Genomic DNA, 57,428 nt, shown 5'->3' with positions numbered 1-57,428 from the left:
ACGGAAAACCTGCATATCGTGTTCTGGTTGGCCAAGGACATTTCCTGGTGCCTGATGTGGCGCACGCTCGGCATGGTGATGATCGTGCCGACGCTGGGCGCGGCCATCTGGATCACCTGGCGGGCGCGACGTTTGCGCGAAGATCTCGCGCACAATCTTGCTGTCGTGTTCTGGATCACGGCGAACGCGTGGTGGATGATCGCCGAGTTTTTCGAGTTCGACGAAACCGTGTTGTGGCATGGAACCACGGGGCGCTCGTTCGCGATGATTCCGTTCGGCATCGGCGCGGCGATCCTGGCATGGCATTACCTCGGGCGGATGGCCGGCGCGCAAGGCCGGGCTCGACGGAGACGGGAGTGAAATGGGTCGGGGAGACTCCGACGACGACGGTCATCTCTCTGCCCCTTCCGCTGCGAGTTCGGCCTCGGCCTGTCGCTTGCCGACCACCGAGTGCTTCCGACCCGAGAAGCAGTACCAGGTCAGCACGACCGCTGTCCATATCAGGAACACCAGGATGGTGATCGGGCGCAGATCCTTGATGATCCACAGGCAACCGAGGATCGCGAGCACCGGGATCGCGAGCGGCACCTTGAAACCGCGTTCGAGGTCGGGCTCGCGTCGGCGCAGCACGATCACGGCGACGGCCACCACGATGAAGGCCACCAACGTGCCGATGCTCGTCATCTCGGCGAGGAAGTTGATCGGCAGCACCCCGGCGAGCACCGCGACGATCACGGACACGATGACCGTGTTCGCCACCGGGGTCATGGTGCGGGGGTTGACCTTCTGGAAGACTTTCGGCGCCATGCCGTCGCGGGACATCGCGAAGAGGATGCGCGTCTGGCCATAGAGCACCACGAGCGTCACGCTGAAGATCGAGATCACGGCTCCGGCGGCCACGAGCGTGCCCGGCCAGGAGGCGCCGACGATGTTCTCGACGATCTGCGACAGGCCGGCCTTCTGTCCCCCGAAATCTTCCGTGGGCTGGGCACCGAGGCTGGCGAGTGCGACCAGAACGTAGACGGTGGTGACGACCACGAGCGCGAAGAGGATGGCGAGGGGGAGGTTGCGCTTCGGATTCTTCGCCTCCTCGCCCGCGGTGGCGATCGCGTCGAGGCCGATGTAGGAGAAGAAGATCATGCCGGCCCCGGCCATGACGCCGTTGAACCCGAAAGGAGCGAACTCGGCGAAGTTATCGACGTTCCAACCCGTGAACGCGATGGCCGCGAAGAAGAGCAGCACGACGATCTTGGTGAGCACCATGATCGTGTTCACGATCACCGACTCCGAAGTGCCGCGAATCAGCAGGGCCATGCAGAGCGCGACGAGCACCACCGCGGGCAGGTTGATCACGCCGCCCTCTTCAGGCGAAACCGAGATCGCGTGCGGCAGCTCGAAGCCGAAGAGGTTGCCCAGCAGCTGGTTCACGTACTGCGACCAGCCGACCGCCACTGCCGCGGTCGAAACGCCGTACTCGAGCAGCAGGCAGCCGGCGACGCCCATCGCCGGCAGCTCGCCGAGCGTCGTGTAGGCATAGGAGTAGGAGGATCCCGAAACCGGCACGCTGCCCGCGAGCTCCGCATAGCAGAGGGCCGAAAGGCCGGCCACGATGGCCGCGATGACGAACGATACGATCACCGCCGGGCCCGCCACGGGGACGGCCTCGGAAAGGATGAAGAAGATGCCGGTGCCGATCGTGCCGCCGATGCCGATGAGGGTCAGCGGGAACAATCCGATCGTGCGTTTGAGGCCGCTCTCGTCATCGTTCCCCTTCGGGATCGGCTTGATCCGGAACAGCTGTCGTTTCAGTGTAGCCATGGCGATACCGGTCTCCTCGGTCGTTCGGCGTAGGGGCGGGCCGGCCCCTTCCGCCCGAGCTTGACGGCCACATGTATCGGCAACGTATCGATTGCGGTCATTGCCGCCTCCCAGCCAGCGCAGCTCAGCCCCTGCAGCGGATCCTGACCGAAAGGCACGTGGGGCAGCCCTCGAGCTTCTCGAACTCCGAGAGTTTCACCTCGGTGACGGTGTAGCCGAGATCCCGGATCATCGCCGCGCTCCGGGGGGCCGAGGCCGACATCAGCACCTCGGAATCGCTGAGGCACACGACGGCGCTGCCCGGCTCGGGCACCGCCATGAAGCGGTCGAAGAGTTCGGGGTGGTCGACCTCGTCGGGATAGCCGATGACGGTGCCGTCGGGGAGCGCGGTGACGGCTGTCTTGAGGTGCAGCACCGTCGTGACGGGTACGGTGACCACCGTGCCGCCGAGCGGGGCGAGGATCTGTCGCAACTGAGCGATGCCCTCGGCGTTGGTGCGGCCGCCGCGGCCGACGTAGACGGTGTCGCCGATCTTCAGCACGTCGCCACCGTCGAGCGTGCCGGGCTCGCGAATCTCGGCGACGGCGATGCCGCCGAGCGCCTCGATCGCGCGGCGCGTCCCTGCGGTTTCGGGCTTGCGGCTATCGGCGCCGGGGCGGGTGATGACCGCGACGTTGCGGAACATCAGCACGGTGTCTTCGACGAACACGGAGTCGGGACAGTCGTCGGCCGCCTCGACCTCGAGGGTCTGCCAGCCGTGCCGTTCGAGCGTGCGCACGTATTCGCGCCATTGCTCCCGGGCGAGGGGCAGATCGACCGGCACCTTCTCGATGTGACCGACGATGCCGTCGTCGAGAAGTGGGCTGGGCTGACGCACGAGAGCGATCTTCGACATGGGTTCCTCGGGTAGTGGCCGGGTGCGCGAGAATCTTATCCCCGATGTGAGGGCGTCCGGCAACGCCTATGCCTGCTCCAGTGCTTCGGCCAGGCGCTCGATCGCGACCATTTCCCGATCACCGACCCCTTTTCGGCGCGTTCGCGCGCGGCACGATCGCATCACGGAAGCCATGCGTCGCCGCTTCCTTGAGACACTCCTCGCAGATGTTTCCCATACCCGCATTCTCGTACAGGGCGAGAACGCGCCGACTATAAAATTTCGATTACTCATTTACGAAAGGCTCAATAATGTGGCGAACGCCCGGTACGTTGGCTGTGCGCCGCTTCCTCTCCTTCGTTTTGTCGAAAACAAGATTCTCGCTCGTCAGCACTGCCGCACTTCTTCTGCCACGCAGGCTCCTAGCGGATTTCGTGGATCACCGCCGCTCTTCCCTGGGCGAGCAGGCGACCCTGATATGCGGCACGGAATTCGTACTGCCAGCTCGTGCCGCCGTCGAGCAGCTTGACCGCGTGCACGTCGATCACGCTTGGCAGATCGTCGATGCGCGAAACGTGCAGACGCACGCCGCGCAGCGACACGAGCAAGCCCGGTGCCGCAACCTTGCCGGCACGCTGCGCGAGCAGCCCACCGTGCACGGCCATCGCCTGCGCGCCGTATTCGCACAGATGCAGCGCGCGCAGCATGCCGTCGCTGCGCAGCGGATTGTCGGCCAACGCGTGCGAGACTGCGGTCATGTGGATGCGCTCGTCGTCCCAAGTAACGACGGCATCGAGCAGGCTCATCGCGCCATGATGTGGGATCAGATGCTGCCAATGTGTCTTAACGATCATGCTGCGAATTCCTCGCCATGATCGTCGAAAGGCAGAAATGAAAACCGACGCCGAGCGCCACGGTTAGCCCGATCGCGCGCAGCACGGGCACCGTCGACGTGGCGAGCAGGCCGAACACGATCACGGCGGAGACCACACAGACCAGTGTCGCGTGCAGCGTGCGCCGCGCTTCGGCCGGATCGTCCACGCGGCGCTCGAAGAACAGCGCGTAATGCAGACCCAGGCCCGCCGCAAGCGTCAGCGCGACGAGATGGAACAGCGACAGCGACACGCCGCTCGCGCGCAGCACCGCCAGTACCAACAGCGTGGCGAGCGACATCGGCGCGATCACGTGCCAGGCGCGGCCCACATCGCGCAAGGCCACCGCGACCGCCGCGGCCAGCAACACGAGCGCCACGAGCAAGGCGACACCGATGCGCGCGCGGTAGTCGGCGACCAGCGATTCGGAGGCGGCTTTCAGATCGAGCAGGCGCACGCCGCCGCCGAGTCGCGCGGCCGCGAGCGCGAGCGCCGGTGCGTCATGCACGCCGCTCAGCGTGGCAAGGCCGAGCGTATGCCCGTTACTTTCGCTCAGCATCGTGGCGAGGCGCGCGCCGAGCATGGAAGCGCCGAAGACCTTCGGCGTCAGCAGCGGCAATTCGCGCGCGCTTTCCACATCGTCGAGGAACGGCGAGAACGGGCCGGGCTCGAAATCCGTGTCCTTTTCCGCGGCAGCCAGCGCGGCCTGCAACGCGTCGCGATCGGGCAGCTTGGCCCGGCGCGCCTTCTGCGTGGCGAGGCTGGGCAGATAGCGGCTCGGCAGTTCGACGTCATCGACGATCTTCGCGGAAATCCACTTTTCCACTTGTGGAGAAATTTTTTCGGACAGCGCGAGCACGCCGTCGGCGTCCGCCGCTTCGAGCACGAGCAGATAACGCACGTCGGGCGAGCCGAGCGCGGCGCTCAGTTCGCCCTGGCGCTGCAACAGCGCGGCCGGCACCGGCGTCAGCGCGGAAAGGTCGTTCTGCCATAACGGCGTCGGCGCGAAGCCGATCTCGGCGCAGGCGAGCACGAGCAGAATCCACGGCAGTGCGCGCAGGCGCGGCGCGGCATCGAGCCTCAAACGCAGGCGTTCCAGCCATGCCGATTCGGCGACGTCGCGGAAACGCGCGGGCAACACGGCCGGCAGCAGGAAACGCGTGACGAAGCCGGCGACGATCAGGCCCGCGATCGTGAACACCGCCAGTTGCTGCAGGCCTGCGACGCCCGATGCGAAGAACGCGAAATAGGCGATGCAGGCCGAGGCGATCGCAAGGCGCAGCAATGGCCACACGCCGAGCAGGCTTTCTCGCGCGCGCGCGCCGGCGCGGCGGTGGCTGAGCAGGCGCAGCGGATATTCCTGGGCGACGCCGAGCAGGGTGAAGCCGAACGCAAGCGTGATGCCGTGGATCGGGCCGAACGCGAGCGCGGTCGCGGCGATGCCGGCCAGCGCGCCGCTCGCGATCGGCAACGCCGCCCAGAGCAACGCGCCCGGATGACGGTAGGCGAGGAGCAGCAGCAACGCGAACGCGGCGGTGCCGATCGCGCTGAGCCATTCGGCTTGCGCACGCGTGTTCGCGTTGACGAGCACACTGAAATAACCGGGCCCGCTGATTTCCAGATGCGCATCCTTGCTGCCGGGCAGCGCGTCGAACTTCGCTTGCAGCGCGGCGATCGCGGCGGCCTGCGCGGACGGATCGAACGCCGCCGCCGCGGTCTCGACGAGCAGCAGCGCGCCGCCGTCGGGCGCGGCCCAGACGCCGTCGCGCAATTCGGGCGTTTTCGCCGGCGTCCAGCGCTGCGCGAGCTTGAGCACTTCCAGCGTCGGATCGCGCGCGAGCCAGGGCTTGAGCATGCCGGCCGCGGGCGAGGCGAGATCTTCGATGCGCTGCTGCAATTCCCCGCGCAGAAAATCGGCGTCGAGCGCGTGCGCATCGAGCGTGGTCGAAAGCAGATAACGGTACGGCAACAACGCGGGATCGAGCGCGGACGGATCGGTTTCGCCGTCGAGCGCACGGGTGAAACGCGCATCGCCGCGCAGCGACTGGGTCAGGCCGCGGCTCAGTGCGGCCACGCGCTCGAACGATGCCGACGGCGCGGTGATTTCGAGCAGCAGCAGGCGCGACGCCGGCCCGTCGCCAATCTGGTCGAGCAGAAGCCGCTGATCCGCATTGCGCGCCGGCGGCATGAAGGCGCGCAGGTCGCTCGTGATGACGAGGCTGCGCTGCACGGCAAAGCCGAGCGTTGCGAGGAGCAGAATCCAGACGCAGAGCAGAAGAGTGCGATGCAAGACGACCCACCCGCTCAACGTGAGGACTCGCCGCAAAGCCCGGCTGTCGCTTCGCGCGTCGGCGGATCGGGAAGCGCGGCCTTGGAGAGATCGCCGAGCAGCATCGTGCTCGCGTCGCCGTCGGCTTCGCGCAGCGTGAAGCAGCGCGGCTCGCCGCCGCGGCCGTCGACGATCATCGCCGAAAGCTGCTTCGCAAGCGCGGGCGAACGCGGTTTCAAGGTCAGGCGCCAGTCCGCGTCGCGCTGCACGGCTTCGACGCTGAAATCGCGATTCAAGGCAGCGCCGTCGCCGCCGAGCAGCGCGGAGAAGCCGGACAGCAGCACGCCGAGTTCGGGCGCGCGATCGAGCGAGAAACTGCGCTCGCCCTTGCCCTCGCGTTGCACGCGCACGTCGTTGCCGGCGATCGTCGTCGTCTCGCGGTACGGCGCGTCGACGCGCTTGCTCAGGCTGCCGGGACCGCCGTAACCCAACTCGCCGTGCAGCACGAGCGGACGCTTGAGCATGCGCACGAAACGCACTTCGGTATATGCCGTCCGCGACGGCGGCTCGCGACGCAGCGAGGCGACAAGTTTCGCCGTCTCCGCCGCAGGCTCAGCCGGCAGCGGCGGCGGCGGCGGCGCGAACGTCAGCGCGCTCAGCAGGACGATCCCAGAAATCATAGAAATTGAACCAATTGTAGGGGTATTGCCGCGCATAATGTTCGAGCCTTGCGGCGTAGCGCTGCGTCCAGGCCTGCAATTGCGCGACGCGGTCGGAACGTGGAATTTTTATACTTTGCGCAAAAGTCTCGAAGTGCAAATCGTAGCGGTTGCCGCCGCGGTAGACGCCGAACGCGAGCACGACGGGCAGGTCGAGCATCGAGGCGATCTGGTACGCCGCCGTCGGCAACTGCGCGCTGCGGCCGAAGAATTCGACCGGTGCAGTCGCTTCCCGCGCGCGCGGCCGGTCGGCGAGCAGGCCGATCAGCGCGCCCTGTTGCGCGGCATCGTGCAGCGACAGCGCGAGCGCGCCCGGATCGACGCCGGCATCGATCACGTTCGCGGCGACGCCCGGATTGAGCGCATGCAACAGTTCGTTGAGCGCGTGCGTCTGCTTCAAATCCATCACCACGCGCAAGTTCACGGCCGGCTCGTGCACGCTCAGCGCGCGCAGCGCCTCGAAGCTGCCGAAGTGCGAGCCGAGCAGCAGCACGCCGCGGCCGCGCGCCATCTCGGCTTTCAGATCGTCGAGGCCTTCGATGCGCAGGTCGAAGCGATGGAGGTTCTCGTCGCTAAGCAGGAAGACGCGGTCGAGAATGGTCGCCGCGTAACTGTGGATGTGCTTGAGAATGTCCCAGGCGCGCGCCGGACGGCCGAGCGCGACCGAAAGGAACTCGCGCGAATCGCGCCGCTCGCGCGCGCGGCGGAAAAAGAAATACAGCGTGATCGGATACAGCGCGGCGCGCGCGAAACCGCGGCCGGCATGGAGGCTCGCGGCGCGGATCAGCCAGATCGCGAAACGGCCGCCGGCTTCGCGGCGCTCGCTCCACTGCGCGCTCATGCCTGCGGCTCCGTTTCGGCAACGCCGCTCGCGATCGCTGCGTCATTGTGGAAAATGCTAAAATGTAGCTTCTTATCCTTTTCCTTGATGTGCAACTCGGCTTCCTGCTCCGGCAGCAGCGGAGCGAGAAACTTCACCTGCGGCAGGGCCGTTACGCGCGCGCCGAATTCGCGCTCGATCGCGGCGGCGACGCGATCGAGCAGCACCACGCCCGGCACGACGGGCCGGCCCGGAAAATGGCCGGGCAATGCGGGATGATCGGCGTCGATGCGAAAGCGCGTTGGAGTCATGCGCGGATGATAACCGCAGGGAATCTCTTGAAACCTACTACGCTTGATAATTTGCGCGCCGGCGGTGCTCGGAATCCTCATGTACATTTGAGTACACTCCGGTTCCTGCGCTCCGGCGTCGCGCAAATTCTCTTCGCTCGCTACGGTTTCAAGAGATTCCCCGCAATGCCGCGCGGCGGTTTCGGGCCTCAGCGTTCGATCAATTGCGGCCAGACGCGGGCCAGCGCGGCGAGAAAACCGGCCAGCGTATGCCGCGGCGCCTGCGGCAATAGCGCAGGGCGCAGGAAGAATTCGCCGAAGAACAGCGCTGCGACCGCAAGCGGCAGAACGGTCGTGCCGAACAGGCGAGGCGACGGCAGGCAAGGCAGGGAAAGCAAGCCGCGATCGCCCAGCAGGCAGAGCACGCACAGCGCCGTCAGCGCGAACTGGAAAACCGCCCACAGCAGCGTCAGCCGCCGCGCGTAGCGTACGACGCCTGCGTCGCGCAGAGTCGCCTCGCCGTCGATCGCCGCGATCGCGCGGGCGATAAGCGGCCTGCGCGGACGCAGCAGACTGCGCGCGAACAGCCAGCCGACGAAAGCCGCAATCGCGGCCGGCAGCAGGTCGATCGTCGCTGCGACGCCGCCGAACCACCACGCCGCGGCTTCGACCAAAGCCATCGCGGCGACCGCGCCGCGCAGCGTGCGCGGGCTGGCGAAGAACAAGAACGCCAGAGCCAGCGGCACCACCGCCGCGGTGATCGCATCGTCGTGCCGCCAGCGGCCGAGCAACGCCAGCGCGAGGATGGCGAGCCAGACGGCCGCGCGCATCGATCAGTTCGCGCGATGCGCTTCGAGATACTGCGACAGCGCGCGCAGACTGGAAAAGATGCGCTTGTTGTCGGCGTCGTCCGAACGCAATTGCACGCCATAGCGCTTGGACACGGCCAGCGCGAGTTCGAGCGCATCGATCGAATCGAGGCCGGTCTGCGCGCCGAACAACGGCGCTTCGGGGGCGAAATCTTCGGCCTTGATGTGTTCCAGATTGAGGCTGGCGACGATCAGGCTGGCGAGCTCGTGCTCGGCGGGCGTCTGCTGTGACATGTCGGGTTTTCCATAAGCTAGCGCGGCGAGGATACTGCGGTCGCGGCGGCCGCGCAGTGTATCATCGCCCCAACGAAAACCTTATGCCGCACGCGGCGATCCCATTCCTTTGTCTTCCGCAAAACCCGAATTCACAGAACCCACGCTTTCCGCAGGGACCGCCGCTCTGCCGCCGCTGCGCGTCGCCTATGAGGACGCGGCGCTCGACGCCATCCTTGGCAGCGGCGACGTGCTCGCCGTGTTCGGCTTCGGGACGCAGGCGCCGGCGACGAACGCGGACCCGCGCTATCTGCGCGTGAATCTCGAACCGGCCGGCGGCACGGCGCCGTTCGAGGTCTGGCGCGCGCGCGCGCGGGTGCATGCGCGACGCGAGAGCGGCATCGCCTGGGCGAGCGACGGCGACTATGCGTTCGGCGCGATCGAAGTCGCCGAATCTGTGCACGGCAGCGTCGAGAGGGCGACCGAGTTCGCCTACCGCCGCCTCGTCGAGACGATCGCGGCCAGCGATACGCCGCATACGCTGCGCATCTGGAACTATCTCGATGCGATCAACCTCGGCGAGGGCGACGACGAGCGCTACCGCCGTTTCTGCCTCGGCCGCGCCGCCGGGCTCGAAGCGCACGGCTTCGCCGACGCCTATCCTGCCGCGACCGGCATCGGCGTGCGCGACGGCCGCCGCGTGCTGCAGATCTACTGGCTCGCCGCGCGCAGCGCCGGCACGGCGCTCGAGAATCCGCGCCAGGTCAGCGCCTGGCGCTATCCGCGCCAGTACGGCATCAAGGCGCCGACCTTTGCCCGCGCGATGCGCGCGCCGACGCAGAATCCACAAGTATACGTTTCCGGCACCGCCGCGATCGTCGGCCATGCTTCGCACCATCGCGACGACCTGCGAGCGCAGGTCGCCGAAACGCTGGCCAACATCGACAGCGTGCTCGCCGCCGCACGCATCGCGCCCGCCGCGCGCTTCGGCGCCGGCGCCGCGCTCAAGGTCTACGTGCGCCGTGCCGGCGACGTCGAACCCATGCGCGCGCTGCTGCGCGAAAAGCTGCCCATGCGGACGCGCACGCTGTTCCTGCAGGGCGACATTTGCCGCAGCGAGCTACTGGTCGAGATCGACGGCGTGCAGGACGTGTGATCGCCGCCGATGAGGCCACCCGGCGGACATTGGCCGCCTTCTTCCGGAAACGGGCGTCCAACGTCACGCATCCGACGCCGAATACGCGCCCCGCGCCGTCTGCGCCAAAAAGAGAAACCCCCAGGGACAAGGACTGAAGCGGGGCCAGCGCGGAAGGCGATCCTTCATCTTCGCCGCCGCGTCGCCGGAAACAGCGAACGCCCGCCGACGACGAATGCACCGATCCACCAGGTCAGCGCGGCGTTGTAGACGAGGTGGCCCTGCTTGGGCACGTCGGCGAGGCCGTCGCCGAGCACGGTCACGGTCAGCGTGCCGAGCGTGACGACGAGGGTCAGCACGGTCACGGTGAGCAGGCGCGGCCAGGCGCGCCAGCGCTGGCGCCAGAACAGCACGACGAACGCCGCGAACGGGGCGCCGAACAGCAGTGCGCGCAATGCGGGCCGTTCGGCGAACAGATCGCTCCATGAGACGAACTGCGGCGGCAACGACGCGAAGTCGCCGCCTTCGACGAGACCGAGTCCCGGCGCAACCCACGGATGCAGGTTCGCGAGGCCCGCCCAGCCGAGGCGCAGCGCCATGTCCGGTTCGCGCAGCAGCGCGGCGAGTTCGCGCGAGCGCGACATGTTCGTCAACTCCGGGCACAGCTCGACCGGAAAACCCGGCATCTGCCAGGCGCGCTTGCCCGAATATTGCAGGCATTGCGGCGACAGGCCGAGAAACCGCGCGGTCGCGGCCGGGTCGCGCGCGGTCGGCAACAGTGCGGTGAACACGACGTCGGCCTGGTTGAACACGTTGATCGAGCGGATCGCCTCGCTGTCCCGCTGCAACTGCACGGCCTGGACGACAAGGCCGGCCAGCGCGCCGAGCAGCAGCGCGTTGCCCTTCCACAGCCACGCGCGGTCGCGCCAGCGGCCGATCGCGAGCATCGCGACGGCGATGCCGAGCGGCAACACGATGTGCTGGATCTTGCTGAGCGCGAGCGCCGCCGCGGCCAGCGCGAGCAGGGCGAAGGCATGGCCGCGCGCGGGCCGGCCTTCGTGGATCAGGATCAGGCCGGCAACCGCATAGAGCGCGAGCAACGCCGTCCACTCGGCGTAGAACGTGTTCAGGTAGATCGTATTGGCCGGATCGGCGAGCAGCAGCGGCAAGAGCAGGGCATTCGCGAGCGCCGACCACGGCTCGCACCGGCGCAGCCAGGCCACGGTGAAACCGAACCACAGCGCGAGCATCGCCGCGATCTTGAACGCGCCGATCCAGCGCACTGAATGCGCCGTCGCGCCGCCCATGGCTTCGGCGACGCGGAACACGGCCGCCGCCGCGCCCTGGAACAGCAGTTCGGTCGACCAGTAGCAGATCGGATCGGCAACGGCGACGAACTTGTAGTGCGCGTACGGCGCGGCGGGGCTGTTGCGGGTGGGCGGCACCGACGCAGGACGGTCGGGATAGAGGCCGAAACAGGCGCTGTAGCGCACCTCGTCGTAGCTGTTGGCCAGCGCGATCAGCGGTTCGTGCATGGCCAGCGCGCCGAGGCGCCAGAGGCCGACCGCAAGACATGTCGCAAGCGCGAGCCACAGCCAGCACGGCCTGCCGGCGCGCTGCGCGGCAGCGGCTCCGGAATGAAACGCGGCGGGTTCGGCGACTGGCATGAGGGCCGGGAGTCTAAAGTCGCTTCGTGACGGAAACAATCGTTGGGGGCCGCGCGCAAAACGTGATGCGGTTCGCGCTCGCAAGGTCGATTGTGCACGCGTGACCCCGCCAATCGCAACGCGGACGCCGGCAATGTGCGGTGCTAGACTTTTTTCCACACGAACAGGCGCCATGCGCCTTGGAGGGGCCATGAAGCAGCAACTGGGGCATTACGATCTCGTCGCCGAGCTCGGCCGCGGCGGCATGGGCGTGGTCCACAAGGGCTACGAGCCGTCGCTGAACCGCTACGTCGCGATCAAGGTGCTGGCCGATTCGCTCGCGCACGATCCCGCGATCAAGGAGCGTTTCCTGCGCGAGGCGCGCAGCATGGCCGCGCTCAACGACCCGCACATCATCCAGATCTATTTCATCGGCGAGGACGAGGGGCAGACGTTCTTCGTCATGGAATTCGTCGACGGCGAATCGCTCAGTTCGGTGCTCAAGCGCGAGCACCGGCTCAAGCCCGAACAGGCGGCCAAGGTGATCTACCAGACCGCGCTCGGCCTCGCCACCGCGCACGACCGCGGCGTGATCCACCGCGACGTCAAACCCGGCAACATCCTGATCGACAGCCGCGGCAACGTGAAGATCGCCGACTTCGGCATCGCTCTGTCGAGCGCGGACCTGGCGAAGAAGCTGACCTCGACCGGCGAATTCGTCGGCACGCCGGGCTATCTCTCGCCCGAAGTCTGCCTCGGCAAGCTGGTCGACCAGCGTTCGGACATTTTTTCGCTGGGCATCGTGCTGTTCGAGATGCTCGCCGGGCGCATGCCGTTCACCGACGAATCGCCGCTCGGCCTCATGCTCGAGGTGGTCAAGGCCGAGATTCCGGACGTATGCTCGCTCAACGCCGACGTCGACCCGGAACTATCGCGCATCCTCTCGCGCATGATCGCCAAGGAACCGGCCGACCGTTATCAAAGCTGCCAGGAACTCGCCGCCGATCTCGCCCGCCACCCGTTGCTCGCCAACGGCACGACGCTGCAGCTGCGCACCCAGCCCTCGCCGGCCGCGGCCACCGTGGTCGGCATGAAGACGCCGGGCTCGGGGCAGAACGCGCTGCCGAACACGCCGCCGGCACCGCGTCCGCTGCCCGACGTGACGCCCGCGCCGACGCGGGTGGCCACGCCGCCCCGCGCGCAGACCACGCTACCGGCGATCACCGTTCCCGACAGCGCGCACCAGTCGCTGCTCGAACGCCAGGCCGCCGCGTCGGCGAAGAACAAATCGGGCTCGGCCGCGCTGCCGCTCGCAATCGCGGCCCTGTTGCTGCTCGGCCTCGGCGGCGGCGCCTACGCCTACCGCGACCAGCTCGGCTTCCTGAAGCAGTGGCTGCCGGCCAGCGTGGCCGGTCCGACAGCCTCCGTGCCGGCGCAGGTTGCCGCGACGGCGACAACGGATACGCAACCCGTCGCGGTACCTGCGAGCGCGCCCGCGACGGCTTCCCCCGCCGACACGCAACCGGCCACGTCGGCGGCGACAACCGCGGCGACGGTGGCGTCCGCAAATGTGGAAAATGCAGCAAAAGATGCAAACGCTGCAAATTCCACTTCTGCCGCGGGCGGTGCTTCGCTGGCCGATCTGACCGGAAACAACGCTTCGTCTTCCGCTGCGCCGGCAGCGACGGCGGCCGCTGCGACTTCGACGACGTCCGTCGCGACCGACAACATCGCCGCGCCCGCCCCGGTCGAATCACCAAAACCACTCGCACCGTCCATGACCGCGCAGACCGCCAAGGCGACCCCGCCGCCAGCGCCCACAGCGCCGCCGAAACCGCACGTGCCGACGATAGGCATCACGTTCAGCGGCGACCGGCGCGCCGCGGAACCGGCCGCGCGCATGCTCAAGGCGCAATTGACCGAGCAAGGCTATGTCGTCGAAATGGTCGCCTCGCGCGCCAGCGCCCGCGGGCGTGTCGACGCACTCGTCATCGTCGCCGCCGAGCCCACCGGACAGATGGACGTCTCGGCCTATGGCCAGGCCAACACGGCGACCACCGCTGTGCTGAACGTGAACGTGTTCGAGATGAAGACCGGCCGTGAACTGAGCGATTTCAGCGAATCGATCGTCTACACCGGCCTTGCGGCGAAGGGGCAGGCCGAGGAAGCGGTGCAGGAGATGGCGCCGAAGATCGAACCACGGCTGCGCGCGTACCGGCCCGGTTCCGCCCGCTACTGATCGGCCGATTCGCAGGTCGCCCGGAGATTCACGGCAGGCTGCGCGGCGCCGCGCCGCGCCCGAGCAGCTCGCGCGCATAGCGGTAGCCGGACGCAATGGCGCGTTCGTATTCGTGCCAGTCGAGCAGGCCGATGTCGCGCATCGGCGGCGCGAGCAGCAGGCTGGTCTGCGCGCGCCGCGCCGCGCTTGCGGCTTCCGCATTGACCATGCCCGCACGCAGCAGGATGTTGAGGATGCCCGGCCGCGGCTTGCGGCGCAGATGATCGAGCACCGTGCGCCACAGCGCAGGCAGGAACGCTTCCTCGACCTTGGCCTTCAGCACGTCGTCGGCGCCGATGTCGATGCCGATGACGTCGCCGACTTGCGCCGCGCGCATCGGATCGACCGGCAAGTTGTTGATCACCGCGCCGTCGACGAACACTTCGCCGCGATGGAACACCGGCGGCAGCACGCCCGGAATCGCGCTCGCCGCGCGCAGCCAGAACCAGAGCGATCCCGCTCGATGCACCTGCGCCACGCCCGCCGTCAAGTTCGCGGTGACGGCGTAGAACGGCAGCGGCAGATCGGTGATGTCGCGTTCGCCGAACGCGGCGCGCAACAGGCGCGCGACGCGATGGCCGCGGGTCAGCGAGATGAACGGAAACGTGTAGTCGCGCAGCGGTTTGCCGTCGACGAAGGCGCGCCGGTAATTGGAGAACATCTCCTCGTCCGACCAGTCCAGCGCGACGCCGGCGCCGATGATCGCGCCGATCGAGGTGCCGCCGACGCAGTCGATCTGCTGGCCGTCCTCGCGCAGCGCGCGCACCACGCCGATCTGGGCGAAGCCGCGCGCGCCTCCGCCCGAGAGGACGAGGCCCAGGCTGCGTCCGGTCAGAAGGCGTGCGAGGCGTTCGATGTCGGTCGCGGCGCGATCGCCGCGCACGTGATGGTGGCGCGCGCCGCACAGCTGGCTCAGCCACGCCGTCGCGCGGCCCAGGCCGATGTCGCCGGCATGCAGCAGGACCAGATGACGCGTGCGCAGCGGCTTGTGCGTGGCGTTGATCCAGGCGACCTCGGGCCATGGGCTGGCCGCATCCGCGGCGTTGACCGGCAGCAGGAACGCATCGGCCTGGCGCGCGCATTGCTCGCGCCACGCGCTCTCGCCCGCATCGCCGAGCAGCAGGACGTAGCGATGCGCATGCTCGACTTGGTGCAGCCACGCCGCATCGCGCCCGCGGGCGACGGTCGCGTCGATCAGCGCGCAAGAGCCGTAGCGCGACAGCATGGCCTCGAGGCTGCGCGCAAAGCCGTGCGCGTCGACGCCGGCGTCGTGCGGCAGGATCGCGAACGTGCGCGGCGCCGAGTAGCGCACCTGTTCGGGTCGATCGAGCAGATATCGCGCGGTGACCCCGACCGTGTGCATCATCGCCTGCGGATATTTCCCGACGAGACGATGGAACGCCTGCGCCGACAGTCGCAGCACGACGCTGTCGCGCAGCGCGCGCACGAGCGAACGACGCGGCGTCTGCGCAATCAGGCTGATCTCGCCGGCCACCTCGCCGACGCCGATCATGCCGAGCAGGACGACCGTGGCGCCGGGTTCGCGCCGGTACGCGGCGAGGCCGCCGCTGCGCACGACGTAGAGCGCGTCGGCGACGTCGCCCTCGTCGAACAGCACCGCGCCGCCCGGCAGCATGCGCGGTTCCAGCGCCAGGGCGAGCTCGGCGATGCCCGCGGCATCGAGCGGGGAGAACAAAGCGATGCCGCGCAGGAATGCCGGCAAGTCGTTCGGCGAAGGTGCGGGATCGTGGCCGCTCATGCGTTCATGCTAGCGCCGCGGCGACTTGATTTTCCCGCGGCGGGGTTTATTTCTGCGATCATCCCCGATCGCAAACATCAAAAAGCGGCCATCCTTGGCGGCACTTCTCAATACAAAACAGCCAATTGGCCCATGACCCAGACCAATCCCCTGCTCGCCGATTCCGCCCTGCCGGCATTCGCCACGATCAAACCCGAGCACGTCGAACCTGCGATCGACGCGGTACTCGCCGAATACCGGCGCGAAATCGACGCGCTGACCTCGGCCAAGGCGCCACGCGATTTCGTCAACACGATGCTGCCGCAGGAGGCGCTCGAGATGCGCCTCGAACGCGCCTGGTCGCCGGTCTCGCACCTGCATGCGGTGGCCGACTCCAAGGCGCTGCGCGAGGCGTACTCGGCCGCGCTCGAGAAGATCACCGAGTTTTCCACGGAACTCGGCCAGAACCGCGAGCTGTACACGGCGGTGAAGGCCCTCGCCGAGCGCGCCGATTTCGCCGATCTGCCGCGCCCCGCGCGCACGCTGGTCGAGCACGCGCTGCGCGACTTCCGCATGGCGGGCGTTTCGCTCGAGGAGCCGGCGCGCACGCGTTTCAAGGAGATTTCCAACCGGCTTTCGAAACTCTCCAACGAGTTCGAGAACGCCGTGCTCGACGCCACCGAGGCGTGGTCGGAGAAGATCGGCGAGGCGCAACTCGCCGGCCTGCCCGACGCCGAGCGCGCGCTGCTCAAGCAGTATGCCGAAGAAGCGGGGCAGGACGGCTGGCTGGTTACGCTCAAGCAGCCCAGCGTCACCGCCGTGCTGACCTATGCCGACGACCGCGCCTTGCGCGAACGCGTCTACGCGGCGTACCAGACGCGCGCTTCCGATCAGGGCCCGAACGCGGGCCGGTTCGACAACTCGCAACGCATCGACGAGATCATGGCGCTGCGCCACGAAAGCGCGCGGCTGATCGGCTTCGACAACGCCGCCGAGGATTCGCTCGCGACCAAGATGGCCGGCACGCCCGCGCGCGTGCTCGCGTTCCTGCGCGACCTCGCCGCACGCGCCAAGCCCGTGGCGCTGCGCGAACTCGAAGAACTGCGCGAATTCGCCCGTGCCGAGCTGGACCTCGCCGACCTGCAACCGTGGGACGTGGCCTATGCCGCGGAAAAACTGCGCGTGAAGAAATACGCGCTCAGCGAAGAGGAACTGAAACCGTATTTCCCCGCCGACGCGGCGATCGCCGGCCTGTTCGCCATCGTGCAGCGCGTGTTCGGGGTCAGCTTCCGCGCTCGTGGAGACGTCGAGGTCTGGCATCCCGACGTGCGTTTCTACGACGTCGTCGATGCGCAAGGCAAGACCATCGCCGGCGCCTACTTCGATCTCTACGCGCGCTCGGGCAAGCGCGGCGGCGCGTGGATGGACACCTGCCGCTCGCGCTATGCGGACGGCGGGCGCACGCATCCGCCGGTCGCTTATCTGACCTGCAACTTCGCGCCGCCGACCAAGGACATGCCGTCGCTGCTGACGCACGACGACGTGACCACGCTGTTCCACGAAACCGGCCACGGCCTGCACCACATGCTGACCGAAATCGACCTGCCGAGCGTCGCCGGCATCGACGGCGTCGAATGGGACGCGGTCGAGCTGCCGAGCCAGTTCATGGAGAATTTCGCCTGGCAGCGCGAGGCATTGGCGCTGTTCGCGAAGCACTGGAAGACCGGCGAGGCGCTGCCCGAGGAACTGTTCCGGCGCATGCTCGCCGCGCGCCACTACCATGCGGGCCTGTTCCTCGTGCGCCAGCTCGAATTCGGCCTGTTCGATTTCCGCCTGCATCTGGAATTCGATCCGGCGCGAGGCGCGCGCGCGATGGAGATCCTGCGCGAGGTACGCGACGAGGTAACCGTCATCATGCCGCCCGCGTGGCAGCGCATGCCGCACGCCTTCGGCCACATCTTCGCCGGCGGCTACGCGGCGGGCTACTACAGCTATCTGTGGGCCGAGCTGCTGTCGGCCGACGCGTTCTCGCGCTTCGAGGAAGCGGGCGTGTTCGACCGCGCCGCGGGCGAGGCCTTCCGCCGCAGCGTGCTCGCAGTCGGCGGTTCGCGCCCGGCGCTGGAATCGTTCGTCGAATTCCGCGGCCGCGAGCCCGAGCCCGACGCGCTGCTGCGCAGCTACGGCCTCGCCGCCTAGACCCCTTCCTCAAGACGCGATGATCTCCGTCGTCGTCAACTTCCACAACAACCGCCGCGAGGCGGCGAACACGCTGTATTCGCTAACGCGCGCCTATCAACGCGATGCGCAGGCGATCGAGTTCGAAGTGATCGCGCTCGACCACGGCTCGACCTTGCCGTTGAGCGAAACGGAAGTGCGCGCATTCGGACCGGAATTCGACTACCGCTTCGTCGAGACGGAATCGGTGTCGCCGGCGGCGGCGATCAACGCCGCCTGCCGCGAGGCGCGCGGCGAACACCTGCTCGTGATCATCGACGGCGCGCACATCCTCTCGCCGGGTATCTATGCGCTGGCGTCACGCGCATTCGCGCAATTCGCGTCACCGTTCCTCGCCACCGCGCCGTTCCACCTCGGGCCGAAGCAGCAGAACGAATCGGTCGCCGAAGGCTACGACCGGCAAATCGAGGACGGCCTGCTTGCGCGCAGCGGTTGGCGCGACAACGGCTACCGGCTCTACACGATCGCCGGCGCGTTCGCCGATCCGGGCATGGCGTGGTTCGGTTGTCCGTTCGAGACGAGTTGCTTCGGTATCGACAAGAACGAATTTCTCGCGCTCGGCGGCTTCGACGAGCGTTTCGTCTCGCGCGGCGGCGGCCTCGTTGCGCTCGATTTCTTCCAGCGCGCCGTCGCACGCAAACACGGCGACTACATCATGCTGCTCGGCGAAGCGAGCTTCCACCAGTTCCACGGCGGCGTCGCGAGCAACGCGACCAAGGCCGCGCATCCGTGGAAGGAATTCCACGACGAGTACCTGCGTATCCGCGGCAAACCCTTCGCGCGCGTGCCGCGCCGCCCGTTCTACTTCGGCACGCTGCCGAACGAAGCGCTCGCCGCCGCGCGCATCTCGGCCGAGCACGGGCTGGCGCTGTGGCAGAAGGCGGTCGCTGCGGGCGAGGCTTGAGCAAGCCTTCGCCCATGATGTGAAGCTGGTTGGCGAAACCGTATTCGGCTTGCGATAGCCAGTCCCGCGTGCCAAAGTCGCCGCCGCCCGCACTCATTCCTAACGCTTCGCCACCCGACGACTGGCCGATTTCAATGGACGAACACACCGCCGTCGTGCTCACGGAAGCCGACACCTGCCGCGAATACGTGACGCCCGCTCTGCGCGCCGCGCAGTGGGCCAACACGCCGCACGCAATCGGCGAACAGCACGTCATCACCGCGGGGCGAATCCTGCTCATCGGCGGCAAGGCTCGACGTGCCAAACAGCGCCGGGCCGATTACATCCTTTATTACCGCCGCGACCTGCCGATTGCCGTGGTCGAGGCAAAGGAAATCGGCCTGCCCGCGCACAACGGCGTGCAGCAGGCGCGCGAATATGCGCAGATGCTCGGCCTGCGCTTCGCCTACGCGACGAACGGGCGCGACATCATCGAAATCGACACCGCCGCCGGCACCGAAAAGCCCGTCGATCGCTACCCCGCGCCGGACGAACTCTGGACGCGGCTCACGGGCAAAATCGGATTGAACGAAGCCGCGCAAAAACCCTTGCTCGAACCCTACAACCTCGATTCGGGAAAGATTCCGCGCTACTACCAGGACGTCGCCATCCAGCGCGTGATCGAGGCGATTTTGTCGAACAAGCAGCGCGTCCTCGCGACGCTCGCCACCGGCACCGGCAAGACCTGCGTCGCGTTCCAGGTGTGCTGGAAACTCTGGCATAGCCGCTGGAATCGGCGCGGCGAATATCGCCGTCCGAAGATACTGTTTCTGGCCGACCGCAACATCCTCATCGACGATCCCAAGGACAAGATGTTCGCCCCATTCGGCGACGCGCGGCACAAGATTCGCAGCGGCGACGTGAGCCAGGCGCGCGACATGTACTTCGGCATCTACCAGTCGCTCACGGCGGGCGACGGCGAAGACCTGTTCCGCCAGTACACGCCGGATTTCTTCGATCTCGTCGTCATCGACGAATGCCATCGTGGTGCGGCGCGGGACGCAAGCAATTGGCGTCGCGTACTGGACTACTTTGCGCCAGCGATCCATTTCGGCATGACGGCCACGCCATTGCGCGACGACTCGCGCGACACCTACGACTACTTCGGCGATCCGGTCTATCAATACAGCCTGCGGCAAGGCATCGAGGACGGCTTTCTCGCACCGTACCGCGTGCATCGCGTCATCATGACGGCCGACGCCGCCGGCTGGCGTCCGAACAAGGACGAACTCGACCGCTACGGCCGCGTCATTCCCGACGAGGAATACCAGACCCGCGATTTCGAGCGCGTCGTCGCCCTGCGCGCCCGCACGAAGGCGATGGCGAAACACCTGACCGATTTCCTGCGCGGCGGCGACCGCTTCGCCAAGACCCTCGTGTTCTGCGTCGATCAGGAACACGCCGCCGAAATGCGCGAGGAACTGGTCAATCTCAACAGCGACCTGATGCGCGAGTATCCCGATTATGTGTGCCGCGTCACCGCCGACGAGGGCGCGATCGGCTTGGGCCATCTCGCCAATTTTCAGGACATCGACAAGCCGACGCCGACGATCCTCACCACCTCGCAACTGCTCACCACCGGCGTCGATGCCGAAACCGTGAAGAACGTCGTGCTGTGCCGCGTCGTCGGCTCACGCGCCGAGTTCAAGCAGATCATTGGGCGCGGCACGCGCCTGCGCGTGGATTACGGCAAGGAGTTCTTCAACATCATCGACTTCACCGGTACGGCCACACAGCACTTTGCCGATCCCGATTTCGACGGCGATCCGGTGCGCGTCGATGTCGTGAGGATCGACGACGAAGGCGATGTTCGCGCAACCGAAGTTCGAGAACCCGAACCGCCCGAGCATCCCACGGTCGAATCCGCCGACGAGGACGGCACCGCGACGATCACGACACAGGAATCCGACGAGCCGCGCAAGTTCTACGTCGATGGCGGCCACGTCGAAGTGATCGGCCATCTCGTCTACGATCTCGACGCCGACGGCAAGAAGCTGCAAGTCGTGCGCTACACCGAATACTCGGCGCGCACCGTGCGCTCGATGTACCCGAACCGCGACGCGCTGCAATCGGCCTGGGCCAAACCCGACACGCGCGCCGACATATTGGGCGCGCTGCGCGAACGCCATATCAGCTTCGACGAGCTGATCGCCTCGACCGGCGAGCAGGACGCCGATCCGTTCGACCTGCTTTGCCACCTCGCCTGGAATGCGCCGTTGCTCACGCGCCGCGAGCGTGCGGAACGCGCGCGTGCGCGCACGCAGGAGGCGTTCGCGAGATACGGCGACACCGCGCGAGAAATTCTCGGTCTGCTGCTCGATCGCTACGTCGAGCGCGGCATCATCCAGTTCAACCAGCCTTCGGAACTGCTCAAGCTCGCGCCGTTCGACCGTTACGGCAGCCCATCCGAAATCGCCAACCGCCACTTCGGCGGCGTGCCCGCGCTGCGCGAGGCCGTGGGCCAACTCCAAGCCGCAATTTACCAGTGACGACCATAGTCGCCGCAAATACGGAGTGCGTCGTTCCGGCAGGGATTGCCGGAATCCAGACTGCACGGATGCCCGCGTAACGAATGCGCAACATGGAAAAACAGCCATGTGTCTACATTCTGGCAAGCCGGAGAAATGGCACACTGTACATCGGCGTGACTTCCGATCTCATCAAGCGCATTCACGAGCACCGCAGTAATGCCGTCGAAGGATTCACCAAAACCTACGGTGTTCACGATCTGGTCTGGTACGAGCAACATCATGAAATGGTCTCGGCGATTCTTCGCGAGAAACAACTCAAGAAATGGCCGTGCGTTGCAAAGATACGTCTGATAGAACAGGCCAATCCAGGCTGGCGCAACTTGTGGAATGAACTGACGTCGCCCTCCCTGGCAACTGGATTCCGGCAATCCATGCCGGAATGACGAGCAAGAGAAAAGAACCCGCATGGCCCGCACCAAGAAACCCGAAACCCCGCAAACCACCGCACAGCAATTGTCCTCGCTGATCAAGTCCGTGCGCCAAATCCTGCGCAAGGACAAGGGCCTCAACGGCGACCTCGACCGCCTGCCGCTGCTGACGTGGGTGATGTTCCTCAAGTTCCTCGACGACCTCGAAACCCGCCATGCCGAGGAAGCCGAACTCGACGGCCGCCCGTACGAACCGCTGATCGATGCGCCCTACCGCTGGCGCGACTGGGCCGCCCGCGCCGACGGCATCAACGGCGACGAACTGCTCGCCTTCATCAACCAGGACGAAGCCATCCGCCCCGACGGCACGCGCGGCCCCGGCCTGTTCGCCTGGCTGCGCGCGCAGGCGCAGCGCAACGGACGCGACGGCCAGCGCGCCGTCATCGCCAACGTGTTTCGCGGCGTGCAGAACCGCATGGTCAGCGGCTATCTGCTGCGCGACGTGCTCAACAAGGTCAACGCGATCCACTTCACCGCCAGCGAAGAAATCCACACGCTCTCGCACCTGTACGAATCGATGGTGCGCGAAATGCGCGACGCCGCGGGCGACAGCGGCGAGTTCTACACGCCGCGCCCGGTCGTGCGCTTCATGGTGCAAGTGACCGACCCGCAACTTGACGAAACCGTGCTCGATCCGGCCTGCGGCACCGGCGGCTTCCTCGTCGAAGCTTTCGATCACCTCGCCAGACAGGTGAAGACGACCGAACAGCGCGAAACCTTGCAGCAACGCACGCTGTACGGACAAGAAGCCAAGCCCTTGCCCTACATGCTCGCCGAAATGAACCTGCTGCTGCACGGCCTCGAAGCGCCGCAAATCGCCTACGGCAACACGCTCGCGCAGAAGCTCGCCGAGATCGGCCACGAGCAGCGCGTCGACGTCGTCCTCACCAACCCGCCGTTCGGCGGCGAAGAAGAAGCCGGCATCAAGGCCAACTTCCCGCCGACCTTGCAAACCAGCGAAACCGCGCTGCTGTTTCTGCAATACATCATGCGCAAGCTGCGCGTAGCCGATTCCCCTCTCCCCGCGGGAGAGGGTGGCCCGAAGGGCCGGGTGAGGGTTCGGGATGCCGAGCGCGTCAGGGGCGGACGCGCCGCCGTCGTCGTGCCCAACGGCACCCTGTTCGGCGACGGCGTCGCCGCCGCGATCAAGAAGCAGCTCGTCGAGGACTTCAACCTGCACACCATCGTGCGCCTGCAACAAGGCGTGTTCGCCCCATACACCGACATTCCCGCCAACCTGCTGTTCTTCGACCGCAATGGCAAGACGCAAGACATCTGGTACTACGAACTGCCGTTGCCGGAAGGCCGCAAGAAATACTCCAAGACCGCGCCGATGCAGTTCGAGGAATTCGCCGAGTGCCTCGCGTGGTGGCGCGAGCGCAAGGAAGGCCCGCAGGCGTGGAAGGCGAGCGTGGCCGACATCGCCCAGCGCGGCTACAACCTCGACTTGAAGAACCCGAACGCGAAACAAGACCTCGAACACGCCGCGCCCGCCGAACTCGTCGCGCGCATGCGTGCGCACGAGGGCGAGGCGCTGCGGCTGATCGCCGAGATCGAAAAGCTGGTGGGCGAGGTGGCGGCGTGAGCAAGTGGCGCTCGATTGCACTTGGCGAAATCTGCTCACCCGCAGATCGCTTCGAGGCTCCGCAATCCGGCAAGTCCTATCGCCAAATCGGTGTTCGCTTGTGGGGCGAAGGTGCGTATGAACGCGAGCGCATCGATGGCGGCGAAACCAAATACGCGAACTTCAATCGCATCGAAAGCGACGACCTCATCGTCAACAAAATCTGGGCACGCAATGGCAGCATTGCAGTCGCAACGTCGGAGCTTGCGGGCGGCTATGTCAGCACAGAATTTCCAACGTTCTCGCTGAATCGAGAGTACATCCTTCCCGGCTGGATGCGTCTCATCACGAAGTCGCGCGAGTTCTGGCGTGCGTGCGACGAAAAAGCGCAAGGCACGAGCGGCAAGAATCGCATCAAGCCGAGTCAGTTTCTTTCGATTGAAATTCCGCTGCCGCCGCTGCCCGAACAACGAGCCCTCGTCGCCCGCCTCGACGCGCTCGCGGACAAGACCCGCCAACTGACCGCCCACCTCGACGCCACCGACACCGCCGCCGATCACCTGCTCGCCCTGCGCTTCCGCGACGCCATCGCCAACGCTCTTTATCGCCCAATGTCCGAAGTCGCCCCGCTCGTGCGCCGCGAAGTCGCCATCGACGCGCAGGCCAGCTACACCGAGCTTGGCGTGCGCAGCTTCTTCAAGGGCACATTCCAGCGTCGCACCGTGACCGGCTCGGAGTTTACTTGGCAAAAACTTTTTCGCGTCGAAGCCGACGATTTGATTTTCAGCAACATCATGGCATGGGAGCAGGGCATCGCTCTTGCCAAACTGGAAGATCACGGTTGCGTCGGCAACCATCGTATGCTGACGTGCGCAGCCAATCTCGACTTGGCCGTTCCTGCGTTCTTGTCCTACTACTTCACGACTGACGAAGGCTTCGCAAAGGTGTATGCCGCCTCGCCCGGTACCGCCGCCCGCAATCGTACGCTGATGGCAACATCACTGGAAGCGATTCAAGTTCCAGTCCCGCCACTCGCCACGCAGCAAGCCTTCACCGCGCTGCAATCCACCATTGCCGCGCTAAAGGCCCGTCATGCCGCCATCCGCGAATCCAGCGCAGCCTTGCTCCCTGCCACGCTCGAAAGGCTTTTCGCACCGACTATATAGGTGACTATCATTCGGCAGATAGTCAATCCGCCATCAATTCTTGACAAAGGAATTGTGTCTGGATTCCGTAACGTGTCAAGGACTCGCGAAATGTCCACCAATCCGTATCCGACGCATTCAAGATATCCGGAGTTTCGCCGCTCGCCAAGGCTACTGCAACGAACTTGCGATCGTCGCGATCGAATTTTTCCAAGTCAGGGTCGTCGGGGAACTCCTGGAACACACGTCCGGCAGGGTCGATCGGTGTGATCTCCACTTGCCGGCAATGACTTGGATTCGCTTGATTTGACCAGAGCCACTTGAAAAATGCGTCTCCCACGCCCGGTTGTCCGGCGTGCGAAAGATGTCGCTGGTACTCATCGAAAATCAAGAATCCATCATCGACGAGCACAACCCCTTGTTGCGCTGCGATCAAGGCGTCAATGCACCGTTCGATACAATCATCCGATGCGACTTCGTGTTTTCCGTTGGCGACTACGGCCACGTTGGTATCGATGACCACGCTCACGCCTTACCTCGGCGCTTGCGTTCCAGAATCGCGCGCTGCATGGCGGCAATTTCCCCCATTTCGTCGCCAAAGAAATCCTTGGGCCAGTTGAGGATATTTCCAAAAAGATCGAGTTCCAGTTCCAGCAATTCCGACTCGCCTTTCTCGGTGGAGCAGAAGTAAAGCGCGGTATCGTCCTTGCTTATCTGCTCCTCTGCGATGCGTACTTGAAGGCGGCGAAGCAGATGCTCGCTGTGGCTCTCAAGAATGATCTGGATGTTGCGCTGTTTGGCGACTTCAACGAACACGTCAGCCAACCCCGCCTGAACGCGAGGATGCAGGTGAATTTCTGGCTGCTCAAGGATGATCGTCGAACCTTCCGGCGCGTAGTAGCACAGCGTAATGACGGGCAAGATTTGCGAAACACCGAACCCGACATCGGTGATCAGGACTTCAGCAGCTTTGGGTTGACGACGCACCCAGACTTGGAACAACTTCCCGCCCTCGGTAATGGGTCGTACCTCGAAACTGGATATCAAACCAAGTTCTTTTAACCACCAAGCAACGCGCTGCTCCAACGTTTGCCTTCTTACCCCCTTGCCACGCGAAAAGGTTATGCCCGATTCCCGAGAGGCAAGGAGTGCCTCGACGACACGTTCGCCACGACGCCCCATATCTGCGGGTTGAGCGCCGGCCCATTGATATTGGCGTTTCGGGTAGTCGCGCAGGGGACCCAAATAGAAAACACGCGAAAATAATTGCTCGAATTGCAATTCGAGATCAGAAAGGAAGCTTGCGTTTTGGTAGTACGCACGTACTTGATCGGGGAAACCGTAAAACTTAGTAGGCGGCGGCAATTTCCAAGGCCGTCCTTGAACACGTACGAATTTGAAGTGAGAATCTAAATCGAATTCGTTGCGCTTGCCACCAATATGTGTCATGCCAAATTGCGCGTTGGCAAAGCGATATTTCATTTCTTGTACCGAAGCGCGGCCCAGGTCCTTGCCATTGCCCTTGATCCACTCGACGTTCGTGGAAAACCCCATGCTCTTCCCTTGAAAGAGCACAGCGTCTTTGTGCGCGGGATCCTCGACGGAAAGCTCCCCTGGCAAAGTCCAATCCAAATCTATGGCGATTTTCTTCCCCAAGTCGTGCTGATACACGAGTTCTTGGAACGTGCCCAACTCAACCAAACTGCGCTCGTCTCCGAGATTCAGCACTTGGCTTCGGTCGGGCGAATCGGCCGTCTGCTTGAGCATCAGCAGCAGTTGAATCAGGCTAGTCTTGCCTGAACTGTTGCTGCCGAAAAGGCCGGTGATAGGGGCGAGCCGGAAATTTCCCGTGTCTGCCCAAGACTTGAAGTTCTTTGCTGTGAGACGGGTGATCATTCTGGCCATTCACACAAAAGACGGTCCATACAACCGATTATGCCAGCGCGGGCGGCTTCCCGGTGGGTTGAATTCCAGAGCACGGAAATAGCTCTCTGGTGTCGCGGTGATTGAGAGGCTTTTGGGAGATACTATGCCCATGACCCGCGTCGCCATCAATCCGGACTTGCTGCGCTGGGCGCGCGAACGCGCGCGGAAGTCCACGATCGAGATGCAGGCTCGCTTCCCGAAGTTCACGCAATGGGAAGATGGCGAGTTGCAGCCGACACTGAAACAGTTGGAGGGGTTCGCCAAGGCCGTTCATGTGCCTTTCGGCTACTTGTTCCTGTCCGAGCCGCCTGCCGAACCTTTGCCGCTTCCGGACTTTCGCACTGTCGGTAGCCGTGCGATTGCGCGACCCAGCCCGGACTTGCTCGACATGATTTATGTCTGCCAAGAGCGGCAGAGCTGGTTTCGGAGCTACGCGCAAGTCAGTCAGCAATCCGCGCTCCCCTTCGTTGGGTCGATGACCGTTCAAGTCGATGCGGTAGAAGCGGCCAGACAAATTACAAATGCGCTGAACTTCGATCTGGACGCGCGTCGTGATTGCCCGACATGGACAGAGGCGTTGCGTGAGTTCATCGGGCAGGCGGAAAGTCTTGGCGTCTTGGTCATGGTTTCCGGTGTTGTCCTGAACAACAACTATCGCCACCTCGATCCAGACGAGTTTCGCGGCTTTGCACTGAGCGACGAACTGGCGCCCCTTGTGTTCATCAACGGCGCGGATACCAGGTCGGCGCAAATGTTTACGCTCGCGCATGAACTGGCGCATCTGTGGCTCGGCGAGTCGGCTTTGTCGGACACCGGCCCGAACAGCGCGCCACAGAATCGGATCGAACGCTGGTGCAACAGCGTTGCCGCGGAGTTGCTGGCACCCCTCGCCGTCGTTCGTGCCGAGATACGTGCGGGCGAAGATTTGGAAACTGCCGTCAATCGACTGGCGCGCAGGTTCAAGGTCAGTACCCTGGTCATCCTGCGGCGGTTGCTGGATGCGAGCGCGTTGACGCGACAGCAATTCGACATCGCCTACGCGCAGGAAGTCGAGAAACTGAAAGAGAAGATGTCGGGCGATGCCGGCGGCGGCAACTTCTATCTCACCACGGCCGCGCGTGTAAGCAAGCGTTTTGCGCGCGCGTTGTTGGAAAGCACGCTCGAAGGTCGCACGCTGTATCGGGATGCCTTCCGTATGCTCGGCATCGCAAAAACCGAGACGTTCAACGAGCTTGGTCGCAGCTTGGGGATGGCGTTGTGACCAGGTACCTGATCGACTCCAGCGTTTTCATACAAGCCAAGAACCTGCACTACGGGTTCGACTTCTGCCCTGCGTTCTGGGATTGGTTGGTGCAACAGCACGATGCTGGTAGCGTTGGAAGCATCGAGAAGGTCGGCGATGAACTCAAAGCTGGTCAAGATGTTCTCGCCGACTGGGCAGTAGCCAGAGGCGCGGCTTTCTTCGCGGCCCCCGACACCGCCGTTGTGCCGGCGCTTGGTCAAGTGAGCAGTTGGGCAAACACACAAAAGTACGAGCCTGCGGCCGTGGCGACCTTCCTGCAAGTCGCCGACTATTGGTTAGTGGCGCACGCGCTGGCGCATCGATGTGCTGTCGTGACCAACGAAGTACCGGCGCAGACCGTGAAGAAGATCAAGATTCCGAACGCATGCTTGGGTCTCGGTGTTCAATGCGTCACTCCTTATGAAATGCTACGGCGCGAGCGTGCGAAATTCGTATTGGGGCAGTAAGTAGGATCATGATTGCGATCTGCGCACAATTTGATTGGATGCTTTTCGCATCAAATTCTATTGGGGATATCGCTGGGGGTATGAAGGCAAATCCATTTATGAAAATCAAAGAAAATCAAGTGGATGTTGCATAAATGCGCATCGCCAGCTGGAACGTCAATTCGCTCAACGTGCGCCTGCCGCATCTGACGACGTGGCTGGGCGAGGCGCGGCCCGACATCGTCGCGCTGCAGGAAACGAAGATGGAGGACGCAAAGTTTCCCGTGGATGCGATCCACGCGGCGGGTTATCGCGTCGCGTTCTCCGGGCAGAAAACCTACAACGGCGTGGCGATCCTCGCGCGCGAGGAGCCGCGCGACGTCGTCACCGACATTCCCGGCTTGGACGATCCGCAGCGGCGCATTTTGATCGCGACGGTCGGAGACCTGCGCATCGCCGATCTCTACGTCGTCAACGGTCAGGAGGTCGGCAGCGAGAAGTACGCCTACAAGCTCGACTGGCTGGCCAAGGTGCGCGCGTTTCTCGCCGAGGAGATCCGCCGTCATCCGAATCTCGTCGTGCTCGGCGATTTCAACATCACGCCGGACGACCGCGACATCTACGATCCGGTCGCGTGGAAGGAGCAGATCCTCTGCTCGACGCCGGAGCGCGACGCGCTCAAGGCGGTCGTCGACCTGGGGCTGCACGATACGTTCCGCCTGTTCAACGACGAGGCCGGACACTACTCGTGGTGGGACTACCGCGCGGCCGGTTTCCGCCGCAACCTCGGCATGCGCATCGACCTGATCCTCGCGAGCGAGGCGTTGCGTGCGCGCTGCCGCGCGGCGAGCATCGACCGCGTGCCGCGCACGTGGGAGCGGCCGTCGGACCATACGCCCGTGCTGCTCGAACTGGATTGAACGATTCTACCTCTCCCCTCGGGAGAGGTCGGCGCACGAAGTGCAACATCTGAGGGTTCGCGGCCCGATGCACATCCCGAGCGAAACCGAACCCTCATCCGGTGCTTCGCGCCACCTTTTCCCGATGGGAGAAGGAATGGCACCGCCGTCGCCATGGTTCTAGAATTCCCCCATGACCGACTTTTCGCATCACGACGACTGGCCCGCCGAACTCGACGACAGCGAACTTGAGGAACTCGACCAGTACCTGCGCGCCCACGCGGGCGAGGACCAGTTGCTGCTCGACGGCGTGCACGGCCTGCTGACCGCGGTCGGCATCGGCCCGGAAAAGGTCGCGCCGGACGAATGGTTGCCCGAAGTGCTGCACGAACCGTTCCTCGACGAGGACGAAGGCCGGCGCGTGCTCGAACTGCTCGCGCGCCTTTCGGAAAGCGTGGAGAGCGAAGTCGAGGCCGACAACTACGAGCCGATCCTCGGCGAAATCGAACTCGACGACGGTGATACGGCGCTGTCGGCGCTGGGTTGGTGCGAGGGTTTCTCGCGCGGCGTCGACCTGCGCGCGCGCCTGTGGGAGTCGCGGCTCGGCGTGGATTCGCATCTGACCGAGCTGCTCGGGCCGATCATGGCGCTCGCGGTCGAGGAAGGCGTGTTCGCGACCGACGCGGATTTCGCTCCGCTGTCGGAACAGGAGTACGACGACTGCCTCGCGCAATTGCCGCATGCGGTCGGCGCGGTCGCGCACTACTGGATCGATGCGCCGCTCACGCCCGAGGAACTCGCCGGCTCGCCGCGTCACGCGCGCGAGGAGAACGAGCCGCGCCGCAGGCGCGGCGGGCATTGGCTGCATTGACCGCCGCCGCGCCGGTCCGAATTCGATGTTGCTGACCCTGCGCCTCGTCTTCCTCGCCCTGTTCGCGTTGTTCGCGCTATGCGTGCTGCTCGTGCACCTGCGCGGCCACGTGCGCCTGCGCTTCGACCGCCAGCTCACCGACCACTCGGCCCTGTTCGCGCCGTACAACCTCTTGATGTACGCATTCTCGCGCGTGCCGGCGACGCCCATTCTCGACCGCAGCAGCTTTGCACAACTCGATCCCCTACGCAAAAACTGGCGGGCGATCCGCAGCGAAGCCGTGCAGCTTTTCGACGAAGGCCGTATCCGCGCGGCAGAGCAGCGCAACGATCTTTCCTTCGACAGTTTCTTCAAACAGGGCTGGAAGCGGTTCTACCTCAAATGGTACGGCGAGCCGCTCGCGAGCGCGCAGGTGTTGTGCCCGCAGACCGTGTCGCTGCTGCGCTCGATTCCCGAGGTCAAGGCGGCGATGTTCGCGCTGCTGCCGCCGGGCAGCCGGTTGACGCCGCACCGCGATCCGTTCGCGGGATCGCTACGCTACCACCTCGGCCTGATCACGCCGAACTCGAAGGCGTGCCGCATCTTCGTCGACGGTGAGGAATACGCCTGGAGCGACGGCGGCGACATCGTGTTCGACGAAACCTATGTGCACTGGGCGGAGAACAGGACCGATGTGACGCGCGTGATCCTGTTCGCGGACGTCGAGCGGCCTTTGCGTGCGCGGTGGATGGAAGCGGTCAACCGCCGCGTCGGCGCGTTCATGGGCGCGATCACGGCGTCGCCGAACGATACGGCGACCGAGAAAACCGGCGTCATCAACCACCTCTACGCGCGCCTGCGCGGCGGCAACAAACGCGGCGTGAAGTTCCGCAAACGCCATCCGCGGCTGTATCGCAGCGTCAAATATCCGGCGATCCTGTTCGCGCTGTGGCTGCTGTTCGTGGCGCCTTGGCCGTTGCTGTAAGGCTTTTTCCTTGTGCTACCGGGAGAAGGGAAGCAAGATCAAGGCGCGCGCGTGTCCGCGTGCTTCACCTTGGCATCGAAGTAATCCGCGATCAGATGGTAGACGTGCTTCTTCATCGCTGGCGTGGACAGGCCGTGCTTGCCGCCGGGATAGGTCATCAGCTCGAACTGCATGCCGCGCTCCTGCAACGCGGCCATCAGTGCGGTCGAGTTGGCGAACAGCACATTGTCGTCGGCCATGCCGTGCACGAGCAGCAGCGGTGATTTCATCCCGTCCAGCCAGTCGAGCGTGCCCGACCGCTTGTAGCCTTCGGCGTTGTCCTGCGGCGTGCCGAGGTAACGCTCGGTGTAGAACGTGTCGTACAAGGTCCAGTCGGTGACCGGCGCGACGGCTACGCCGACGGCAATCTCGCTCGATGCCTTGGCCAGCATCATCGTCGTCATGTAGCCGCCATAGCTCCAGCCGAACACGCCGATGCCCGCGGGATCGACGTAAGGCTGCGTCTTCAGCCAACGGATACCGGCCACCTGGTCTTCCACCTCGACCTTGCCAAGCTGCCTGTAGATCGCCTCGGAGAACGCCCGGCTGCGCCGCGCCATGCCGCGGTTGTCGAGCGTGAACACGACATAGCCGTGTTGCGCCATGTACTCGCAGAAATAATCGACCCAGCCGCGCGCGACCATCTGCGAGTGCGGGCCGCCGTAGTAGAAATCGAATACCGGATAGCGCTTGGCCGGATCGAATCCACGCGGCTTGTACAGGCGATAGTACAGATCCTCGCCGCCGCTCGACGGGATCTCGCCGAACTCGGGCACGATGTGCGCGTCACGGTACGGCCAGTAGGGATGTTTCTCGTCGAGCTTGTTCTCTTCGATCCACACGACGAGGCTGCCGTCGACGGCCTTGCGCAGACTCACCTGCGGCGGTGTCGACGGATCGGCGAACGTGTCGATGTAGTACTCGGCGTTCTTCGTGAACTCGGCGTGGTGCTGACCGTCGCCGCGGCTGACGCGACACGGCGCATCGGCGGTCGAGCCGTCGAGCTTGAGCGCATAGACCTGGCGGTCGGGCACGAAGTCGCGGTTCGAATCGACATAGGCCAAGCCAAGCTTCTCGTCGATGCCGAGCAGGCCATCGATGTTCCATTCGCCCGCGCTGATCGCGTGCTTGAGCCTGCCGTCGAGGCCGTAGAGATACAAGTGTTTCCAGCCGCTGCGCTCGCTGGCCCAGACGAAAGCGTCCTGCGACTTGAGGAAGCGCAGGTCGTCGTTGAGATTGATCCAGGTCTGCGCTTCCTCGGTCAGCAGCGTGCGCTGTTGCAGCGTTTTCGCATCGACGAGGTTGAGGTCGAGTTTCTGCTGGCTGCGCTGCATGAGCTGATAGCTCAGGCGCCTGCCGTCGGGCAGCCAATCGACGCGCACGAGATAGATGTCCGGATTGCCGCCGAGATCGACGAAGCGCGGCTCGCCGCCGTCGGGCGAGACGAGGCCGAGTTTCACTTCGACGTTGTTCTTGCCGGCAGCCGGGTAGCGCTGCTCGATCGTGTCGGTGCGGTCCGCGTGGACCTCGGTGCGCTTGACGATCGGCACCTTCGTCTCGTCGAAGCGCTCGAACGCGATCGCGGAATCGTCGGGCGCCCACCAATAGCCGGTGAAGCGCGCCATTTCCTCCTGCGCGACGAATTCCGCCTCGGCGTTGTGCACGGCGCCGCCGCCGTCGCGCGTGAGCTGTCTGGCCTTGCCGTCGCGCAGATCGATCGCCCAGAGATTCTGTCCGTGCACGTAGGCGACATAGCGGCCGTGCGGCGAAATCTTCGGATCGATCGCCTCGCCGTCCGTGTCGATCAGGCGCAGCGCCCTGTCCGCGCTCGCACCGAGATCGTAGAGGTAGAGTTTGCCGCCGAGCGGGAACAACAGTTTCCTGCCGTCCGGCGACCACTGGTAGGCGACGATGCCGCGGCGCCCGGCAATGCGTGCGCGCTCGCGCCGCGCCTTCTCCGCGTCGGAAAGCTCCGCGGCCGCAGGCTCCACCACGCGCGAATCGACGAGCAGGCGCGTCTGCCGCGAATCGAGGTTGTACTCCCAGAGATCGAACGTGTTCTGGTCGTCCTCTTTCGCGCGCAGGAACGTCACGCGCCGGCCGTCGGGCGAGGCTTTGAGCTGGATCGGCGTCGGCCCCGACAGACTGGCGCCGTCGTAGATACGATCGATGGTCAGTTCCTTCGCCGGTGCTGCATTCGTCGCCGCCAAGATCGTCAATCCCAAAATCCAACTCCGCATTTGCCTTCCCCCAAGAAGCACGATGACCGCGGATTGCACGGTCAACATTCTTTTCAATCTTTCTTGCCCTGGCCGAACAAAATGCGCTTCTCCTCCTCGCTCATCGGCGCGGTCGGGCGCATCTGCCGGTGCGCCTCGGCGCGCACGGTGGCCGGACGCGCGGCGATCGCGGCGCGCCAGCGCCGCACTTCGGCGTAGGGCGCAAGATCGAACGGCGCCTTGTCGTAGGCGTCGATCCACGGCCAGCAGGCCATGTCGGCGATCGTGTATTCTTTTCCACAAATATACTCGCGCCCGGCGAGCCTGTGGTCGAGCACGCCGAGCAGGCGGCCGACTTCGCGCGCGTAGCGGTCCTTCGCATACGCAATCGGCTCCGGCGCATAGACGTGAAAGTGTCCGTACTGGCCAGTCATCGGGCCTAGGCCGGCCATCTGCCAGAACAGCCACTGCATGCACTGCGTGCGCCCACGCACGTCGCCGGGCAGGAATTTGCCGGTCTTCTCAGCCAGATACTGCAGGATCGCGCCCGACTCGAACACGCCGATCGGCGCGCCGCCGTCGGCAGGCGTGTGATCGATGATCGCGGGAATGCGATTGTTCGGCGCGATCGCGAGAAACTCGGGTTTGAACTGCTCGCCCTTGCCGATATCGACGTGCGTGATTTTGTAGTTGAGACCGGCTTCTTCGAGAAAAAGCGGAATCTTGCGCCCGTTCGGCGTGGGCCAGTAGAACAATTCGATCATGGGATACTCCCTGGTGTGGATTCAGTGCGCAAGCGCTTCGTCGATGGCTTGCTGCGCGAGCGGCGCCATCAGCGCGTAGCCCGCGGCGTTCGGATGCACGCCGTCGCCGCCTAGATTTGCGCGCATGCCGCCGTCGGCGTCGGCCATCGCGCCGTAGTAATCGAGGTAGACGAGCTTTTCGCGCGCGCAATACGCCTTCAACCACGCATTCACTTCGCGGATCGTCTGCGCGGGTCGCACGCCAGGGCGCCACGGATAGGCCTTCGCCGGCAGAATCGAGGCGAACACGACGCGGATGCCGTTCGCACGCGCGATCGCGGCCATCACCGCGTAGTTGTCCTCGATCATCTGCGGCGTCGCCGGCCCGGTATTGCCGGCGATGTCGTTGGTGCCGGCGAGAACGACGACGACGCGCGGCTTCAGCGCCACCACGTCCTGCGCGAAACGCACCAGCATTTGCGGCGTGGTCTGACCGCTGATGCCGCGATTGACGTAGGGCTTGCCCGGAAAGAACTCGCCGTGGTCTTCGCCGCGGCCCCAGTTGTCGGTGATCGAGTCGCCAAAGAACACCACGCGATTTTCATTCGCGGCCGGTGCGGGGAGACGGGCGTTGTTTTCACGATAACGCGACAGTTCCGGCCAGTCGGTTGAACGTTCGTCATCCTGCGCCGAGGCGTTCGCACGATGCAGCGCATCGAGCACGCGGTCGAGCGGCAACGCCGCGGCCGTGCCGCGAAACCCGTGCACGGTATGCGCGCGGAACAGCGAATTGAGGATCGCTTCCTCGGTCGCCTCGGCCACGGCCTGGAACAGCGGCGTCACGTGCTCCGCAGCGACGCTGTTCGCGGGCTGCATCGCCGCGTCGGGCGAGCGCAGGTTTTCCTTCGCCGTGGAGAAGGCGATGACGTAGTCACCCGAGCCGTTCGACATCACCGAACCGGTGCGCGCGAGGCCAACCAGGGCACGGCGCGCGAGGCGCTGCAACGCAGCGGCGTCGAGCGGCGCATCGGTGGCGACGACCATCATGATGCTGCCGTCGCCCTTCGCCGGCGGCGCGGCAGCGGACTTGGCGTACTCGACCGGATCGGGCAGCGATTTCCACACCGGCACGCCGGCGATCGTCAGCTGGCCGCCGAAATTGCTCTGCACGAGCACGCCGACCGTATAGCCGCCGTCCGTTGCCGACAACACGCGCGAGCTGGTGCCGATGCCGCCCTTCCAACCGAACGCGACCGTGCCGGCCCCGGCGCCGACGTCGCCTTCGTCGACCGCACCATGCGACAGCCGCGTCAGCGCCTGCTCGACCAAGGCCGGCGTCAGCGGCCGCGCACGGATGTCGCTGAGGTAACCGTCATTGGTTTCGCCGACGACTGGGTTGATCGAATACACCTTCTCCATGCCCGGCTGGCGCAAAAGATGATCGACCAGCGCATCGGCGACCTTCCACACGCCGAGCGTGCCGGTAAGCAGAATCGGCGTTTCCAGCTCGCCGAGTTCCTGCACCTGGGTGACGCCGAGCAGCTTGCCGAAGCCGTTGCCGACCACGATCGCCGCCGGCACACGCTGCTGGAAGATGTTGCCCGCATGCGGGACGATCGCGGTGACGCCGGTGTGGAAGCGCGTTCCCTCGGCCAGCGTCGCATGCCCGACGCCGACGCCGGCCACGTCGGTGATCGCATTGTTCGGACCCGGCGTCAGCGTGCCGATGACGATGCCCGCCGCGCGCGCGCGCGGTCGCGCATCGGGCGCAGCGGCGACAGCAAGCAGACTGAAGACGCCGAGGCAAACCGCCATCGCCGGTCCGAGAATCCGATTGCGACGTTTGTCATTCCTCGTCGCCAAACTTTTGCCCCGCATGCGCATGCACCTTGCCTCACTGCCGCGTCGATATCGATGCAAGAATGGTAGCGCAGCAGCAGCCATCGGCGCAGTGCATGCTTTTATCCGGAACGTCGCCGGACCTTTGAACTCACTTGCCGATGCAGAACGTCGAGAAGATCGCGCCGAGCAGATCGTCGCTGGAATATTCGCCGGTGATTTCGCCGAGCGAGCGCTGCGCCTGGCGCAGTTCCTCGGCGGCGAGTTCGCCGGCATGCGCGACGGTCAGGTGCGTCTGCGCGCGTTGCAGGTGTTCGGCGACGCGCACGAGCGCATCGACGTGGCGTCTGCGCGCGCTGAATGCGCCGTGCGTGCCTTCGCCGCGGCCGGCGAGGCGCGCGAGTTCGGTGCGCAGCAGATCAAGGCCGGCGCCCGTGTGCGCCGACAGCGCGATCTGCGTTTCGCCGAAATCGTCGATCCATTGCGACGGTGCTACGGCGCGCAGATCGATCTTGTTGCGCACGATCAGGCGCGCCGTGGCGTCGCTGCACTCGCGCAGCAATTCGCGATCCATGCCGGCATGCTCGTCGTCGGTGACGAGCAGGGCGACGTCGGCGCGGGCGAGTTCCGCGCGCGCGCGGCGGATGCCTTCGGCTTCGACGAGGTCGTTCGATTCGTGCAGGCCGGCGGTGTCGACCAAGGTCAGGCCGATGCCGTCGAGATTGACCGTCTCGCGCAGCACGTCGCGCGTGGTGCCGGCGACCGGCGTGACGATCGCGCGTTCGCTCTGCGCAAGCGCGTTGAGCAGGCTCGACTTGCCCGCATTCGGCCGGCCGACGATCACCACGTGCAGGCCGTCGCGCAGAACGACGCCGCGGCGCGCGGCGCGCAGCAGGTCGGCGGTTCCGGTCTGCAGAGCCGCAAGTTGCTCGAGCAACTGCGGTGCGCTCAGGAAATCCTGCTCTTGGTCGGTAAAGTCCTCCTCGGGGAAATCGAGCGCGGCTTCGAGCCACGCGCGCAGACGCACAAGCGCTTCGAACAGGGTTTGTACGGCGCGCGAGAAATCGCCTTCGAGGCTGCGCATCGCCGCACGCGCAGCGGCTTCCGAACCGCTCGCGATCAGGTCGGCGACCGCTTCGGCCTGCGCAAGATCGAGCTTGCCGTTGAGATAGGCGCGTTCGGAAAATTCACCGGGCCGCGCGGGCCGAGCGCCGAGCGCGAGCGCGCGACGCAGGACCAGGTCGAGCACGACGGGACTGCCGTGCGCGTGCAGTTCGAGCACGTCCTCGCCCGTGTAGGAGTTCGGCGCGGCGAAATGGAGTGCGAGTCCGCGGTCGAGCACCGTGCCGTCCGCGTCGCGAAAAGTGGAAAAGTGCACTTTGCGCGGCGGCGGAACGTTTCCGGTCAGCGCCCGCGCGATCTCGCGGCTGCGCGGGCCGCTGACGCGCACGATGCCGACCCCGCCCGCGCCGGCGGCCGTGGTGATCGCCGCGATCGTATCGGTCGCGTCCCCCGCGCCGGCGCGGACGCGGGTCATCTCACGCCTTGGCGGGAACCGCCGCGGCGCCGACGCGCCGGGTGATGATCCACTGCTGCAGCAGCGACAGCCAGCCGTTGACGGTCCAGTACAGGGTCAGGCCCGCCGGCGCGAATGCGAACATCACGGCGAAGATCAGCGGCATGAACTTCATCATGCGCGCCTGCATCGGGTCCATGCCGGGCGAGGCCGGCGACAGCCACTGCGTGGCGAGCATGGCGACGCCGTTGAGGATCGGCAGGATGAACAGCGGATCGGGTGCGGAGAGGTTCTGGATCCAGCCGAAGAACGGCGCTTGGCGCAGCTCGACGCTTTCCTGCAGCACCCAGAGCAGGGCGAAGAAGATCGGCATCTGGATCAACACCGGCAGGCAGCCGCCGAGTGGGTTTATTTTTTCCTTTTTATACAATTCCATCATCGCCGCGTTGAGCTTCTGCTTGTCGTCGCCGTAGCGCTCCTTGAGCGCTTCCATGCGCGGCTGGAACTGCTTCATCTTCGCCATCGAGCGGTACTGCGCTTCGGAAGGCTTGAACAGCGCGAGCTTGATAAGCAGCACGAGCAGGATGATCGCGACGCCCCAGTTGCCGGTCAGCTTGTGCAGCTGGACGAGGATCCAGTGCATCGGTTGGGCGATGAAAGTGAGGATGCCGTAGTCGGCGGTCAGATCGAGGCCCGGCGCGACGTTGGCGAGGTCGCTCTGCAGCTTCGGACCGACATAGAGGCGCGAGGCGAACGTGCCGGTCGCGTTCGGCGCGATCGTCTGCGCGGGCGACATCGCGTAGATCTCGGTAGCGCCCGTCCACGGTACCGGTCGAATACTGGTCGGTCTCGCCCGCGGCCGGAATGAAGGCGGCGAAGAAATAGTGCTGCAGCATGGCGAGCCAGCCGTCGGCAACGTCGGTCTTGTGCAACGGCGATTCGGCGAATTTCGCGAACGCCAGCTTGTTGAACTTGCCCTGCGCATACCACGCCGCGCCGACGAAGGCATACGCCTCGGGGTTGTACATGCCGAACATGCCGCCGCTTTGCGCCGGCGGCGCGGTGCGCTGGAGCTGACGGTACTCGTTGCCGGTCCATGCGGCGGAACCCGCGTTCGCCACTTCCTCGCGCGTCTCGATCAGATAGCTGCCACGCGTGAACACGTAGACCTTGCGCACGCGGATGCCCGAGGCGTCGTCGGTCCAGGTCAGCGGCACCTCGATCTTGTCGACGCCGGCGGCCAGTTCGTAGCTCGTCTTCTCCGCGGCGAACGGCGCCTTGTGGTTCGGAGCGACGCCGCCGTTGCTGACGAGGCCGGTCTGGGCGACGAAGAAATGCATCGACGCGTCGTCGAGCAGGCGCACCGGCTTGGTCTTGTCCTTGGGATCGACCGGATAGGCGAGCAGGTCGGCGCGAACGAGGCTGCCGCCGGTGGTGCTGATCGCGGCATCGAGCACGTCGGTGCGCACTTCGATCGTTTGTGCGGGAGGCTCCTTGCCGTCGTTGGCGACGGAGTCGCTCGCCGCCGCCGCGTTCGTGTTCGCCGCGGCCGGCACGTCGTTGCCGCCAGCCGATGGCGCTGGACCGCCCGGCGCCGCAGCCGGGGTGGGCTCGGCGGGCTTGGGACCGTAGTCCTGCTGCCAGGCGGAGTAGAGCAGATAGCCGATGGCGAACAGGGCGAGCAGCAGGAACGAGCGGGTGCTGGACATGGATGACTCGGAGGAGGAAAGAACGCGCGTGGCAGCGATGCGGCCGCGATGGCGGCGATTCAAGGCGCGCCGATTCGAAACACGCCGATCAAACGCGGTCGCGCATTGTGCCGGGAGCCTCGGTGGCGTTCAACAAGGGCACGGCGGGCAAACCCTGGTTCATGCCGGCGGCTTGCACCGCCAGCCTGCGCCAGAGCTGCTCGAGCTCGACGCGCAAGGCGCGGTTGTCCAATTGCGCGGTCGAGTTGCGGGCGATCACGAGCACGTCGCACGGCGGCAATTGTGGGCGATGCAACCGGAAGCTTTCGCGGATCTGACGACGAATACGGTTGCGCGCGACGGCCAGCTTGGAGACGCGGCGCGACACGGCCATGCCCAGGCGCGCGCCGGCACCCGCATGCGGACGGTATTCGCACTGGAAGTGTTTTAGGGAAATGCGCTTGCCGGAACCGCGCAACGCACTGAAGTCGGCGGGCCGCAAGAGGCGCGAGGCGCGCGGATGACCGAAATTCGGCGGCGAATCGCCCATCGCGCAGGGAAGCCCTTGGAACTCGGGCAAGGCGGAGCTTTCGCGTTTACGGGATCAGGCGCTTGCGACCTTTGGCACGGCGTGCGTTGAGCACGGCGCGGCCGCCGCGTGTCTTCATGCGCGCACGGAAACCGTGGGTACGGGCATGCTTGAGGTTGCCGGGTTGGAAGGTACGCTTGGTGGCCATGGCGCAATTAGAGCCGTCAAAGACAAAGAAGCGGGATTCTAGCGATTGGCGGCCGACAGCGTCAAGTCGTGTACGTTTGGCGTCGCACGCCGCGCGGGCGTAGACTTTCATCGTCCATGCAAGACTCCTTCCCCGACCTCCCATCCGCACGGGCCGATTCCGTGCGCATGCTCCCATAAGAATTTCCCAGCATGACTGACCTGTGGCGCCGTTGCCTGGAACGCCTCGAAAGCGAATTCAGCGTCGAAGACCTTCACACCTGGCTTGCCCCGCTGCAGGCCACTCAGGACGACGACGGCTTGTGCGTGCTCGCGCCGAATGCCTATACGCTCGAGGTGGTGCGCGAACGCTTCCAGCCACGCATCGAGGCCGTACTCAACCACCTGCATGGCGCACAGGTGAAGCTGAGCTTCGTCGTCGGTTCGGTAAACAAGGCCACGGCGTCGCGAAAACACACCCACAACGGCGCCGCGGCGCGACCGGGCAAGAGCGTAGCCGAGCCGGACCCGTTCGAACCGAACCTCGACCCGTACTACACCTTCGACTTGTTCGTCGAAGGCAAATCCAACCAGCTCGGCAAGGCCGCGGCGATGCAGGTCGCGAACAATCCGGGCCGGGCCTACAACCCGTTGCTGCTCTACGGCGGCACGGGCCTCGGCAAGACGCATCTGATGCACGCTGCCGGCAACCTCATGCGCGCGCTCAATCCGGCGACGAAGGTCATGTACCTGCGCTCGGAGCAGTTCGTCACCGAGATGATCCAGGCGCTGCGCACCAAGAGCATGGACGATTTCAAGCGTCGCCTGCGCGCGGTCGACGCGCTTCTGATCGATGATGTCCAGTTCTTCGCCGGCAAGGACACAACCCAGGAAGAGTTTTTCCACACATTCAACGCGCTGGTCGAGAGCAAGCAGCAGCTCATCATGACCTGCGACCGTTATCCCAAAGAAGTCGACAATCTCGAGCCGCGTCTGAAAGGTCGCCTAGGCTGGGGACTTTCCGTCGCGATCGAACCGCCCGATTTCGAGACACGCGCGGCGATCGTGCTGGCCAAGGCGCAAGCCAAAGGCGTGGAACTGCCGATCGAAGTGGCGCAACTCATGGCCAAGCGCATGCGTTCGAACGTGCGCGACCTGGAAGGGGCGTTGAACACGCTGGTCGCGCGCGCGAACTTCCTCGGCAGCGAGATCAATACCGAGTTCGCATTGGAAACGCTGCGCGACCTGCTGACCGTGCATGCGCAGGCGATCACGATCTCGAATATCCAGAAGACCGTTGGCGACTACTACCAGTTGCGCTTGTCCGACCTGCTGTCGATGAACCGCAGCCGTTCGCTGGCTCGCCCGCGACAAATCGCCATGGCGCTGGCGAAGGAACTCACCGAACACAGCCTGCCCGAGATCGGCCGCGCATTCGGCGGACGCGACCATACCACCGTGATGCACGCCTGCCGCACGATCCGCGACCTGCGTGCGACCGACGGAAAATTGCGGCAAGATTGGGAAAAACTGCTTCGTGTGCTGACAGAATAGGATATCCTGTGGATAGTTTGTGCCGATCTGTGAACGCGGCATTTATCCACAGAAAAAACACAATGTGAGCGACCGGATATCCCGACGGTCGTTTTATTTCAACATATTGACTCATATGGCTCTTTTGTGCTTTTTCACATCGTGCACAGGGCCTACAGCTATTAGTTCTTTCAGTTTTACAAACAGCCCAGCAGCAGCGATTCCGAAGGACTGACGACCTATGCGGTTTTCCATTCAGCGCGAAGTGCTCCTCAAACCTCTGCAGCAAGTCGTCGGCGTGGTCGAGCGACGACAGACATTGCCTGTTCTGGCCAATCTTCTCGTCGTGGCGACGCCCCAGCAAGTGAGCTTCACCGGCACCGATCTCGAGGTCGAAATGGCCGCAACGACGCCGGCCGAACAAATCGAAGCGGGCGAGATCACGATTCCCGCGCGCAAGCTGTTCGACATTAGCCGGGCATTGCCGGATGGCAGCAAGATCGAGTTCAAGCTCAACGGCGACCGTGTCGAGGTCAAATCGGGGCGCAGCCGTTTCACGCTGGCGACACTGCCGGCAAGCGAGTTTCCGATGATCGAGAACATTGATCTGGTCGAACGCATCAGTTTGCCGGAAGCTACGCTCAAGGGCCTGATGGACCGCACCGCGTTCGCGATGGCGCAACAGGACGTGCGCTACTACCTCAACGGCCTGTTGCTCGATCTGCGCGAGCACGCGTTGCGAAGCGTCGCGACGGACGGGCACCGTCTCGCCGTGGTTGAGACGAATCTGGAGGCGGGCGTTTCCGCGCAGCGCCAGATCCTGATCCCGCGCAAGGGGGTGCTCGAATTGTTGGGCTTGTTCGAGGTCGGCGACGGCACGGTCGAACTCGAATTCGGGCGAGCGCATCTGCGGGTCAAGCGTGGCGAGGTGACTTTCACTTCCAAGCTCATCGATGGACGTTTTCCGGATTACGAAGCGGTCGTTCCGATCGGTGCCGACAGGGAGGTGCGCGTCGGTCGCGAGGCCTTGCGCGGCGCCTTACAGCGTGCGGCGATCCTGTCGAACGAAAAGTACCGCGGCGTCAAGCTCGAGGTCAGCCCTAACAAGTTGCGCGTCATCGCGCACAATCCCGAGCAGGAAGAGGCGGTCGAGGAAATCGAGGCAAGGACCAGCGTCGCCGAGCTTGGCGTCGGCTTCAACGTCAATTACCTGCTCGATGCCCTGAACGCGCTCGGCGGCGAGGAAGTGCTGATGTGCCTGCGCGACGGCAATTCGAGTTGCCTGCTGCGCGCACCGGACAGCGAGCAGGCGCGGCATGTCATCATGCCGTTGCGGCTCTGAATTCGCTCGTCGCGAAGCGGGGGATCGAACACGCGCGGCAGAAATGCCGCGCGTTTGTTTTTGCCTTCTGTGCGATCGTTTCCGCGATAATGATTCGACACCATGCATTTGACCGAATTGCGCATCCAGAATCTGCGGAATATCGAAGACCAGCGATTGGAGTTGGCGGCCGGGTTGAATGTTTTCGTCGGTCCGAACGGGGCGGGCAAGACCAGTTTTCTGGAAGCGGCCTATGTGCTTTCGCACGGGAGCAGTTTTCGTACGCACCAATCCGAGCATTTGCAGCGGCGAGGAACGGAAACGCTGGCGCTCTATGCGCAGGCCCGGACTCGTTCGTTGACGCGTCGACTCGGCTTGTTGCGGCGGGACGGACATTGGACGGCGCGGCTCGATGGCGAAGCGTCGGCCCGGCTCGTCGACTTGTTCGCCGCTTGTGCCGTGGTCTGCTTCGAGCCCGGTAGTCACGCACTCATTGCGGGAGCGGCGGACGGGCGGCGCAGCTTCCTCGATTGGGGAGTGTTCCACGTGGAACACGATTTTGCGGCGGGCATGCGCCGCTACCGGCGCGCGCTGCGCCAACGCAACGCCTTGCTCAAGCAGGAGGCGAGCGACGAAGAACTGGCGATCTGGGATGAGGAGCTGTCGCAGGCAGCCGAACCCTTGGGTCGCGCGCGCGAAGCCTACATGGAGCGATTCGGACGCGAACTGGTGCCGTTGCTCGACGACTATCTCCCGGAGCTTGGCGGGGTCAGCCTGCGTTTCCGCCCCGGTTGGAATCGCGACATGCCGCTGGGCGAAGTGTTGAAGGAAGTGCGGCAACGCGACCGCGCACTCGGTCATACGACGCGCGGTCCGCATCGCGCCGACTGGGGTCTGGTGTTTGCAAACGCGCCGAGTCATGAACAATTGTCGCGAGGCCAGGAAAAACTCTGCGCCATTGCCTGCACGCTCGCGCAGGTCTCTTTGTACCGATCGATTCGAGGGGAGAATCCCGTCATCGCTTTCGACGATCTCTGTTCCGAACTCGATGCCGCGCACCAGGCCGTCGCGCTGGCTGCGCTGACCGGAAGCGGGGCGCAGATCCTCCTGACCGGCACTGAAATTCCATCGGCCCTGCTGGAACGCTTTCCGGCCCAAAGGCTGTTCCACGTGGAACAGGGGAAGGTGCGCGCGGTGCTATAATCGCACCTTTGATCTTTCGCAAGAGCTCGCTTGACCGGCGAGCTTCCGCAACAGGAAAAATGCATGTCCGACGTGTCCGAAGAACAGTCCAACGGTCAATACGATTCGCGCAACATCAAGGTGTTGAAGGGCCTTGAAGCGGTGCGCAAACGCCCGGGCATGTATATCGGTGACACCGACGATGGCACCGGTTTGCACCACATGGTGTTCGAGGTCGTCGACAATTCGATCGACGAAGCGCTGGCGGGCTATTGCGACAACGTCATCGTCACGATTCATGGCGACGGCTCCGTCAGCGTGATCGACAATGGTCGCGGCATCCCGGTCGACATTCATCCGGAAGAGGGCATTTCGACGGCCCAGGTCGTCATGACTGTGCTGCACGCGGGCGGCAAGTTCGACGACAATTCCTACAAGGTGTCCGGCGGTCTGCACGGCGTCGGCGTATCGGTGGTCAATGCGCTCTCGGACCATCTGCGCCTGACGATCTGTCGTGACGGCTACGAGCACGAGCAAGAATACCGCCTCGGTGAGCCGCTGTACGCGCTCAAGCAAGTCGCGCCGTCGACTCGGCGCGGCACGACGGTGCGCTTCCACCCGAGCCCGGAAATTTTCACCAACACCGAATTCCACTACGACATCCTCGCCAAGCGCCTGCGCGAGCTCTCGTTCCTCAATTCGGGCGTGAAGATCGAGTTGATCGACGAGCGCACCGACAAGCACGACGTATTCGAGTACGAAGGCGGTATCCGCTCGTTCGTCGAACACCTGGCGCAGCTGAAAACCCCGCTGCATCAAAAGGTTATCGGATTTTCCGCGCAGCATGAGGGCACCACGGTCGACGTCGCGATGCAATGGACCGATGCCTATCAGGAAACCGTGTTCTGCTTCACCAACAATATTCCGCAGAAGGACGGCGGCACGCATCTGGCCGGCTTCCGCGGCGCGCTGACGCGCACGATCTCGAACTACATCGAAGCATCCGGTCTGCAGAAGACCGCCAAGGTCGCCCTCGCCGGCGATGACATGCGCGAAGGCCTGATCGCGGTGCTGTCGGTCAAAGTGCCCGATCCGAAATTCTCCTCGCAGACCAAGGACAAGCTCGTCTCGTCCGAAGTCAAAGGTGTCGTTGAGGGCATCGTCAACGCGAAGTTGGAGGAGTTTTTGCAGGAGAACCCTGCAGAAGCGCGCGCGATCGGCGCAAAAGTCGTCGACGCGGCGCGTGCCCGCGAAGCCGCGCGCAAAGCGCGCGAAATGACCCGGCGCAAGGGTGCGCTCGACATCGCCGGCCTGCCCGGCAAGCTCGCCGATTGTCAGGAGAAGGATCCGGCGTTGTGCGAGCTGTTCATCGTCGAGGGCGACTCGGCCGGCGGCTCGGCCAAGCAGGGCCGCAATCGCCGGACGCAAGCCGTGCTGCCGCTCAAGGGCAAGATCCTCAACGTCGAAAAAGCACGCTTCGACAAGATGCTGTCGTCGGCCGAAGTCGGTACGCTGATCACCGCGCTCGGCACCGGCATCGGCAAGGAAGAGTTCAATCCGGACAAGCTGCGCTATCACCGCATCATCCTGATGACCGATGCCGATGTCGACGGCTCGCATATCCGCACGCTGCTGTTGACGTTCTTCTACCGGCAAATGCCGGTGTTGATCGAGCGCGGCCACGTCTACATCGGCCTGCCGCCGCTGTACAAGCTCAAACAAGGCAAGCAGGAGCTGTACCTGAAGGACGACGCGGCGCTCAACGCCTATCTCGTGACCAACGCGGTCGAGAATGCCGAATTGCACTATGCGCCCGGCGCGCCGCCGATCGTCGGCGCCGCGCTGGAAAAACTCATGTTCGACTACCATGCCGCGCAGGAGCAGATCGTGCGGCTTGCTTCGCGCGGCGACACGCACGTGCTCAATGCGATGCTTGACCTGACCCCGCCGACGGCCGACGACTGGAACGAGCCGGCCCGCATCGAAGGCTGGTTACAGGCGATCGGCGCCAAGGTCAACGCCAGCGGTCTGGGTCGCCCGTCCTATCGCCTCGCCCTGCGTGCGGCAACGGCCGACCATCCGGCCGCGATCACGATCGAACGCCGCCATCACGGCATCGCGGCGATCCAGGTGTTGCCCGCCGCGTTCTTCGGCGGCGCTGAATTCAAGCCGTTGCGCGACCTCGCGCAGCAGCTTCACGGCCTGATCCAACCCGGCGCCGAGATTCGCCGCGGCAATCATGCGCAATCGGTTGCCAGCTTCGCCCAGGCGCAGCAATGGCTGCTCGACGAAGCGAAGAAGGGCCGCATGATCCAGCGTTTCAAAGGCTTGGGTGAGATGAATCCGGAGCAGCTTTGGGAAACCACGGTCAATCCGGAAACACGCCGCCTGCTGCAGGTCAGCATCGAGGACGCCGTCGCAGCCGACCAGATCTTCTCGACGTTGATGGGCGACGTGGTCGATCCACGTCGAGACTTCATCGAGCAGAACGCGCTGCGCGTGGCCAATCTCGACGTGTAGATGTATGAGCAGACCGCACGCTCACAGCGAAACGTTAACGCTTTCGTGCGTAGAATGATCCGCTAGAAAACGGTGCCGACCCAATCGGCACTTTCCGCGACCCTGAGGGAGGAGTCCATGAGCATCCGCAACTTTACAAGTATACTTTTCAGCATCTTCGTCGCATGTGCGCTTCTGGTGGGCAATGCGTACGCGGACAAAAAGAGCGAAAAGGAAGCGCCGCTTTATCCGAACGCCACGCGCAAGGATCCGAAGAACGACATGAATTCCTCGAGCGTGCAGAAGGAGCTGCAGAAGGCGCTCGACGCGCTCAACGACAACAAGCCGGACGAGGCCACGCCGCTGCTGCAGAAGGTCCTCGACGACCCGAAGGCGGGCAACTATGCGCACGCGCTGGCGACGCAGGGCTTGGGCCAGATCGCCTACGACAAGCAGGACAATGCCGGCGCGATGAAGGCTTGGCGCTCGGCCTACGACATGGATGCGCTGCCGAACAACCAGCACTTCACCCTGCTGCTCAACATCGCCAACTTGCAGCAGCAGGACGAGAAATACCAGGACTCGCTCAACACGCTCGACGAGTACTTCAAGGCGACCAACGGTGGCAAGGCCGATGCCTACGCGCTGCAGGGCAACGACTATTACCGCCTCGACAAGTACCAGCAGGCGATCGATTCGATCACCAAGGCCCAGTCGCTGACCGACAAGCCGAACGACAACTGGAACCAGATCCTGATGGCTTCGTATGTGGGCCTGGACCAGTACGACAAGGCCGGCGAAATTCTCGAGAAGCAACTGGCCAAGAACCCCGGCGACCCCAAGCTCGTCGAACAGGCGGTCAATGTCTACGTCAGAGGTGGTCAGTACGACAAGGCCGAAGCGCTGATCGACAAGAACAAGGGCAACCTCAACAACGACACCCTCTATACGCTCTACCGTGCCATCGGCGCCGGCTATTCGCAGGAAAAAGACGGGGATGCGAAAGCGATCGACGCATTCGCCAAGGCCTCGCCGCTGGCCAAGACCGGTGAGGTCGACTACTACCGCGGCAGTCTGCTGCTGCAGAACGACCGCGCCAAGGAAGCGACTACGGTCATCCAGCAGGCGATCGCCAAGGGCGGCCTCAAGGAAACGGGCAAGGCTTATTTGATGCTCGGTGATTCCTACAACCAGATCGACGACCTCGCCCACGCGCGCGAGGCATGGACCAAGGCGAAAGGGTATCCGGAATCGCAGAAATCCGCCGAACAGCGCCTCAACATCGGTGGCCACGTCAAGATGACGACGCAGCCGAAGAAGAAGAGCTGATCTGCTTTTCGACCCGCGCGGCTGGGCCGGAAAAGTATACTTTCGCTGTCGGTCGCGGCAAACTCAAATCACGGCTTGCGCCATGGAAGGGAAGTTGGCATTCTGCACAGGTGGAGTGATTGTGGCGCAAGGGGAGAGTTCCGTCAGTGGTCGATCACCGAAAAAGCTTGTCTATACCGGCCGCGCTGTTGTAACTTGCGAGGCGTCTTGTGCGGTTTTGTTTTGGGGTTGGCGATGGCGGTTCCTCGCTGTCGCTTGGGATGATGATGCTCCCTACGTAATTGGTTGGCACTGATGTCATCAGAAGAAACGGACAACACGAGTTTCAGTTGGCGGCGCACCATCGCCTGGGCGGGGGCACTCGCTCTGCACGGATTTCTCTTTCTCATGCTGTTGGCGCCCGTGCAGCCGCCGACGGCCAAGGAACGCGCCAAGGAAAACGTCGTGACGGTGGAATTCATTGAACCGCCGCCGCCGCCGCCGCCGCCGCCGCCGCCGCCGCCGGAGCCGCCGAAGAAGCCGCCGCCGAAGATCGTCGAGAAGATCAAGCCGCCGCCGACACCGCCGCCGCCGGCTCCGCCGCCGGTCGTGACGGAAACGCCGACGCCGATGTCCACGCCCGCGCCCCCGCCTGCGCCGCCTGCGCCGCCTGCGCCGCCGGTCGACATCGCGCCGAGCGAGAACATCAGCTATCGCAAGATGCGTCCGCCGAAGTATCCACCGCAGGCCGTGCGCGAACATCACACGGGCAAGGTGATCCTCAAGGTGCTGATTGCCACAGACGGTTCGCCGAAGGAAATCACGGTGGAGAAATCCTCCGGCTATCGCGAGTTGGATCAGGCCGCGATTGCAGCGGCGAAGACTTGGATGTTTAATCCGGGAAGCAAGGGTGGCGTACCCTACGAGGGATACGCGTTGATCCCGGTCGATTTCACTTTGGCAGAATGATTTGACGTGACGGTAGCCGGCTGATTCCGGCGGAATCTCAGGACCACAACTCAAGGGTAAGGTTATGTTACAAGAAGCATCTTCCGCTCCGGTAGCCGGACAAGGCAACGCCGCCGCTCTCACGCAGATGGGTTTCGAGCATCTGCTGCACAACTTCGACGCCTTGGGCATGGTGGTGTTCATCACGCTCGTGATCATGTCGCTGGGCTCGGTCGTCTTCATCATCCTCAATGCCTGGCGCAGCCTCAGCATCCGCGGTCGCGGCGACAAGGTTCGAGAACAGTTCTTCGAAACCAAGTCGTTGACGGACGCCAAACGCCATCTCGAGGAGCAGCCGGGCTGGGAACCGTTCTCGAAGATCGCGCTGGACGTTACCGCGGCCGTCGAGCAGCACACGTCGGCCCAGGGCAGTCGTCTAGCCGAAACGCTGAACCGTTCGGAATACGTCGACCGTGCCCTGCGTCAGGGCGTGGCCCGCGAAAGCGGTCGCCTGGAGACCGGCCTGACCTGGCTTGCGACCACGGGTTCGACCGCGCCGTTCGTCGGCCTGCTCGGCACCGTGTGGGGCATCTACCACGCCCTGCTCAAAATCGGCGCGAGCGGCAACGCCTCGATGGACGCCGTCGCCGGCCCGGTCGGCGAGGCGCTGATCATGACCACGATCGGTCTGGGCGTCGCGATCCCCGCCGTGCTCGCCTACAACATCTTCAACCGTGCCAACCGCGTGACGCTCGGTAAGTTCGACGAATTCGCGCACGATCTGCACGACTTCTTCGTCAGCGGCGCCAAGTAAGGATTTGCAGTCATGGCAATGAGTGCGGGCGGTAGCACCGGCGGCGTCATGGCGGAAATCAACGTCACGCCGCTCGTCGACGTGATGTTGGTGCTGCTGATCATCTTCATGATCACCACGCAATTGGCTCAGCCGAAGATCAAGGTCGAGCTGCCGCAGGGCACCCTCATCGCGCCACCGACCGACACGCCTCCGGTGCCTCCGGTGACGATCGCGGTGCGCCAGGACGGCACGACCTATTGGAACGACGAGCAGGTGACCGAGGCGGGACTGGAGGCGCAGCTGCGCGTGGTGGCGCCGCAAGCGGTGCAGCCGGAAATCCAGATCCGTGCCGACAAGGACGCCGAATACCAGCTCGTCGCCAACGTCATGTCGAAAGCCAAGAACGCGGGCATGGTCAAGGTGGGCTTCATCACGACGCCGCAGAAAGGCGGCCAGTAAAGGTTCGGGAACGCATCATGGCATTCAGTGCAGGCAACACCGGCGGCAGCGGCGCGATGGCGGACATCAACGTGACGCCGCTCGTCGACGTCATGCTCGTGCTCCTGATCATCTTCATGATCACGGCGCCGATGCTGACCCATCGCATCAAGATCGATCTGCCGCAGCCGACCAACAATCCGCCACCGCCGGTCGAGAACCCACCGGATCCAATCACCTTGGCGGTGCGCTCCAGCGGTCAGTTCTACTGGAACGACCAGCTCGTTTCCGAAGAGCAGTTGCAGCAGATGATGACCCTGTCGGCGAAGAAGAATCCGCAGCCCGAGTTGCAGATTCTGGCCGACAAAACGGCGAAATACCAGCTCGTCGCGACGGTAATGGCCGACGCCAAGAACGCCGGCATGGAGAAGATCGGCTTCCAGCCGCCGCGCGGCTCGGGGCAGTAGCCAATCCTGCTTCACAGGCATGACGAAAACGCCGCCGCGATGCGGCGTTTTTTCTGTCCCTGGAATTTTGACGGTGTTTAGCCCGCGAGGATGCGCAGATACGCTTTCACCGTCGCGTCCAGTCCCGCATACAGCGCTTCGCCGATCAGCGCATGGCCGATCGATACCTCGGCGAGTTGCGGTATTGCGCGCCTGAGCGCGCCGAGATTGGCTTGGTCCAGATCGTGCCCCGCGTTGACCCCGAGTGCGACTGCACCCGCCCGTTCCGCGCACGCCGCGCACAGCGCCAGTTCGCGCGTGCAATCACCGCGCGCGAACGCTTCGGCATAGGGACCGGTGTAAATTTCCACCCGATCGGCGCCGAGCTCGGCGGCGCGCCCGACGTCGGCGCAGTCCATGTCGACGAACAGGCTGACGCGCGCGCCGAAGCGTTTCAATTCGGCGATCAGCGGGCGCAGACGCATCGCGTCCGCACGCAGGTCGAAGCCGTGGTCGGAGGTGAGCTGCGCATCGGCATCGGGTACCAGCGTCACCTGCGTCGGCCGCGTTTCCTCCACCAGCCGAAGCAGGCCCGGATAGCTTCCGCGCGCTGCGGCGAAACCGTTGCCCTCGACGTTGTATTCGGCGCGTTCGCCGATTCGCGCCTTCAACGCACGCACGTCGTCGGGACGGATATGGCGCTGGTCCGGCCGCGGATGCACGGTGATACCCGCCGCACCGGCGGCGATGCAGGCCTCGGCCGCGGCGACGACGTCGGGCTGCGCGCCGCCGCGCGAATTGCGCAGCACGGCGATCTTGTTGACGTTCACGCTCAGTCGGGTCATGCGGTTTTCCTCAGGGAATGGCGCGCAGCAGCGGAGTCGCCTCACGCTGCACGCCTGCGAGATCCAGACTGATGCTTTTGACGCGGCCGTGCGCGTCGCGGTGGAACTGCAGATCAAGCGCGCCGTCGGCGTCGGCGTAACGATCCGGCGCATAGGCGAAAATACTGCGACGCTCACCGAGCGTCCACTGCAGATTCGTTCCCCGCTTGGATTCGGCGACGCGTATCCACGTCGATCCGTCCAGACGATAATCGCCCGCCGGCGCGCCGCCCGTGGTTTCGATCACGGCCCGCGTGATCTTCGGCGCGCGCAAGCTCAGGCGCGAGGCACTGACGTTGCCGCCGGCCGCGTGTAGCACGAGACCATCGATCTCGTCGAGGTTGCGCACGAACGTCACGCCGAGTGCCCCGTCGTCGGTGACGAAAACGTCCCGATCGGCTGCGCGCAAGCGCCGCGGCAGTTCGCCGGGCATTTGCAGGCTCAGCGCCCCGGCGCGCGCGCGCACCACGGCCGTGCTGCCGGGCGCGACCTGATACAGGCCCGGATAGTCCTCGGGTCGGTAGGACGGGGCGGAAGCCGGGGCGTGTGGAATCGGAGGCGGCGCTGCTCCCCCGAGCCAGGCGATGCCGAGCGCGGCCACGTCCTCCGCTGCATTTCCGAGCAGGACGATCGCCTTCTGCTGGTCGATGCGAAAACCGACGAAACTGGCGAATCCGCCGGTGCGGCTGGCGCGCCAGACCAGCGGCCAGGTATCGGCGCCATCGAGGCGTTCGCGCACGTTCCAACCCAAGCCGATCCGATCGGCCGCCCCTGCGGCCCGCGGCTGGCGCGCGAGCAGCAACGCGGCCCGCAGCGGGCTATCCGTCGGCCGCAGGTTGCATTGCAGGAAGGCGAGCAGGTCGGGCAGGTTGGCGCGCAAACCGGCGGCGCCGGCGAGCACGCCGTAGTGCCAGTGCTTCGCTTTCGTGCCGAACGCATAGCCCTGCAGCAGGCCAGGCGGGTCCGCGAACGAGACGTGCGTCAGCTCGAGCGGGGCGGCGACCTTGGCGAGCAGCAGCTCGGCGAACGGCATGCGATAAACGCGACCGAGCACGAAGCCGAGAAAGCCTGCGTTGAGCGCGGAGTAGGCATAACCGTCGTCGGTTTCGTCGCGTGCGCGACGCAGGGCGAGCAGGGCGAGCAAATCTTCGCTCGCATAGTCGGCGTAAGGATCGTCGGGATCGTCGGGAAACAGGTTCTGCGGCTGCGCCGGCAGGCCGGAATGCTGGGTCGCAAGCTGGGCCAGCGTGATTTTTCCCGTACCCGGATCGGCGAACGGAAACTGCGGTGGCAAAAACCGCTCGACGGGATCGGAAAGCCGCAACTTGCCTTCGATCGCGGCCTGAGCGAGCAACACGCTGGTGAATATCTCGCCGACCGCGCCGATCTCGAACAGGCTGTCGTCGTCGGCTGGCTTCGAAGCCGGATCGTCGCGATGACCGAAGTAGTACGTCGCCTGCCGTGCGCCATCGATCAGGCCGACGGCGAGGCTGCGATACGCGCCGTCGACGATGCCGCGCTCGATCGCGTCGCGGAACGGAACCGGCAGCAAGGGCGACGCGGCAAATTCCGCCGGCGCGTGCGCGCCGGCGAACGGTGCGGTTGCGGCGAGCAGGGCGACGCACAGCGCTCTCGTCCACGATGGCTGCGCACAGAGAAAACCCATGCGCCAAGCATAGCGCATGGGTCGTAACCGAAAAGAGAAGTAACGATCAAAGAATCCACGTCCTTGTGGAGGAGACCCTGTGGGGGAGTATTCATTCAGACACGCCGGCCGGGAAAAAGTTCGTCGGGCAATCCGAGTCGGCGCGCCGGGTCAGCCTGCGGACAGGTTTCCGCCATCTCGTTCCATGCGATCGGATCCCCGTTGCCGTTCGCATCGAACTCACTGCTGTGCTTCTCGTCGAAGTGTCCGACGTTCAGGGGGATTCATCGCCGTTGGCAACGACGAATGCGCGCAGCGTCTTCTCGGGTCCGCGCCATGCCAGTGCGCCAACGGCGTTGGCGAGGGCGATCTGCGCGATCTGCCATTGTCGGGGTGTTTCGGCTTCTTCGCCCAAGCGGCTCAGGTCTTGGACAATGCCGTTGGCGTCGAGCGCAAAACCAACGCGATCGAGACCGAAGGCGATGCCGCGGCCGATCGCCTTGAGCACGGCTTCCTTGGCGCTCCATAGCGCGAGAAAGCTGCGCGGCAGCCGGTCGGCAGGCAGCGCTGCGAGTGCGGCGGCTTCCTCGGCGGTGAAATAGCGCCGCGCGATGTCGGGCCAGGGACGCAGTCGCGCGCCACATTCGATATCGACGCCGAGCGGCTGCGAGCGGCTCAAGCCGATCAACAGCATTTCATGGCTGTGAGAAAGATTGAATTGCAGCTCCGCGCCGGCGAGATGCGGTTTGCCGGCGTCGTCGCGCTCGAGGCGCAGATCGTTCGCGCCGCCGCCGAGATAGGCGGCCAGCGTTTCGCTCAGATGCCGATGCATGACGGGCTTCGCCGCCGCGCCATTGCCGCAATGTGGAAAAATCCACAAATGGATTTCGTCGTCGCCGAGCGCGGCCGGCGGCGTGGCGGCGACGAAATCGGATTCGCGGAGCGTGCGCATGGCCCATGCTTGGCCATGCGCCGGGTTGCGTCAAGCCGTCAGCGGATCAGGCGCGTGTCGACCAGATTCTTCACCACCGATGGATCGGCCAGGGTCGAGATGTCGCCGAGCTGGTCCGGCGCGTTCTCGGCGATCTTGCGCAGGATGCGGCGCATGATCTTGCCCGAGCGCGTCTTCGGCAGTCCCGGCGCCCACTGCAGATGGTCGGGTGTGGCGATCGGGCCGATCTCCTTGCGCACGTGCGCGATCAGTTCCTTACGCAGCGCGTCCGTGCCCTCGACGCCGGCCTTGAGCGTGACGTAGGCGTAGATGCCCTGGCCCTTGATGTCGTGCGGACAGCCGACCACGGCGGCTTCGGCCACGGCAGGATGGCCGACGAGCGCGCTCTCGACCTCGGCCGTGCCCATGCGATGGCCGGACACGTTGATCACGTCGTCGACGCGACCGGTGATCCAGTAGTAGCCGTCGGCGTCGCGGCGCGCGCCGTCGCCGGTGAAGTAGTTGCCCGGATAGGTCTTGAAGTAGGTGTCGATGAAGCGCTCGTGGTCGCCGTAGACGGTGCGCATCTGGCCCGGCCACGAGTCGGTCAGGATCAGATTGCCTTCGGTCTCGCCTTCGAGCACCGTGCCGTTGGCGTCGACGAGCGCGGGCTGCACGCCGAAGAACGGTTTCGTCGCCGACCCGGGTTTGGTCGCGATCGCGCCGGGCAGCGGCGTGATGAGGATGCCGCCCGTCTCGGTCTGCCACCAGGTGTCGACGATCGGGCAGCGGCCGTCGCCGACGACGTGGTAGTACCACTCCCAGGCCTCGGGATTGATCGGCTCGCCGACCGAGCCCAATAGCCGTAAAGACGTCCGTTGGGTTTTCTTGACCGGTGCCTCGCCCTCGCGCATCAGCGCGCGGATCGCGGTCGGTGCGGTGTAGAACAGCGTCACCCGATGCTTGTCGACGACCTGCCAGAAGCGCGACACGTCCGGATGGTTCGGAATGCCCTCGAACATCAGCGAGGTCGCGCCGTTCGCCAGCGGACCGTAGACGATGTAGCTGTGCCCGGTGACCCAGCCGACGTCGGCCGTGCACCAGTACACGTCGTCCTCGCGCAGGTCGAACACGCATTCGTGCGTGTAGCTCGCGAACACGCCGTAGCCGCCGGTCGTGTGCAGCACGCCTTTCGGTTTGCCGGTCGAGCCCGAGGTGTACAGGATGAACAGCGGATCCTCGGCGTTCATCGGCTCGGGCGGACACTCCGCGCTCTGCTCGGCGATCAGCGCGTCCCACCAGCGGTCGCGCGGCGCCTGCATGTTCACCGGGCCGCCGGTACGCTTGACCACGAGCACGGTCTCGACGCTGTTCGTACCCGGCTTCTTCAGCGCCTCGTCGACGTTGACCTTGAGCGGCACCTTCTTGCCGCCGCGCAGGCCCTCGTCGGCGGTGATGACGATCTTGGACGTGCAGTCGGCGATGCGCCCGGCGATCGAGTCGGGCGAGAAGCCGCCGAACACGATCGAGTGGATCGCGCCGATGCGCGCGCAGGCGAGCATCGCGACCGCAGCCTCGGGAATCATCGGCAGGTAGATCGTCACGCGATCGCCCTTCTTCACGCCGAGGTTCTTGAGCAGGTTCGCCGCGCGGCAGACCTGCTCGTGTAGTTCGCGATAGGTCACGCGTTTGGATTCGGACGGATCGTCGCCCTCCCAGAGAATCGCGGTTTTGTTGCCGCGCGTGGCAAGGTGGCGATCGAGGCAGTTTGCGGCGAGATTGAGCGTGCCGTCGTGGAACCAACGGATGTGCAGGTCCTTCGCGTCGAACGACACGTCCTTGACTTTGGTATAGGGCGTGATCCAGTCGAGACGCTTGCCGATGCGGCCCCAGAAACCTTCGGGGTCCTTTATCGATTCGGCGAATTCCTTCTCGTACTGGACGGCGCTGACGCGCGCCTTGGCCGCGAAGTCCGCGGGCACCGGATAATTCTTCGACATGACCTTGCCTACCTTTCAATCTGTTGCTTGGTGCGGATTGGCAAATTCGCCCCTTTTCGCGGACCGCGGAATCGGACCTTGGTCCAACTGACTGCATCTTTCTGTCGCAGCGATACTGCGACCCGTGATTCTGCGTTCGCGGGACGAGACGCCACAAGTCGTCCTTCGGGCCGCCGCGGAGTCGACGACCATCGGGGAGAAAGGGCTATGGCTACGACTATCCAGGGCAGTGCTGCACCACTGACGCGCGAACACGTGCGCGTGATCGGCGCATCGAGTCTCGGCACCGTGTTCGAGTGGTACGACTTTTATTTGTACGGTTCGCTCGGCGCGGTCATCGCGACGAACTTCTTCACCGGGTTCAATCCGACGACGCAGTTGATCTTCACCTGGCTTGCGTTCGCCGCGGGTTTCGCGGTGCGGCCGTTCGGGGCGCTGGTGTTCGGCCGTCTGGGCGATCTGATCGGCCGCAAGTACACCTTCCTGATCACGATCGTGATCATGGGCTTGTCGACCGCCCTGGTCGGATTCATCCCGGTCTACAAATCCATCGGCATGGCCGCGCCGATCATCCTGATTTCGCTGCGACTGCTGCAGGGGCTCGCGCTCGGCGGCGAATACGGCGGCGCGGCGACCTACGTGGCGGAACACGCTCCTCCCGGCAAGCGCGGCGTTTACACGAGTTGGATCCAGACGACGGCGACGCTGGGCCTGTTCCTGTCGCTGATCGTGCTGCTGGTCGTGCGCAACAGCATGAGCGCCGAAGCGTTCGCGGGCTGGGGCTGGCGCGTGCCGTTCTGGATTTCGATCGGCCTTCTGGTCATCTCGATCTACATCCGCATGCAGCTGCACGAATCGCCGCTGTTCCAGCAGATGAAGGCCGAGGGCAAGGGCTCGAAGTCGCCGATCATCGACAGCTTCGGCAACTGGGCGAACGGCAAGATCGTCCTGCTCGCGCTGCTCGGCGCGACCGCGGGCGAGGCGGTGGTCTGGTACGGCGGCCAGTTCTATGTGCGCGCGTTCCTGCTGTCCACGCTCAAGGTGGACTCGAATACGGCGGACATACTGGTCGCGCTCGCCCTGCTCGTCGGCTCGGTGTTCTTCGTCGTGTTCGGCGCGCTGTCCGACAGGATCGGCCGCAAAGGCATCGTGATGGCCGGTTGCCTGCTCGCGGCGCTGACCTATTTCCCGGTGTTCAAGGCGCTCACGCACTACGCCAATCCGGCGCTCGAAGCGGCGACCGCGGCCAATCCGATCACGGTCACGGCCGATCCGGCGAACTGTTCGCCGCAGTTCGATCCGGTCGGCGCGTCGAAGTTCACGAGTTCGTGCGACGTGCTCGTCGGCAAGATCGTCAAGGCCGGCGTGTCGTACACGAAAGAGGCCGCGCCCGCCGGCACGCTCGCGAGCGTGAAGATCGGCGGCGCCGAACCGATCGCGTCGTACGACGCCACCGCGCCCGACGCGAAGGAAAAAGGCGCCGAGTTCAACAAGCAGGTCGACGCCGCGCTGAAAGCCGCCGGCTACCCGGCCAAGGCCGACGATGCGTCGATCAACAAGCTCATGGTCTTCCTGCTGGTGCTGTATCTCGTGATCCTCGTGACGATGGTCTACGGCCCGATCGCGGCGTGGCTGGTCGAGCTCTTCCCGACGCGCATCCGCTACACCTCGATGAGCCTGCCCTACCACATCGGCAACGGCTGGTTCGGCGGCTTCCTGCCGGCGACCGCGTTCGCGCTGGTCGCCTCCAGCGGCAACCAGTACCAGGGCCTGTGGTATCCGGTCATTGTCGCCGCCGGCTGTTTCGTCATCGGCTCGTTGTTCCTGCCCGAAACGAAGGACGTCGACATCACGAAGTGATTCCATTCCCCGTTTTCGTCGCTGCGGCGACCGGGAAACAAAAAAGGCCGGAAGCATTTGCTTCCGGCCTTTTTCTTCAAGGGCAAAAACGGCGGCTACGCCT

50 protein-coding genes and 1 pseudogene (2 of these 51 cut by a window edge) are annotated in these 57,428 nt (G+C 64.8%); 24 read left to right on the top strand and 27 right to left on the bottom strand.

Going from position 1 to position 57,428, the window contains the following annotated elements:
- Window positions 1–360 carry the 3' portion of a hypothetical protein gene (locus tag QM741_RS05405; protein ID WP_415206709.1) on the top strand. It extends 42 nt beyond the left edge of the window, so 360 of the gene's 402 nt are visible here — the last part of the coding sequence; the start codon falls outside the window, past its left edge; the stop codon is at window positions 358–360.
- Window positions 361–390: 30 nt separating this feature from the next.
- Here QM741_RS05405 and QM741_RS05400 read toward each other — a convergent pair whose 3' ends face one another.
- The 9 genes from QM741_RS05400 to QM741_RS05360 all read right to left on the bottom strand — a co-directional run bounded on the left by QM741_RS05400 (window position 391) and on the right by QM741_RS05360 (window position 8,765).
- Window positions 391–1,818 carry an amino acid permease gene (locus QM741_RS05400; RefSeq protein ID WP_415206708.1) on the bottom strand — a complete coding sequence of 476 codons (1,428 nt, stop codon included), beginning with the start codon at window positions 1,816–1,818 and terminating at the stop codon, window positions 391–393.
- Window positions 1,819–1,942: 124 nt separating this feature from the next.
- Window positions 1,943–2,713, bottom strand: a complete 771-nt coding sequence (gene ddaH, locus QM741_RS05395) for a dimethylargininase (protein ID WP_415206707.1) — start codon at window positions 2,711–2,713, stop codon at window positions 1,943–1,945.
- A gap of 401 nt (window positions 2,714–3,114) precedes the next feature.
- Window positions 3,115–3,546 carry a phosphotransferase gene (locus QM741_RS05390; protein ID WP_415206706.1) on the bottom strand — a complete coding sequence of 144 codons (432 nt, stop codon included), beginning with the start codon at window positions 3,544–3,546 and terminating at the stop codon, window positions 3,115–3,117.
- Window positions 3,536–5,854: an MMPL family transporter gene (locus QM741_RS05385; protein WP_415206705.1), complete on the bottom strand. Its 2,319-nt coding sequence runs from the start codon at window positions 5,852–5,854 to the stop codon at window positions 3,536–3,538. Before QM741_RS05385 ends, QM741_RS05390 begins: the two co-directional genes overlap by 11 nt.
- A 14-nt stretch (window positions 5,855–5,868) precedes the next feature.
- The gene (locus QM741_RS05380; protein ID WP_415206704.1) at window positions 5,869–6,513 is read right to left on the bottom strand and encodes a LolA-related protein; all 645 of its coding nucleotides are present in this window, start codon (window positions 6,511–6,513) and stop codon (window positions 5,869–5,871) included.
- Window positions 6,446–7,393: an acyltransferase gene (locus tag QM741_RS05375; RefSeq protein WP_415206703.1), complete on the bottom strand. Its 948-nt coding sequence runs from the start codon at window positions 7,391–7,393 to the stop codon at window positions 6,446–6,448. Before QM741_RS05375 ends, QM741_RS05380 begins: the two co-directional genes overlap by 68 nt.
- Window positions 7,390–7,683, bottom strand: a complete 294-nt coding sequence (locus tag QM741_RS05370; protein ID WP_415206702.1) for a hydroxymyristoyl-ACP dehydratase — start codon at window positions 7,681–7,683, stop codon at window positions 7,390–7,392. Before QM741_RS05370 ends, QM741_RS05375 begins: the two co-directional genes overlap by 4 nt.
- Window positions 7,684–7,871: 188 nt before the next feature.
- Complete coding sequence (locus QM741_RS05365; RefSeq protein WP_415206701.1) at window positions 7,872–8,492, bottom strand: hypothetical protein; 621 nt, start codon at window positions 8,490–8,492, stop codon at window positions 7,872–7,874.
- A 3-nt stretch (window positions 8,493–8,495) separates the two neighbouring features.
- Window positions 8,496–8,765, bottom strand: a complete 270-nt coding sequence (locus QM741_RS05360; protein WP_415206700.1) for a phosphopantetheine-binding protein — start codon at window positions 8,763–8,765, stop codon at window positions 8,496–8,498.
- Between the two features lie 109 nt (window positions 8,766–8,874).
- On the opposite strand from QM741_RS05360, the gene QM741_RS05355 reads away from it, so the two are divergent.
- A complete protein-coding gene (locus QM741_RS05355; RefSeq protein ID WP_415206699.1) occupies window positions 8,875–9,900 on the top strand; it encodes a pteridine-dependent deoxygenase in 1,026 nt (341 codons plus the stop codon).
- 164 nt (window positions 9,901–10,064) lie between these two features.
- Here the strand turns inward: QM741_RS05355 and QM741_RS05350 are convergent, their stop codons facing one another.
- Window positions 10,065–11,546 (bottom strand): hypothetical protein, encoded by a 1,482-nt coding sequence (locus tag QM741_RS05350; RefSeq protein ID WP_415206698.1) that lies wholly within the window; start codon window positions 11,544–11,546, stop codon window positions 10,065–10,067.
- Between the two features lie 190 nt (window positions 11,547–11,736).
- Between QM741_RS05350 and QM741_RS05345 the strand changes: the two genes are divergently transcribed.
- A complete protein-coding gene (locus QM741_RS05345; RefSeq protein WP_415206697.1) occupies window positions 11,737–13,764 on the top strand; it encodes a serine/threonine-protein kinase in 2,028 nt (675 codons plus the stop codon).
- Between the two features lie 28 nt (window positions 13,765–13,792).
- On the opposite strand, the gene QM741_RS05340 is transcribed toward QM741_RS05345, so the two are convergent.
- Window positions 13,793–15,562, bottom strand: a complete 1,770-nt coding sequence (locus QM741_RS05340) for a patatin-like phospholipase family protein (protein ID WP_415206696.1) — start codon at window positions 15,560–15,562, stop codon at window positions 13,793–13,795.
- 132 nt (window positions 15,563–15,694) lie between these two features.
- Here QM741_RS05340 and QM741_RS05335 point away from each other — a divergent pair, with 132 nt between their 5' ends.
- The 6 genes from QM741_RS05335 (at window position 15,695) to QM741_RS05310 (ending at window position 24,408) form a co-directional block, all read left to right on the top strand.
- Window positions 15,695–17,737, top strand: a complete 2,043-nt coding sequence (locus QM741_RS05335; RefSeq protein ID WP_415206695.1) for a M3 family metallopeptidase — start codon at window positions 15,695–15,697, stop codon at window positions 17,735–17,737.
- 19 nt (window positions 17,738–17,756) lie between these two features.
- Window positions 17,757–18,680, top strand: coding sequence for a hypothetical protein (locus QM741_RS05330; protein ID WP_415206694.1), 924 nt, complete (start codon window positions 17,757–17,759; stop codon window positions 18,678–18,680).
- 134 nt (window positions 18,681–18,814) lie between these two features.
- The gene (hsdR, locus tag QM741_RS05325) at window positions 18,815–21,208 is read left to right on the top strand and encodes an EcoAI/FtnUII family type I restriction enzme subunit R (RefSeq protein ID WP_415206693.1); all 2,394 of its coding nucleotides are present in this window, start codon (window positions 18,815–18,817) and stop codon (window positions 21,206–21,208) included.
- Window positions 21,209–21,300: 92 nt separating this feature from the next.
- Complete coding sequence (locus tag QM741_RS05320) at window positions 21,301–21,633, top strand: GIY-YIG nuclease family protein (RefSeq protein ID WP_415206692.1); 333 nt, start codon at window positions 21,301–21,303, stop codon at window positions 21,631–21,633.
- Between the two features lie 22 nt (window positions 21,634–21,655).
- On the top strand, window positions 21,656–23,263 hold the full coding sequence (locus tag QM741_RS05315; RefSeq protein WP_415206691.1) for an N-6 DNA methylase: 1,608 nt from the start codon (window positions 21,656–21,658) through the stop codon (window positions 23,261–23,263).
- Window positions 23,260–24,408, top strand: a complete 1,149-nt coding sequence (locus QM741_RS05310) for a restriction endonuclease subunit S (RefSeq protein WP_415206690.1) — start codon at window positions 23,260–23,262, stop codon at window positions 24,406–24,408. Before QM741_RS05315 ends, QM741_RS05310 begins: the two co-directional genes overlap by 4 nt.
- Before the next feature lie 22 nt (window positions 24,409–24,430).
- Here QM741_RS05310 and QM741_RS05305 read toward each other — a convergent pair whose 3' ends face one another.
- Together QM741_RS05305 and QM741_RS05300 are read right to left on the bottom strand one after the other, a co-directional pair.
- Window positions 24,431–24,916 carry a hypothetical protein gene (locus QM741_RS05305; RefSeq protein WP_415206689.1) on the bottom strand — a complete coding sequence of 162 codons (486 nt, stop codon included), beginning with the start codon at window positions 24,914–24,916 and terminating at the stop codon, window positions 24,431–24,433.
- Window positions 24,913–26,283, bottom strand: a complete 1,371-nt coding sequence (locus QM741_RS05300; RefSeq protein WP_415206688.1) for a DUF3696 domain-containing protein — start codon at window positions 26,281–26,283, stop codon at window positions 24,913–24,915. Before QM741_RS05300 ends, QM741_RS05305 begins: the two co-directional genes overlap by 4 nt.
- 139 nt (window positions 26,284–26,422) lie before the next feature.
- Here QM741_RS05300 and QM741_RS05295 point away from each other — a divergent pair, with 139 nt between their 5' ends.
- The 5 genes from QM741_RS05295 to QM741_RS05275 all read left to right on the top strand — a co-directional run bounded on the left by QM741_RS05295 (window position 26,423) and on the right by QM741_RS05275 (window position 30,775).
- On the top strand, window positions 26,423–27,574 hold the full coding sequence (locus tag QM741_RS05295; protein WP_415206687.1) for an ImmA/IrrE family metallo-endopeptidase: 1,152 nt from the start codon (window positions 26,423–26,425) through the stop codon (window positions 27,572–27,574).
- Complete coding sequence (locus QM741_RS05290; RefSeq protein WP_415206686.1) at window positions 27,571–28,062, top strand: DUF4411 family protein; 492 nt, start codon at window positions 27,571–27,573, stop codon at window positions 28,060–28,062. Before QM741_RS05295 ends, QM741_RS05290 begins: the two co-directional genes overlap by 4 nt.
- Window positions 28,063–28,196: 134 nt before the next feature.
- Window positions 28,197–28,961, top strand: coding sequence for an exodeoxyribonuclease III (xth, locus tag QM741_RS05285; protein WP_415206685.1), 765 nt, complete (start codon window positions 28,197–28,199; stop codon window positions 28,959–28,961).
- Window positions 28,962–29,133: 172 nt separating this feature from the next.
- Window positions 29,134–29,811 (top strand): YecA family protein, encoded by a 678-nt coding sequence (locus QM741_RS05280; protein ID WP_415206684.1) that lies wholly within the window; start codon window positions 29,134–29,136, stop codon window positions 29,809–29,811.
- A 25-nt stretch (window positions 29,812–29,836) separates the two neighbouring features.
- Window positions 29,837–30,775: an aspartyl/asparaginyl beta-hydroxylase domain-containing protein gene (locus QM741_RS05275; RefSeq protein WP_415206683.1), complete on the top strand. Its 939-nt coding sequence runs from the start codon at window positions 29,837–29,839 to the stop codon at window positions 30,773–30,775.
- Window positions 30,776–30,813: 38 nt separating this feature from the next.
- On the opposite strand, the gene QM741_RS05270 is transcribed toward QM741_RS05275, so the two are convergent.
- From QM741_RS05270 to rpmH, 8 genes and pseudogenes are all read right to left on the bottom strand, one after another.
- Window positions 30,814–33,024 carry an alpha/beta fold hydrolase gene (locus QM741_RS05270; RefSeq protein WP_415206682.1) on the bottom strand — a complete coding sequence of 737 codons (2,211 nt, stop codon included), beginning with the start codon at window positions 33,022–33,024 and terminating at the stop codon, window positions 30,814–30,816.
- 83 nt (window positions 33,025–33,107) lie between these two features.
- Window positions 33,108–33,797, bottom strand: a complete 690-nt coding sequence (locus QM741_RS05265) for a glutathione binding-like protein (protein ID WP_415206681.1) — start codon at window positions 33,795–33,797, stop codon at window positions 33,108–33,110.
- Between the two features lie 21 nt (window positions 33,798–33,818).
- A complete protein-coding gene (locus tag QM741_RS05260; protein WP_415206680.1) occupies window positions 33,819–35,591 on the bottom strand; it encodes a P1 family peptidase in 1,773 nt (590 codons plus the stop codon).
- 175 nt (window positions 35,592–35,766) lie between these two features.
- Complete coding sequence (gene mnmE / locus QM741_RS05255) at window positions 35,767–37,152, bottom strand: tRNA uridine-5-carboxymethylaminomethyl(34) synthesis GTPase MnmE (protein WP_415206679.1); 1,386 nt, start codon at window positions 37,150–37,152, stop codon at window positions 35,767–35,769.
- 1 nt (window position 37,153) lies between these two features.
- Window positions 37,154–37,927 carry a membrane protein insertase YidC gene (yidC, locus tag QM741_RS05250; protein ID WP_415206678.1) on the bottom strand — a complete coding sequence of 258 codons (774 nt, stop codon included), beginning with the start codon at window positions 37,925–37,927 and terminating at the stop codon, window positions 37,154–37,156.
- 76 nt (window positions 37,928–38,003) lie between these two features.
- A pseudogene (gene yidC, locus QM741_RS05245) lies at window positions 38,004–38,840 on the bottom strand (membrane protein insertase YidC); the annotation flags it as partial.
- A gap of 88 nt (window positions 38,841–38,928) precedes the next feature.
- Window positions 38,929–39,369, bottom strand: coding sequence for a ribonuclease P protein component (gene rnpA / locus QM741_RS05240; protein ID WP_415206677.1), 441 nt, complete (start codon window positions 39,367–39,369; stop codon window positions 38,929–38,931).
- A 46-nt stretch (window positions 39,370–39,415) separates the two neighbouring features.
- Window positions 39,416–39,556, bottom strand: coding sequence for a 50S ribosomal protein L34 (gene rpmH / locus QM741_RS05235; RefSeq protein ID WP_018972158.1), 141 nt, complete (start codon window positions 39,554–39,556; stop codon window positions 39,416–39,418).
- 191 nt (window positions 39,557–39,747) lie between these two features.
- Between rpmH and dnaA the strand changes: the two genes are divergently transcribed.
- The 5 genes from dnaA (at window position 39,748) to QM741_RS05210 (ending at window position 47,398) form a co-directional block, all read left to right on the top strand.
- Entirely contained in the window at window positions 39,748–41,088 is a 1,341-nt protein-coding gene (gene dnaA / locus QM741_RS05230; RefSeq protein ID WP_415206676.1) for a chromosomal replication initiator protein DnaA, read from the top strand.
- Window positions 41,089–41,308: 220 nt separating this feature from the next.
- A complete protein-coding gene (gene dnaN, locus QM741_RS05225; protein ID WP_415206675.1) occupies window positions 41,309–42,409 on the top strand; it encodes a DNA polymerase III subunit beta in 1,101 nt (366 codons plus the stop codon).
- Between the two features lie 102 nt (window positions 42,410–42,511).
- Window positions 42,512–43,591 carry a DNA replication/repair protein RecF gene (gene recF / locus QM741_RS05220; RefSeq protein ID WP_415206674.1) on the top strand — a complete coding sequence of 360 codons (1,080 nt, stop codon included), beginning with the start codon at window positions 42,512–42,514 and terminating at the stop codon, window positions 43,589–43,591.
- A 63-nt stretch (window positions 43,592–43,654) separates the two neighbouring features.
- A complete protein-coding gene (gyrB, locus tag QM741_RS05215; RefSeq protein WP_415206673.1) occupies window positions 43,655–46,090 on the top strand; it encodes a DNA topoisomerase (ATP-hydrolyzing) subunit B in 2,436 nt (811 codons plus the stop codon).
- 117 nt (window positions 46,091–46,207) lie between these two features.
- Window positions 46,208–47,398 carry a tetratricopeptide repeat protein gene (locus QM741_RS05210; protein ID WP_415206672.1) on the top strand — a complete coding sequence of 397 codons (1,191 nt, stop codon included), beginning with the start codon at window positions 46,208–46,210 and terminating at the stop codon, window positions 47,396–47,398.
- Between the two features lie 143 nt (window positions 47,399–47,541).
- Here QM741_RS05210 and QM741_RS05205 read toward each other — a convergent pair whose 3' ends face one another.
- Window positions 47,542–48,015, bottom strand: coding sequence for a hypothetical protein (locus tag QM741_RS05205; protein WP_415206671.1), 474 nt, complete (start codon window positions 48,013–48,015; stop codon window positions 47,542–47,544).
- Between QM741_RS05205 and QM741_RS05200 the strand changes: the two genes are divergently transcribed.
- The 4 genes from QM741_RS05200 (at window position 48,008) to QM741_RS05185 (ending at window position 50,026) form a co-directional block, all read left to right on the top strand.
- Window positions 48,008–48,346, top strand: coding sequence for an energy transducer TonB (locus QM741_RS05200; RefSeq protein WP_415206670.1), 339 nt, complete (start codon window positions 48,008–48,010; stop codon window positions 48,344–48,346). The genes QM741_RS05205 and QM741_RS05200 overlap by 8 nt on opposite strands.
- A gap of 64 nt (window positions 48,347–48,410) precedes the next feature.
- Complete coding sequence (locus tag QM741_RS05195) at window positions 48,411–49,139, top strand: MotA/TolQ/ExbB proton channel family protein (RefSeq protein ID WP_415206669.1); 729 nt, start codon at window positions 48,411–48,413, stop codon at window positions 49,137–49,139.
- Between the two features lie 12 nt (window positions 49,140–49,151).
- Window positions 49,152–49,580, top strand: a complete 429-nt coding sequence (locus QM741_RS05190; RefSeq protein ID WP_415206668.1) for an ExbD/TolR family protein — start codon at window positions 49,152–49,154, stop codon at window positions 49,578–49,580.
- A 17-nt stretch (window positions 49,581–49,597) separates the two neighbouring features.
- Window positions 49,598–50,026: an ExbD/TolR family protein gene (locus QM741_RS05185; RefSeq protein WP_415206667.1), complete on the top strand. Its 429-nt coding sequence runs from the start codon at window positions 49,598–49,600 to the stop codon at window positions 50,024–50,026.
- Between the two features lie 77 nt (window positions 50,027–50,103).
- On the opposite strand, the gene QM741_RS05180 is transcribed toward QM741_RS05185, so the two are convergent.
- The 4 genes from QM741_RS05180 to acs all read right to left on the bottom strand — a co-directional run bounded on the left by QM741_RS05180 (window position 50,104) and on the right by acs (window position 55,465).
- A complete protein-coding gene (locus QM741_RS05180) occupies window positions 50,104–50,850 on the bottom strand; it encodes a pyridoxine 5'-phosphate synthase (RefSeq protein ID WP_415206666.1) in 747 nt (248 codons plus the stop codon).
- Window positions 50,851–50,860: 10 nt separating this feature from the next.
- Window positions 50,861–52,555, bottom strand: a complete 1,695-nt coding sequence (locus QM741_RS05175) for a serine hydrolase domain-containing protein (protein ID WP_415206665.1) — start codon at window positions 52,553–52,555, stop codon at window positions 50,861–50,863.
- A gap of 253 nt (window positions 52,556–52,808) precedes the next feature.
- A complete protein-coding gene (locus tag QM741_RS05170) occupies window positions 52,809–53,486 on the bottom strand; it encodes a 4'-phosphopantetheinyl transferase family protein (RefSeq protein ID WP_415206664.1) in 678 nt (225 codons plus the stop codon).
- Window positions 53,487–53,524: 38 nt separating this feature from the next.
- Entirely contained in the window at window positions 53,525–55,465 is a 1,941-nt protein-coding gene (gene acs, locus QM741_RS05165) for an acetate--CoA ligase (protein ID WP_415206663.1), read from the bottom strand.
- Between the two features lie 207 nt (window positions 55,466–55,672).
- Between acs and QM741_RS05160 the strand changes: the two genes are divergently transcribed.
- The gene (locus QM741_RS05160) at window positions 55,673–57,325 is read left to right on the top strand and encodes an MFS transporter (RefSeq protein WP_415206662.1); all 1,653 of its coding nucleotides are present in this window, start codon (window positions 55,673–55,675) and stop codon (window positions 57,323–57,325) included.
- A gap of 95 nt (window positions 57,326–57,420) precedes the next feature.
- Here the strand turns inward: QM741_RS05160 and QM741_RS05155 are convergent, their stop codons facing one another.
- Window positions 57,421–57,428 carry the final stretch of a GlsB/YeaQ/YmgE family stress response membrane protein gene (locus QM741_RS05155; protein WP_415206661.1) on the bottom strand. Its footprint extends 241 nt past the window's final position, so 8 of the gene's 249 nt are visible here — the last part of the coding sequence; its start codon lies off the right edge, out of view; it ends in the stop codon at window positions 57,421–57,423.

The sequence above is a fragment of the Rudaea sp. genome, from assembly GCF_047601565.1.
Classification (GTDB): domain Bacteria; phylum Pseudomonadota; class Gammaproteobacteria; order Xanthomonadales; family Rhodanobacteraceae; genus Rudaea.
Note: the sequence above shows the minus strand (reverse complement) of the source record. Positions and strands in the feature narration are given on the sequence as shown.

What these genes read in the sequence shown, in the direction of transcription:
- QM741_RS05180 (WP_415206666.1), bottom strand. Translation starts at nt 50,850, where the DNA reads ATGACCCGACTGAGCGTGAACGTCAACAAGATCGCCGTGCTGCGCAAT.
- QM741_RS05295 (WP_415206687.1), top strand. Translation starts at nt 26,423, where the DNA reads ATGACCCGCGTCGCCATCAATCCGGACTTGCTGCGCTGGGCGCGCGAA.
- QM741_RS05315 (WP_415206691.1), top strand. Translation starts at nt 21,656, where the DNA reads ATGGCCCGCACCAAGAAACCCGAAACCCCGCAAACCACCGCACAGCAA.
- QM741_RS05265 (WP_415206681.1), bottom strand. Translation starts at nt 33,797, where the DNA reads ATGATCGAATTGTTCTACTGGCCCACGCCGAACGGGCGCAAGATTCCG.
- QM741_RS05170 (WP_415206664.1), bottom strand. Translation starts at nt 53,486, where the DNA reads ATGCGCACGCTCCGCGAATCCGATTTCGTCGCCGCCACGCCGCCGGCC.
- QM741_RS05300 (WP_415206688.1), bottom strand. Translation starts at nt 26,283, where the DNA reads ATGATCACCCGTCTCACAGCAAAGAACTTCAAGTCTTGGGCAGACACG.
- ddaH (WP_415206707.1), bottom strand. Translation starts at nt 2,713, where the DNA reads ATGTCGAAGATCGCTCTCGTGCGTCAGCCCAGCCCACTTCTCGACGAC.
- rpmH (WP_018972158.1), bottom strand. Translation starts at nt 39,556, where the DNA reads ATGGCCACCAAGCGTACCTTCCAACCCGGCAACCTCAAGCATGCCCGT.
- QM741_RS05185 (WP_415206667.1), top strand. Translation starts at nt 49,598, where the DNA reads ATGGCATTCAGTGCAGGCAACACCGGCGGCAGCGGCGCGATGGCGGAC.
- QM741_RS05320 (WP_415206692.1), top strand. Translation starts at nt 21,301, where the DNA reads ATGGAAAAACAGCCATGTGTCTACATTCTGGCAAGCCGGAGAAATGGC.
- mnmE (WP_415206679.1), bottom strand. Translation starts at nt 37,152, where the DNA reads ATGACCCGCGTCCGCGCCGGCGCGGGGGACGCGACCGATACGATCGCG.
- QM741_RS05370 (WP_415206702.1), bottom strand. Translation starts at nt 7,683, where the DNA reads ATGACTCCAACGCGCTTTCGCATCGACGCCGATCATCCCGCATTGCCC.
- QM741_RS05335 (WP_415206695.1), top strand. Translation starts at nt 15,695, where the DNA reads ATGACCCAGACCAATCCCCTGCTCGCCGATTCCGCCCTGCCGGCATTC.
- QM741_RS05350 (WP_415206698.1), bottom strand. Translation starts at nt 11,546, where the DNA reads ATGCCAGTCGCCGAACCCGCCGCGTTTCATTCCGGAGCCGCTGCCGCG.
- QM741_RS05330 (WP_415206694.1), top strand. Translation starts at nt 17,757, where the DNA reads ATGATCTCCGTCGTCGTCAACTTCCACAACAACCGCCGCGAGGCGGCG.
- QM741_RS05175 (WP_415206665.1), bottom strand. Translation starts at nt 52,555, where the DNA reads ATGGGTTTTCTCTGTGCGCAGCCATCGTGGACGAGAGCGCTGTGCGTC.
- recF (WP_415206674.1), top strand. Translation starts at nt 42,512, where the DNA reads ATGCATTTGACCGAATTGCGCATCCAGAATCTGCGGAATATCGAAGAC.
- QM741_RS05390 (WP_415206706.1), bottom strand. Translation starts at nt 3,546, where the DNA reads ATGATCGTTAAGACACATTGGCAGCATCTGATCCCACATCATGGCGCG.
- QM741_RS05260 (WP_415206680.1), bottom strand. Translation starts at nt 35,591, where the DNA reads ATGGCGGTTTGCCTCGGCGTCTTCAGTCTGCTTGCTGTCGCCGCTGCG.
- rnpA (WP_415206677.1), bottom strand. Translation starts at nt 39,369, where the DNA reads ATGGGCGATTCGCCGCCGAATTTCGGTCATCCGCGCGCCTCGCGCCTC.
- QM741_RS05365 (WP_415206701.1), bottom strand. Translation starts at nt 8,492, where the DNA reads ATGCGCGCGGCCGTCTGGCTCGCCATCCTCGCGCTGGCGTTGCTCGGC.
- acs (WP_415206663.1), bottom strand. Translation starts at nt 55,465, where the DNA reads ATGTCGAAGAATTATCCGGTGCCCGCGGACTTCGCGGCCAAGGCGCGC.
- QM741_RS05375 (WP_415206703.1), bottom strand. Translation starts at nt 7,393, where the DNA reads ATGAGCGCGCAGTGGAGCGAGCGCCGCGAAGCCGGCGGCCGTTTCGCG.
- gyrB (WP_415206673.1), top strand. Translation starts at nt 43,655, where the DNA reads ATGTCCGACGTGTCCGAAGAACAGTCCAACGGTCAATACGATTCGCGC.
- QM741_RS05340 (WP_415206696.1), bottom strand. Translation starts at nt 15,562, where the DNA reads ATGAGCGGCCACGATCCCGCACCTTCGCCGAACGACTTGCCGGCATTC.
- QM741_RS05210 (WP_415206672.1), top strand. Translation starts at nt 46,208, where the DNA reads ATGAGCATCCGCAACTTTACAAGTATACTTTTCAGCATCTTCGTCGCA.
- QM741_RS05160 (WP_415206662.1), top strand. Translation starts at nt 55,673, where the DNA reads ATGGCTACGACTATCCAGGGCAGTGCTGCACCACTGACGCGCGAACAC.
- QM741_RS05380 (WP_415206704.1), bottom strand. Translation starts at nt 6,513, where the DNA reads ATGATTTCTGGGATCGTCCTGCTGAGCGCGCTGACGTTCGCGCCGCCG.
- QM741_RS05345 (WP_415206697.1), top strand. Translation starts at nt 11,737, where the DNA reads ATGAAGCAGCAACTGGGGCATTACGATCTCGTCGCCGAGCTCGGCCGC.
- QM741_RS05360 (WP_415206700.1), bottom strand. Translation starts at nt 8,765, where the DNA reads ATGTCACAGCAGACGCCCGCCGAGCACGAGCTCGCCAGCCTGATCGTC.
- xth (WP_415206685.1), top strand. Translation starts at nt 28,197, where the DNA reads ATGCGCATCGCCAGCTGGAACGTCAATTCGCTCAACGTGCGCCTGCCG.
- QM741_RS05195 (WP_415206669.1), top strand. Translation starts at nt 48,411, where the DNA reads ATGTTACAAGAAGCATCTTCCGCTCCGGTAGCCGGACAAGGCAACGCC.
- QM741_RS05275 (WP_415206683.1), top strand. Translation starts at nt 29,837, where the DNA reads ATGTTGCTGACCCTGCGCCTCGTCTTCCTCGCCCTGTTCGCGTTGTTC.
- QM741_RS05190 (WP_415206668.1), top strand. Translation starts at nt 49,152, where the DNA reads ATGGCAATGAGTGCGGGCGGTAGCACCGGCGGCGTCATGGCGGAAATC.
- QM741_RS05400 (WP_415206708.1), bottom strand. Translation starts at nt 1,818, where the DNA reads ATGGCTACACTGAAACGACAGCTGTTCCGGATCAAGCCGATCCCGAAG.
- dnaN (WP_415206675.1), top strand. Translation starts at nt 41,309, where the DNA reads ATGCGGTTTTCCATTCAGCGCGAAGTGCTCCTCAAACCTCTGCAGCAA.
- QM741_RS05280 (WP_415206684.1), top strand. Translation starts at nt 29,134, where the DNA reads ATGACCGACTTTTCGCATCACGACGACTGGCCCGCCGAACTCGACGAC.
- QM741_RS05200 (WP_415206670.1), top strand. Translation starts at nt 48,008, where the DNA reads ATGTCCACGCCCGCGCCCCCGCCTGCGCCGCCTGCGCCGCCTGCGCCG.
- hsdR (WP_415206693.1), top strand. Translation starts at nt 18,815, where the DNA reads ATGGACGAACACACCGCCGTCGTGCTCACGGAAGCCGACACCTGCCGC.
- yidC (WP_415206678.1), bottom strand. Translation starts at nt 37,927, where the DNA reads ATGTCGCCCGCGCAGACGATCGCGCCGAACGCGACCGGCACGTTCGCC.
- dnaA (WP_415206676.1), top strand. Translation starts at nt 39,748, where the DNA reads ATGACTGACCTGTGGCGCCGTTGCCTGGAACGCCTCGAAAGCGAATTC.